Raw genomic sequence first — 56,753 nt, 5'->3', positions numbered from 1 at the left:
TCAGGTCGCGCGTCTCGCGCAGCGCCTGCCCGAGCCGCTCGCGCGGGATCGCGTACTCCGTCTCCAGGAAGCGCACCTCCCGCCGCGCGGTGAAGATCTTGTACGAGGTGTCGACGGCTTCGGAGTCGCTCAGGGCTGCGGCGCTGACGGCGTTGATCCGGGGGATCAGGCCGGGGAGGCGGGCGCCGACGGCGCAGGCGGCGCCGAACAGGGTGTTCTCCAGGAACACGGCGTCCAGCCAGTGCCGGAACGCGTTCGGCGGGGCGGGCGGGCCGGGATGCCGGTTGTTGGTCTTGACCAGGCACGCGTCGGTGTGCGGCAGCCAGAAGAAGTCCAGGTGCTCGTTCTCGGCGGTGAGGGCGTCGAGCGAGTCGAGGATGCGGCTGAGCGGCAGCCGCCTGCGCCGGTGGTGCAGCAGGAACGCGGGCTCCACCCGGAACGTCACCGCCGTCAGCACGCCGAGCGCGCCCAGCCCGACCCTGGCGGCGTCGAACAGGTCCTCGCCGGGCGCGGCAGTGACGAGCGAGCCGTCGGCCAGCACCAGTTCCAGGCCGGTCACCTGGTCGGCCAGGCCGCCGCTGTCGCGTCCGGTGCCGTGCGTGCCCGTCTGGATGGCGCCCGCGACCGTCTGCTCGGTGATGTCGCCCATGTTGGCCAGCGCCAGGCCGCGCCCGTCGAGCAGCGTGTTCAGCGTCTTGAGCGGGGTGCCGGCCAGGACCGTGACCTGGCCGTCCGCCCAGGAGCGGACGCCGGTCAGCTCTTCGGGGCGCAGCAGGATGCCGTCGGTGAGGGCCACCCCGGTGAAGGAGTGGCCCGTCCCGGCCATGCGCACCCGCCGTCCGCCCGCCGCGGCGTCCCGCACGGCCCGCGCCACGTCGTCGGCGGAGGCCGGCGTGCGCACCTCGGCGGGGGAGCAGGCCTGGTTGCCTGCCCAGTTGGTGAACGCCATGCGCGCGGGTTCTCCTGGCTGGGGCTTCGTTCCGGTCAAACGTGAACGATACTCACTGTTCCCAGCCTTCGGGAAGCGGGAAGACGTCGCCCGGCTTGAGTTCCTCGTGCTTGATGACGTCGTCGACCGTGACCAGGTGGTAGCCGTTGCGCTGGAGGGTCTTGATGATCGACGGCATCGCGTCGACCGTCTGCTTCACCCAGTCGTGCATGAGGACGATGCTGTTGCCCTTGGCGACCGACAGGGTCTGCTTCTTGATCTTCTCTTCGTTCTTCGACTCCCAGTCACGGGAGCCGCCGGTCCACAGGATGATCGGCATGCCGAACTCGACCGCGATGTCCTGGACCTGCAGGTCCGACATCCCGTACGGGGGACGCAGCAGCTTGGGCTCGACCCCGGCCGCCTTCTTGATCGCGTCGTTGGTCTTCTTGATCTCGCTGCGGATCGTGGCCGGGGTGGACTTGGTGAAGTCGGGGTGCGCGTAGCTGTGGTTGCCGATCGCGTGCCCCTCCTTCACCATCCGCTTGACGTAGGCCGGGCGGCTCTTCACGTACTGGCCTTCGAGGAAGAACGTGGCCTTGGCGTCGTGCTCTTTCAGGATGTCCAGCAGCTTGCCCGCGTACTTGCCGGGCCCGTCGTCGAAGGTCAGCGCCACGCACTTCATCCGCGTGCAGTCGACCTCCTTCGCCTTGGGGTCGGCGACCGCCGGCGCGGGCGCCGCCATCACGGCAACCGCCGCGATAGCCAGGAGTGAAGTCAAATGTCGGGACATAACTGTAGTTTCCAATGTGAAGGGTGATGCGAGGGATGTCCCGACGGTAGCGGATCAGCTCTCCGCCGGTGAAGGCGCTCCGGGAAGTCTCAGCAAACCCGAACCTCCGATTCCCACCACCACGGCCAGCGCCGCGCACGCCACCGAGAACCCGTACGCGCCGGACGCCCCGACCATCTCGGTGAGCCGGCCGCCCGCCCACGCGCCGATCGCCACGCCGAACCCGATCGAGGTCGAGATCCACGCCATGCCCTCGGTGAGCAGCGACGGCGGCACCAGCCGCTCGGTCAGCGAGAAGCCGGTGATGAGCGTCGGCGAGATGGCCAGCCCGGCCACGAAGAGCGTGACCGCCATGACCCGCACGTCACCGACGAACATGATCGGCAGCAGCCCGACCACGAACACGCCGAGCGCCCGGACGAACCGGCCGCGCAGCGAGATCCGCCAGCGCCGCGAGCCGAACCAGAGCCCCGACACCATCGACCCGCCCGCGAACGCGGCCAGCAGGAACCCGGAGGCGCCCTTGACCCCGTGCTCGTCGGCGTACGCCACCGTGATCAGGTCGACCGAGCCGAAGACCGCGCCGAGCCCCAGATAGACGCAGGACAGCAGGGCGACGCCGGGGATGAGGATGGGGGTGCCGCCCGCCGAGCGGACCGGCCGCACCGGCGGCTGGGTGCGCCGCTGCAGGGCCAGCGCGACCGACCCGGTGAGCATCGCCACCAGCGCCACGGTCAGGCCCGCGTACGGGTTCACGGCCGTGGCCAGGACGGTCACCAGCGCCGGCCCGGTCACGAAGATCACCTCGTCGGCGACGGACTCGAAGGCGAAGGCGGTGTGCAGCTTCGCCGACCCGGGGTGCAGGTGGGACCAGCGCGCCCGGACCATCGACCCGAGCGACAGCGACGTGGCGCCGGTCACCAGCGCGGCGGCGTACAGCGTCCAGTCGGGCAGCCCGAGCCCGGCGCTGAGCATGAGCGCGACCAGCGCGAGCGCGTTGACCACGGCGAACGGCAGGATGACCCGGCCCTGCCCGAACCGGTCGGCGAGCCGCCCGGACAGGGGAGCGGCGACGGCGAAGGCGATGCTCAGCACCGCGGACACCGCCCCGGCCATCGCGAACGACCCGGTGAGGCCCTGGACCAGCAGCACCACGCCGATGCCGAGCATGGACATCGGCATCCGGCCGAAGAAGCCGGCCAGCACGAATCCCTTGACGCCGGGCCCTGTGAACAACCCCCGGTAAGGCCCGACCATCTCACTGTCTCCTTACTGTGCAGGCATAACTTCGCGCATCGTCTGTCCGGATGGCAACAGATTTCTTGGCGAGTGGGTTAACGTGTCCCGGGTGTCCGGTCTTCCCTCCTTGCGCGCGGTGCTGCTCATGGTCACCGCCGTGCTCGCGGTCACGATCGCGGCAGGCGGCGTGGTGCTGGTCATGGGGGAGGATCCGTCCGCCGGCCCGGCGGCGCGGGAGACGGAGAAACGGCCCGAGAGGCAGACCGCGGGCCTGGACAAGCTCGTCCCCACCACGCCCCCGACCGCCGCTCCGGTGAAGGAGTTCGGCGAGGGCGGCGCCGGCGTCACCCCCACCCCGCCGCGCGTGCTCGCCATCGCGCCGGGCGAGGTGCCCAAGGAGACCCGCTTCGCGCTGTCGGCGCTCAAGCACGTGCAGAAGGCCATCGTGGTGGACGCGGGCTCGGTCAAGGTGGCCGGCACCGGGCTCAACCTGCTCGCGGTGGACCAGGCCGAGTTCCGCTCCTGGACACCCGAGGCGGTCGCCGGGCACCCCGGCGTGTGGAGCGCGCTGGCCAGGGGAGAGTTCGTGGCCGACGCGGCGGCCGTGCGCAAGTACGACCTCAAACTCGGCGCGTACTACCAGGTGGACGGCGGGCCCCGGCTGCGGCTGGCCGCCTCCGCGCCGCTCGGCCTGACCGGGGTCGACGCGCTGGTCGGCACCGAGCTCGGCCGCGCGCTCGGGCTGGCCCCCGGCGTGGCGGTGCTGCTGCACGGCAAGGAAGGCAAGATCAGCGAGGCGGGCGTGCGCAAGGCGCTCGGCCAGGGCGCCCAGGTCGTCATGCTCGACAAGGCTCACCGGGAACGCGAGCAGCCGCAGCGGGCCGCCGTCACCACCGGCAGGCCGGGCAGCTACCTGGAGTTGTACCAGCAGGCGGCCACCCGCTGCCCCGGCCTGTCATGGACCGTGCTGGCCGCCATCGGCCAGGTGGAGAGCGGCCACGGCCGCAACAACGGCCCCTCCAGCGCGGGCGCGCTCGGGCCGATGCAGTTCATGCCCGCCACCTGGAAGGCCTACGGCGTGGACGGCGACGGCGACGGCAAGAAGGACATCTGGAGCCCGTACGACGCGGTCCCGGGAGCGGCGAACTACCTGTGCGCCGTCGGCGCCGGCCAGGGCGGTGAGAAGCTGCGCAAGGCCGTCTGGCACTACAACCACTCATGGGACTACGTGAACAAGGTGCTCGGCATCGCCGACGCCTACGCCCGCTCCTACACCTGATCCGGCACCTGAGCGGGCCTGCGCTTCGGCGCCGGGCAGCAGGTGAGCGCGCAGGGCACCGGCTCCGGCTCGTCCATCAGCTCGCGCACCATCCGCACGAACGCGGGGTGGGTGCCGGCCGTCGACGCCCGCTCCATCGGCAGCCCGCGCTCCTCGGCCACCTGCCTGGCCTCGGTGTCGAGGTCGTAGACGACCTCCATGTGGTCGGAGACGAACCCGATCGGCACCAGCACCGCGGCCTCGGCGTCGAGCCCACGCAGGTGGTCGCAGACGTCCGGCTCCAGCCACGGCACCTGCGGCGGGCCGCTGCGCGACTGCCACACCAGGTCCCACGGCGCGGTGCGGCCCAGCGCCCGGTTGACCAGCTCGGCCGTGCGGCGCAGCTGCGCCTCGTACAGGCCGCCCGACGGCCCCGCGGTCTCGGCCATGGAGACGGGGATGCTGTGGGCGGTGAAGACCAGCCGGGCGTGGTCGTGGCCGGCCCTGTCCTTGAGCCGGTCGAGCGCCTGCCGGGTGTGGTCGGCCATCGCCGCGACGAACCCGGGGTGGTCGCCGTAGTGGCGCAGCTTCACCAGCTCGGGGCCGCCGTCGAAGGAGATCCTGGCGATGTCCTCGTAGTACTGACGGCAGCTGGAGTAACCCGCGTAGGCGGAGGTGGCGAACACCGCGGCCCTGCGCACCCCGTCGTCGGCCATCCGGCGCACGGTCTCCTCGCCGAACGGGTGCCAGTTGCGGTTGCCCCAGTAGACCGGCACGCCCGCCACCGGGCGCAGCGCCTCGACCAGGTCGCGGTTCTGGCCGTTGATCGGGCTCACGCCGCCGAAGCTCTGATAGTGCTCAGCGACCTCCAGCAGCCGCTCGCGCGGGACCCCCCGGCCGCGCACCACGTTCTCCAGGAAGGGCATGACGTCGTCGGGACCCTCGGGACCGCCGAACGACAGCACCAGCAACGCGTCGTAATGTGCCACGTGAACAAGCCTATGGCGACGTGCCGGTGGTCCCGCCAGGAGGTAGGTTCGGACAAGTGAGCCCCTTTGACGATATCCGTGACTATGTGGCCATCCCACGTGTCCACTCGCTGAAGCTCTCCCCCGACGACTCCCGGCTCGTCTCCGTGGTCCAGACGCTCAACCCGGACGGCAAGTCGTACGGCACCGCGCTCTGGGCGATCCCCCTCGGCGGCGAGCCGTACCGCCTGACCCGGTCGGCCAAGGGCGAGACGGCGGCCGAGTTCACCGGCACGGGCGACCTGCTGTTCACCAGCTCCCGCCCCGACCCCACCGTGAAGGACGCGGACGAGGAGGTGGCGGCGCTCTGGCTGCTGCCCGCGGGCGGCGGCGAGGCCCGCCGGATCGCCGCCCGCCCCGGCGGCGTCGGCGCCTTCAGGACCGCGGGCGACACGGTCGTGTTCGCCTCCGACGTGCTGGACGGCGAGGAGGCGGACGAGGCCGAGCGGCGCAAGGCTCGCAAGGACGCCGGGATCAGCGCGATCCTGCACGAGGGCTACCCGGTCCGCTACTGGGACCACGACCTCGGCCCCGGCCGCACCCGCCTGTTCGCCGGCAGGCTCGGCCCCGACGGCCTGGAGGACGTCCGCGACCTGACCCCCGACCCGGGCGAGGCGCTGCGCGACGCCGCCTTCACGCTCACCCCCGACGGCCGCACGGTGATCTCCACCTGGCGGATCCCGCTGTCCCACGCCGAGCAGCGCGTCGAGCTGGTCGCGATCGACGTGGAGTCCGGGGAGCGGCGCACGCTCGCCAGTGAGGAGGGCCACGACTTCGGCGGCCCGCTCGCCGTCTCGCCGGACGGCACCAAGATCGCCTGCGTCCGCGAGCGGCACGCCGCCCTGGACCGGTCCGTCCGCATCGAGCTGTGGATCGGCGACCTGGCCACCGGCGAGGGGCGGACGTACGCGCCGGACCTGTTCCCCTCGGACGTCGTGTGGGCGCCGGACTCCGCCGCCGTGCACATCGCCGCCGACCACCAGGGCCGCCGCCCGGTCTTCCGCGTCACGCTGGAGGACGGCGAGGTGACCAGGCTCACCGCGGACGACGCCTCGTACCTCGCGCTCAACGTCTCGGCCGACGGCGAGTCCCTGTACGCGCTGCGCAGCGGGGTCGCGCTGGCCCCAGGCCCCGCCAGGATCGGCCTCGACGGCGCCATCGCCGACCTGCCCTCGCCCGCGCCGCGCCCCGAGACCCCCGGCACCCTCACCGAGGTCACCGCCACCGCCGACGACGGCGTCACCATCCGCGGCTGGCTCGTGCTGCCGGAAGGCGCCTCCGCCGCCGACCCGGCGCCGCTGCTGCTGTGGATCCACGGCGGCCCGGTGGCCTCCTGGAACGACTGGCAGTGGCGCTGGCAGGCGTGGATCATGGCCAGGCACGGCTACGCCGTGTTGATGCCGGACCCCGCGCTGTCCACCGGCTACGGTCAGGGCATGATCGACCGCGGCTGGGGCGACTGGGGCCCGCGCACCATGGCCGACCTTGAGGCCATCGTGGACGCCGCGCTGACCAGGGACGACCTCGACGCCGAGCGCACGGCCGCGATGGGCGGCTCGTTCGGCGGCTACATGGCCAACTGGGTCGCCGGCCACACCGACCGCTACCGGGCGATCGTCACCCACGCCTCGCTCTGGCACCTCGACCAGTTCGCCGGCACCACCGACGCGGCCATGTACTGGCAGCGCGAGTTCGGCCCGGCGGGTTCGGAACGTTACAGCGAGCTCTCGCCGCACCTCGCCCTGGACAAGATCACCACCCCGATGCTCGTCATCCACGGCGACAAGGACTACCGCGTGCCCATCGGCGAGGGCCTGCGCCTGTGGTGGGACCTGCGGCGCAGCGGCGTGGAGTCGAAGTTCCTGTACTTCCCCGACGAGAACCACTGGATACTCAAGCCGGGCAACGTCGTCGCCTGGTACGAGTCCGTCCTGGCCTTCCTCGCCCACCACGTGCTCGGCGAGGAGTGGAAGCGCCCGGAGTCGGTGGCCTGATGCCCGGCACCACCACACCCGCCGGTTTCCTGCGGCTGGCCGAGGACATCGCCCGCGAGGCCGGCGACATGCTGCTGGCCAAGCGGCCCTCGATGTCCACCCGTTCGGCCGACATCGAGACCAAGTCCAGCCCCACCGACGTCGTCACCGTCCTGGACCGGGCCTCCGAGCAGCTCATCCGCGAGCGCATCCTGGCGGTCAGGCCGGGCGACCGGATCCTCGGCGAGGAGGAGGGCGACCGGCCCGGCGAGACCGACGTGCGCTGGGTCGTCGACCCGATCGACGGCACGGTCAACTTCCTCTACGGGCTGCCCGACTGGGCCGTGTCCATCGCGGTCGAGGTGCGCGGCCGGGTGGTGGCGGGCGTGGTGAACGTGGCGCCGCGCGGCGAGGTGTTCACCGCCGCCCTGGACGAGGGCGCCTGGCTCGGCGGCGAGCGGCTGCGGTGCGACCCGGCGCCGCCGCTCGGGCAGGCGCTGGTCGCCACCGGGTTCGCCTACGGCGCGGCGCGGCGGGCCGTCCAGGCCGAGGTGCTGACCGGGGTGCTGCCGCGCGTGCGCGACATCAGGCGCGGCGGATCGTGCGCCGTCGACCTGTGCTCGGTGGCGCTCGGCCGGGTCGACGCGTACTACGAGCGGGGCGTCAACTACTGGGACTACGCGGCGGGCGGGCTGGTCGCCGCCGAGGCCGGGGCCAGGGTCGGCGGCCTGCACGGCGGGCCGTGCGGCGCCGAGATGGCGCTCTGCGCGCCGCCGGGGCTGTTCGAGGAGCTCCATGACCTGCTGGCGGCGCTCGACCCGGCACGCGACTCCTGAGGTGAGGACGCCGACGGCCGGAGCCACTCCCTCGGGGCTCCGGCCGTCGGCGTGAAACCACGTCAGCGCAACGGGATACCGTGATCGTCCGCTAGGCGGCGCAGATCCTCGATCTCGGCGGTGAGGGTGTCGGCGAGGTAGTCGTCACCGGCGCTCCTGGCTTCCCGAAGACCCTTGTAAGCCTGGTCGAGGCGGCTTTCGATCGTGGTCGTGAACTCGCCCATCTCACCTACTCTCTCAGGGGTTCGATTCGTGCGGGGCGAAGGCCCACCCGCCCGTGCGGAGCCCGAAGGGGGACACGGGCGCATGGGTGTCTCGCAGGCATACCCAGACCGCTCGGCGTCCGAAACATGGAATTCCCTGTGGGCTGCGTCACCTGTCCCTGGACATGCCTTACCGTGCGCTTATCGAAGCGAGGGGCACAATGAGTCATCAGAACCAGAGGAAGGTGTGGCAGCGTGCGCGTACTGGTGGTCGAGGATGAGAAGGTTCTCGCCGACGCTATCGCGACCGGGCTGCGGCGCGAGGCCATGGCCGTGGACGTCGCCTACGACGGCGGCGGGGCGCTCGAACGCACCTCCTACATCGACTACGACGTGATCGTGCTCGACCGTGACCTGCCGGTCGTGCACGGCGACGAGGTCTGCCGCCGCCTGGTCGGGCAGCGCACCGCGTCGCGGATCCTGATGCTGACCGCCTCGGGCGACGTGGACGACAAGGTGGAGGGGCTCGGTCTGGGCGCCGACGACTACCTCGCCAAGCCGTTCGTGTTCGTCGAGCTGGTGGCCCGGGTGCGGGCGCTCGGCCGCCGGTCGGCGCCGGCCCTGCCGCCCGTGCTGGAGCGCTCCGGCATCCGGCTCGACCCGGGCAAGCGGCTCGTGGAGCGCGACGGCCGGGAGATCGTGCTGACCAAGAAGGAGTTCGCCGTCCTGGAGGAGCTGCTGCGCGCCGAGGGCGCGGTGGTCAGCCAGGAGGACCTGCTCGACAAGGCATGGGACGAGAACATCGACCCGTTCACGAACGTGGTGCGGGTGACCATGATGACGCTGCGGAAGAAGCTGGGCGAGCCTCAGGTGATCGAGACCGTCCCCGGCGTGGGGTACAAGTTGTGACAGAACCGTCGGATCGGGAGCCGGGCCGTGAGTCGGTGCCGACGCATCCGATGATCAGCCCGCACTCGGCGCGGGCCGCCAGGCAGGGGCCGCCGCCCCCGCCGAGCGGGCCGCCCGCCTGGGACGGCCCGCCGCCGCCCGAGTACGGCCCGGTGAAGCACGACCCGGCGGCGGGCATCAAGGGTCTGACCGGGAAGGTCAGCATCCGCTGGCGGCTCACGCTCACCTACAGCGCGATGTTCTTCACGGCCGGCGCGATGCTGCTCGTGGTCATGTACTTCATCATCCGCTCGACGCTCTACACCGGGTTCGAGTTCCAGCTCCAGGTGCCCGGCTACATCTCCCCAGAGTTCGCGGCCGACCTGCAGCAGCAGGTGCAGCTGCTGCGGGTGAACCAGATCAGTGAGGTGCTGGACACCCTGGTCAGGCAGTCGATCCTGGTGCTGCTCGGCGTCGGCATCCTGGCGGTCATCCTCGGCTACTTCGTGGCCGACCGGGCCCTGCGGCCCGTCACCCAGATGACCGCGACCGCGCGCAAGCTCTCCGAGAGCACGCTGGCCCACCAGCGCATCGGCCTGGAAGGCCCGGACGACGAGCTGAAGGAGCTCGCCGACACCTTCGACGACATGCTCACCCGGCTCAACGTGGCCTTCGACACCCAGCGCCGGTTCGTCGCCAACGCCTCACACGAGCTGCGCACGCCGCTGACCATCAACAGGACGGTGCTGGAGATCGCGCTGTCCGACCCGGAGGCGTCCGAGGATCTCAAGGCGCTCGGCCGTACCCTCCTGGAGGTCAACGCGCGCAACGAGAAGCTCATCGAGGGCCTGCTGCTGCTGGCCAGGAGCGAGCGCGAGCTCGCGGTGCGCAAGCCGGTGGACGTCAAGGAGGTCGCGCAGACGGCCGTGGACCAGGTGACGCCGTTCGCCGCGGAGCACGGCGTCACGCTCACCACCGAACTGGTAAGCACCCCTACCATCGGCGATCCGGTGCTCCTCGAACGGTCGGTCAGCAATCTGCTGGAGAACGCCGTCAAGTACAACCTTCCCGAAAACGGAAAAGTCTGGATCCGTACGGGAATGGTGGACGGGGCCTTGGTTGTTCAGGTGGCCAACACGGGGCAGCATGTCCCGGCGTACGAGGTGAACAGCCTGTTCGAACCGTTCAGGAGGCTCAACGCCGACCGGGTGGATTCGGCCAAGGGAGCGGGTCTCGGGCTGTCCATCGTCCGTGCTGTGGTGCAGGCTCACGGCGGCAACGTCAACGCGGTGCCGCGGGAGGGTGGCGGACTAGTGGTGACGATCCGGCTGCCGCGACGTTGATCCGGCGTGTTGCCCCACGGGGGGCGTCTCGTTCGCGTCGCACATGTGGTTGGATGTGCCGTCGAACACGGTGGCGCATGACGCCAAGGCTGTGGGTTTCGCCATATTTGGCTAACCACTGCCGTCGGCAGCAGGCCCTGACGTGTTGGGAGGTTCGTCGTCCGTTTCCTCGGGGTACCGAGAGGAAATCTCCCCGGCGGAACGGGCACAAGATGAGCTTCCCGGACGTTAGAACACGCGCGATGAGCGCGAACACATATTGATGAGGGGGATGGAGTAAGCACGATGGCTACCGACTACGACAGCCCGCGCAAGACCGACGACGACCTGGGCGAAGACAGCCTCCAGGAACTCCAGGCGCGGCGCACTGACAAGTCGTCTGGCAGCATCGACATCGACGAGACCGACCTGGCCGAGTCGCTGGAGCTGCCCGGTGCGGATCTGTCGAACGAAGAGCTCAGCCTGCGCGTGATCCCGCGTCAGGCTGACGAGTTCACCTGCGCGCGCTGCTTCCTGGTGCACCACCGCAGCCAGCTGGCCTCGGAGAAGAACGGCCAGCAGATCTGCCGGGAGTGCGCCGCCTGATAAGGAGGCATACGCGTGGCATCACCTGATCGACACTCAGAAGACGAGGCCGCCGACCCCGGTCAAGAGGTCGGCGAACTCGTGGGCAGGCTCACCCAGCCGGGTGAGCTCGAACCGGCCGAGCGGCGCAAACTGCTCGGCCGACTCACACGCGCGCTTTCCGTGGGCGCGGCGAGAGCCAGGAAGTCCGGCGCCGGCCGCGGCCGATGGCTGGCCGACGTCTTCCTCAACATCGCGCCCCGCATCCCGATCAGGGACCTGCACACGCTCTCCCAGCACCACCAGGGCCTGACCGGCGAGGAGCTCGCCGACGACCTGGTACGCACCGCCATGAAGGGCACGATGACGGTCGGCGCCATCGGCGGCGCGGTCGCGGCGGCCGAGTTCGCCGCTCCTCCTCTCCTCCTCTCCGCCCCCGCCCAGCTCGTCGCCGAGACCATCGTGGTGGCCGCCATCGAGGTCAAGCTCCTCGCCGAGCTGCACGAGGTGTACGGGGTGCACGTCGACGGCACCGGCGCCCAGCGCGCGATCGCCTTCACCGCCGCCTGGGCCAAGCAGCGCGGGATCGACCCGCTGGCCCCCTCCTCGGTGACGCTGGCGCTCGGCGCCGCGACCAAGACCGCGCTGCGCAACCGCCTGCTGAGGGTCCTCGGGCGCCACCTGACCACGTTCGGCCCGTTCCTCACCGGCGCCGTGGCCGGCGGCACGCTCAACCGCATGGCCACCAAGAAGCTCGCCGCCGCCATCCGCGACGACCTGCGGGTCAAGACGCTGCCGCCCGGCCAGGAGCGCGGGCGCTTAGGCCCGTAGCCCGCCGAACCTCCGCACGTCCCCCTGTAGCCCGCCCCCGCTCATCTCAGCTCCCTGCTCCGCCCCCTGAACTCCGCCACCACCTTGCCGTCCGCCCTGCGCACCGTGACGTCGTAGACGCCGCTGCGCCCGTAGCGGGTGCGCTCGGCGGCCTCGGCCACCAGCACGTCGCCCTCACGGACGGGCGAGACGAAGGTGATGTCGGCTCCGCCCGCGACCGTGACGGCGCCGTAGGTGTTGCACGCGCACGCGAACGCCGTGTCGGCCAGCAGGAACACGTAGCCGCCGTGACAGAGCGCGTGCCCGTTGATCATCTGACCGGTGACCTTCATCCGGCACACGGCCCGGCCGGGATCCAGCTCGACCAGCTCGATGCCGAGCGCGGCGGAGGCGGTGTCGTCGTCCATCATGCGACGCGCGGTCTCCAATGGACCCTCCCGATTACCGACCGACTGTTCGGTAATCACTTCACGCCTGACGGCCCCTGTCAAGCACGCGGGCCGTCACCCGTCGACTTCGAAGAGGATCGGCGGGAAGAAGCGGATGATGGCCGGGTATGTCCTAGCTGCCGTCGCCTGACCGGGAGGGACCATGGCCAAGCCGTTCGCCTCGTCGGCGGACCTCGCCGACAAGACGCGCTCCTTCGAGGAACTGGCCGAAGGCGTGTACGCGCTGACCGCCGAGGGCGACCCCAACGTCGGAGCCGTCGAGGGCGAGGACTTCCTCGTCTGCTTCGAGGCCATGGCCACCCCCGTGGCCGCCCGCGAATGGCTGGCGCTGCTGCGCGAGCACACCGGCAAACCGGTCCGCTACCTGGTCCTGTCCCACTACCACGCGGTGCGGGTGCTGGGCGCGTCGGCGTTCGGCGCGGACGTGATCGTCGCGCACGAGAAGACCCGCGAACTGATCGCCGAGCGCGGAGCGGAGGACTGGGCCAGCGAGTACGCCCGCATGCCCCGGCTGTTCAAGGAGCCCGCTTCGATCCCCGGCCTGACCTGGCCGACGCTCACCTTCGGAGACCGGCTCACCATCGACCTCGGCGGCGGGCGCGGCCGGCTGGAGCTGCACCACTGCGGGCGCGGCCACACCGAGGGCGACCTGGTGGCCTGGCTGCCGGAGCAGCGCGTGATGTTCGCCGGCGACCTGGTCGAGTCGCGGGCCGCCCTCTACACCGGCGACGCCTTCCACCGCGCATGGGCGTCGGCGACGCTGGACCGGGTGGCCTCGTTCGGCGCGCGGACGCTGGTCGGCGGCAGGGGAGAGGTGGCGCGCGGCCGGTCGGAGGTCGACGCGGCCATCGCCCAGACCCGCGAGTTCCTGCGGGTCATGCTGCGTGAGGTCGGCGCGGCCCACGAGCGCGGCGGCACGCTCAAGGAGGCGTTCCAGGCCGCGCACCGGGCGCTCGAACCCCGCTACGGCGCCTGGCCGATCTTCGAGCACTGCATGCCGTTCAACGTCTCCCGGCTGTGGGACGAGCTGGACGGGGTCGAGCGGCCGCGCGTCTGGACGGCGGAGCGCGACCGCGAGGTGTGGGCGCGGCTCCAGAGCTGAGGAGGGCCGATGCAGGACGCGCAGGTCATCGTGGTCGGCGCCGGGCCGGTGGGGCAGACCGCGGCGCTGCTGCTGGCCCGCTGGGGGGTGCGGGTGCTGGTCCTCGACGGGCGGCCGGGGCGCGAGCCTGCCGGGTCGAAGTCGATCTGCCAGCAGCGCGACGTGCTCGACATCTGGGCGGCCTGCGGCGCCGGCCGGATCGCGGAGGAGGGCCTGGCCTGGACCACGGCCCGCACGTACTACCGGGGCGAGGAGCTGTTCTCCTGGACCTTCGACGGCGGGCCGGGGCTGCCCGCGTGCGTGAACATCTCGCAGACCCGCACCGAGCAGATCCTCGACGCGGCGCTCGCCGCCCAGCCGCTGGCCGAGGTGCGGTGGGACCACCGGGTCACCGGTCTCGAACAGGACGACGGCGGCGTCACCGTGCGCTGCGGCGACCGCGTGCTGCGCGCCCCGTACGCGGTGGTCTGCGCGGGCGCCCGCGGCCAGGCGCTGCGGCAGGCGCTCGGGGTGACGTTCGACGGCGAGACGTTCGACGACCAGTTCCTCATCTGCGACGTCCGCGCCGACCTGCCCGGCTGGGAGCACGAGCGGCGCTTCCACTTCGACCCGGTGTGGAACCCCGGCCGCCAGGTGCTCGTCCACCCCTGCCCCGGCTCCACCTACCGCGTCGACTGGCAGATCCCGCCGCACGCCGTGCCCACCGGTGAGGAGGTGGCGCGGAAGATCCGGGCGATCGTCGGCGACCGCGACTACGAGCTGCTGTGGCAGACGACCTACCGCTTCCACTCGCGCATCGCCTCGCGGATGCGGGCCGGGCGGGTGCTGCTGGCGGGCGACTGCGCCCACCTGGTCGCGCCGTTCGGGGCGCGCGGCCTGAACTCCGGGGTGCCCGACGCCGAGAACGCCGCGTGGAAACTCGCGTTCGTGCTCAACGGGTGGGCGCCGGAGGAGCTGCTGGAGACGTACCACGACGAGCGGCACGCCGCCGCCCGCGAGAACCTGGAGGTCACGGCGGCCACCATGCGCTTCCTCGCGCCCCGTACGGACGAGGAGCGGGCGCGCAGGCGTGCGGCGCTGGAGACCGCGCTGGCCACCGGGCGGGCCGACGGCGTCGACTCCGGGCGGTTCGCCGAGCCCTTCTGGTACGTGGACTCGCCGCTCACGACCCCCGACCCCGGCCGGCCGTTCGCGGGCAGGCCGCCCAAGGGCGCGCTGTGCGATCCCTGCCCCGGCGTGATCGTGCCCGACGTGCCGGTGCCCGGGGGGCGGCTGCGCGAGTTCTGCCGCGACGGTTTCCTGGTACTCCTGGGCGAAATGTGTGATTCGGGTTTGTTTGCGCAGGTCCTGGGCAAGGTCTGTACGGCGCCGCTCGTCGTCCGCGAGCTCGCGGAGGTGGATGGGTCGGGCGTGCTCGCTGAGAGGCTCGGCGCCAGACCCGATGAGGCGTGGCTGATCAGGCCCGATGCCCATATCGCCGCGATCGTCCCCCATGCGGGGCCGGACTCGGTGGTGGCCGCTGTGAGGCGCGCTTCGCGCCTTCCGTGACAGTGAGTCAAGGAGGAATTGGGTGGTTGGCCGTAGTTCGTTTCTGATCGTCGCGAACCGGTTGCCCGTCGACCGGGTCGTCGAGCAAGACGGAACGGCCTCGTGGCGCCGGAGCCCTGGTGGTCTCGTCACCGCCATCGCGCCGGTCATGCAGCGTCGCCACGGCGCCTGGCTGGGCTGGCCCGGGGCGCCGGACGAGGAGCTGGAGCCGTTCGAGCAGGACGGGATGAACCTCATCTCGATCCCGCTGACGGCCGAGGAGATCGAGCTCTACTACGAGGGTTTCTCCAACGCGACGCTCTGGCCGCTCTACCACGACGTGGTGGCGCCGCCGGTGTTCGAGCGGTCGATGTGGGAGGCGTACCGGGCGGTCAACGAGCGCTTCGCCCGCGCGGCGGCCGCGCACGCCGAGCAAGGCGCGGTCGTGTGGGTGCAGGACTACCAGCTGCAGCTCGTGCCCGCCATGCTGCGCGAGCTCAGACCCGACCTGCGCATCGGCTTCTTCCTGCACATCCCGTTCCCGCCCGTCGAGCTGTTCTGGCAGCTGCCGTGGCGGCGCGAGCTGGTCCAGGGTCTGCTCGGCGCCGACCTGGTCGGCTTCCAGCTGCCCGGCGGGGCCGCGAACTTCCGCCGGTTGTGCCGCAGGCTGCTCGGCGTCCCGTACAAGGGCAGTGAGATCTTCCTGGAGGACCGGATCGTCCGCACGCAGGCGTTCCCGATCAGCGTGGACTTCGGCGAGCTGGACGAGATGGTGCGCCGGCCGGAGGTGGTCTCGCGCGCCAAGGAGATCAGGATGGAGCTGGGCGACCCCGAGCACGTGCTGCTCGGCGTGGACCGGCTCGACTACACCAAGGGCATCGGGCAGCGCCTGGAGGCGTTCGGCGAGCTGCTCAAGGACGGCCGGATCACCCCCGGCGAGGCGGTGTTCGTGCAGATCGCCACGCCCAGCCGGGAGCGGGTGGAGGAATACAGGCGCCTGCGCGACGACATCGAGCTGCAGGTGGGGCGGATCAACGGCGAGACCTCGGAGTTCGGCAGCCAGCCGATCCAGTACTTCCACCAGTCGTACCCGAAGGACGAGCTGGCCGCGCTCTACCTGGCGGCCGACGTCATGGTGGTCACGCCGCTGCGCGACGGGATGAACCTGGTCGCCAAGGAGTACGTCGCCTGCCACCACGACCTGAACGGCGCGCTGGTGCTCAGCGAGTTCGCCGGGGCGGCCGACGAGCTGCGCCAGGCGTTCCTGGTCAACCCGTACGACGTGGAGGACCTCAAGCGCCAGATGCTCGCCGCCATGCGGGCCACGCCGCACGAGCTGGCCCGGCGGATGCGTACGATGCGCCGCCGGGTCGCCACCTACGACGTGGACCGCTGGGCCAGCGAGTTTCTCAGCTCTCTGGAGTCACCGTCCGCTTCAGAGCCCGCCATGAGTCGTAGCGCTTCTTGGCCGTCCGGTTGACCACGATCTGCGCGACGGACATGCCGACGCCCATCACGACGGCGTAGCCGATCGCCTCACCCATGCTGACCTCGGGGGAGTCTGGGTCGATAGGCGGCTCCTTGCCGGTCGCCTTCACCCAGGCGAACCCGAGCAGCTTCCTGGCGGCCCAGGCTGTCACCAGCCCCACCAGGCCCCCGACGACTCGCCAGGCGATGTCGGGCTTGTCATCCGCCATGCGATCTCTCCTTCCCCTTTGTAACGAACCCTAGTCTGTGCCGCTTCGAGGCCCCGGCAAGCCGTACCATAAGGAGGCATGACTCAGCAGCGACTACGCCATGCGTCCATGCCCGAGAAACCCTCTCTCGACGGCCTGGAGCAGGTATGGGTAGCCCGCTGGGAAGAGCAGGGCACCTACCGGTTCGACCGGTCGAGGCCGCGCGAGCAGGTCTACTCGATCGACACGCCGCCGCCCACCGTCTCCGGCTCCCTGCACGTCGGTCACGTCTTCTCCTTCACCCACACCGACATCATGGCCCGCTACCAGCGCATGATCGGCAAGTCGGTGTTCTACCCGATCGGCTGGGACGACAACGGCCTGCCCACCGAGCGCCGCGTCCAGAACGTCTACGGCGTGCGCTGCGATCCGTCGTTGCCGTACGACCCCGACTTCGTGCCACCGGAGAAGCCCGGCAAACGTGAGGTCTCCATTTCCCGGCGCAACTTCGTGGAGCTCTGCCACAAGCTGACGGAGATCGACGAGCGGGCGTTCGAGGAGGTGTGGCGGCGGGTCGGCCTGTCGGTCGACTGGTCGCTGCTCTACACCACGATCAGCGACGAGTCGCGCCGGGTGTCGCAGCGGGCGTTCCTGCGCAACCTGCGGCGCGGCGAGGCCTACCTCGCCGAGGCGCCGACGCTGTGGGACGTCACCTTCCGCACCGCCGTCGCCCAGGCCGAGCTGGAGGACCGCGAGTGGCCCGGCGCCTTCCACAAGATCTCGTTCTACGGCGAGAAGGGGCCGGTCTGGATCGAGACGACCCGGCCTGAGCTGATCCCGGCCTGCGTGGCGCTGGTCGCCCACCCCGACGACGAGCGCTACCGGTCGCTGGTCGGCACGTCCGTGCTCACCCCGCTGTTCGGCGCCGAGGTGCCGGTGCTGGCCCACCACCTGGCCGAGCCCGACAAGGGCACCGGCATCGCGATGATCTGCACGTTCGGCGACGTCACCGACGTGACCTGGTGGCGCGAGCTCGACCTGCCGACCCGCCCGGTCATCGGCTGGGACGGCCGGCTGCTGCCCGAGCCGCCCGAGGGCGTCGAGACCGACCCCTACAAGGAGCTGGCCGGCAAGACCGTCCACAGCGCCCGCGAGCGGATCGTGGAGCTGCTGCGCGAGTCCGGCGATCTGGAGGGCGACCCGCGGCCGGTGCGGCGGCCGGTCAAGTTCTACGAGCGCGGCGACAAGCCGCTCGAGATCGTCACCACCCGCCAGTGGTACATCCGCAACGGCGGGCGCGACGAGGCGCTGCGCGAGCGGCTGCTGGAGCGGGGTCGCGAGCTGGCCTGGCACCCTCCGCACATGCGGGCCCGCTACGACAACTGGGTGGGCGGCCTGGCCGGTGACTGGCTGATCTCCCGTCAGCGGTTCTTCGGCGTGCCGTTCCCCGTCTGGTATCCACTCGACCAGGACGGGCAGCCGGTCTACGACGAGCCGATCCTGCCGCCGGAGGAGGCGCTGCCGGTCGACCCGTCGTCCGACGCCCCGCCCGGCTACGCCGAGGAGCTGCGGGGCATGCCCGGCGGCTTCATGGCCGACCCCGACGTCATGGACACCTGGGCGACCTCGTCGCTCACGCCGCAGATCGCCGGGCGCTGGGAGACCGACGACGACCTGTTCCGCCGGGTGTTCCCGGCCGACCTGCGCCCGCAGTCCCACGAGATCATCCGCACCTGGCTGTTCGCCACCGTCGTCAGGTCCCACCTGGAGTTCGGCGGCCTGCCCTGGAGCGACGTGGCCATCTCCGGGTGGATCCTCGACCCCGACCGCAAGAAGATGTCCAAGTCCAAGGGCAACGTGGTCACCCCGATGGACCTGCTGGAGCAGCACGGCTCCGACGCGGTCCGCTACTGGGCGGCCAACGGGCGCTACGGCGTCGACACGGCCTTCGACGCCGGACAGCTCAAGATCGGGCGCCGGCTGGCCATCAAGATCCTCAACGCGTCGAAGTTCGTGCTCGGGCTCGGCGAGGGCGGCGGCGAGGTCACCGAGCCGGTCGACCTGTCGATGCTCGCGGCGCTGTCCGGCGCGGTGCGCGAGGCCACCGAGGCCTTCGGCGGCTACGACCACACGCGGGCGCTGGAGGTCGCCGAGCGGTTCTTCTGGACCTTCTGCGACGACTACCTGGAGCTGGTCAAGGCCAGGGCGTACGGGAGCGACGCGGCGGCGGCGTCGGCCCACGAGGCGCTGCGCCGCGCGCTCGACGTGCAGCTGCGGCTGTTCGCGCCGTTCCTGCCGTTCGTCACCGAAGAGGTGTGGTCCTGGTGGCGCGAGGGCTCGGTGCACGGCGCCGCCTGGCCGGAGCCCGGGGCCGTCGCGGGCGACCCTGCGGTGCTGGAGGCCGCCTCCGAGGTGCTCCGCCAGGTGCGCAAGGCCAAGTCCGAGGCCAAGCAGTCGATGCGGGCGGAGGTGTCCAGGCTCACGGTGACCTCGCCCAGGGCCGGGCTGGTCCGGCTCGCCCAGGACGACCTGTGCGGCGCCGGGCACGTCGAGGAGTTCGTGCTGGAGCACGGCGAGGAGACCTCGATCGAGGTGGAGCTGGGCTGACGCGGGAGTTTCCCCGCGGGCGGGGTCGCCGCGGGAGGAATACGGGGCGGTCGATAGGCGCGCGTCCCGCGCTTGGACGTGCCAGTCTTGGAGTGTGCTGAGCGACCGCCCCACCAAACTCGTGCCGCCCGTGCTGGCCAAGATGGCGGCCTGGAGCCTGTGCCTGATCCTCACCGGCGTGGTCGTCTTCTACTTCGTCCAGATCATCGCCCGGCTCAGCTTCGTGGTGCTGCCCGTGGCGATCGCCCTGCTGCTGACCGCGCTGCTCTTCCCGATGACCAGGAGCCTGCGCCAGGCGGGCATGCGGCCCATCTACGCCACCTGGCTCACCATGATCGCGGCCCTGGCGGTCCTGGCCGGCACCGGCTGGCTCGTCGGGGCCCGCGCCACCGACGAGTTCCCCAACCTGGTCAAGCAGGTCCAGGCCACGGTGGGCGAAGTGCAGGAATGGCTCGTGACCGGGCCGCTCCACCTGCAGCAGACGCAGATCACCCAGTACTTCAACGAGGTGGTCGCCCTCATCGAGGCCCAGCGCACGGCCATCACCGGCACGGTGCTGACCGCCGGGGCCGTGGCCGTCGAGGTGCTCGCCTCCATCGTGCTGCTGCTGTTCGTCACGTTCTTCCTGCTCAAGGACGGCGACCGGATCTGGGGCTGGTTCCTCAAGGGCTTCGGGCGGATGTCGCCGCGGGTCGACAGGGCGGGCCGGGCCGCGTGGAGCACGCTCTCCCACTACGTGCAGGGCAGCGTGCTCGTCGCCGCCGTGCACGGCGTGGTCATGGGCATCGTGCTGGCCGGCATGGGGGTGCCGCTCTGGGCGCCGCTGGCCGTGCTGATCTTCCTGGCCAGCTTCATCCCGATCGTCGGCATCTTCTTCGCCGGCACCGTCGCCACCCTGGTCACGCTCGGAGCCAAGGGCATCGTGTACGCGCTCATCTTCGTCGGCATCCTGGTGGTCGAGCAGCAGCTGGAGAACCACGTGCTGCAGCCCCTCATCGTGGGGCGGGCGCTGAAGTTCCACCCGCTGGCGATCATCCTGGCGCTGTCGGTGGGCGGCATCCTGGCGGGCATCGCCGGGGCCGTGGTGGCCGTGCCGGTGGCCGCGGTCATCTACCGGGCGCTCCCCGAGCTGATGACCGACCTGCCGGCGCTTCCACCACCCTCCATGGTGGCGGTCGCCCCGCCGGTCGCCGCCGGCTCGGAGCTGCCCGGCGCCCCGGCCGGCTCCCAAGGACCCGCCGACGACGGGAAACCCGGTGCGGCGGGACGATCCGGTGCTGACAGCGAGTAATCTCATCACCCGTGACCCGCTCCACCCTGACCACCCCGCCACCCGGCGCCGAGCCCCCGAAGACGCACCCTGACGGGCCGTCCGCGGGCGGCTCGCTCGGCTCCCACTTCAGCCGCTGCTTCGGCTGCGGCGACGACCACCCCACCGGTCTCCACATCGCCGCCGTCACCCCCGACGGCGCGAGCGTCGAGGCCGCGTTCACCGTGGGGGAGTCGCACCAGGGCGCGCCCGGGCTGGCGCACGGCGGCGTGCTCGCCAGCGCCATGGACGAGGTCATCGGAATGTCCATCTGGCTGCTCCGTAAGCCCTATGTCACGGCACGGCTGGAGACCGACTACCTTCTCCCCGTTCCCGTCGGCACGACACTCCACCTGCGCGCCTGGTGCACCGGGATAGCGGGCAGGAAGGCGTACCTTGAGGCTGAGGGGCGCGTGGGCGCCCCGGGCGGCCCGGTCGCCGTCCGGGCGGCGGCGCTGTTCATCGAGGTGGACATGACGCACTTCGCCGAACACGGCGACCTCGCGGCCCTGCAGGCCGAACACCAGGACTACGAGGTGAACCCGTGAGCGAGCCGGAGGTTCTCATCCAGCGGCTCGACCCCGGCCTGCCGCTGCCCTCCTACGCCCATCCCGGCGACGCCGGCGCCGACCTCTACGCCGCCGAGGACGCCGAGCTGCTGCCGGGCGAGCGGGCCGTCATCCGGACCGGCGTGGCGATCGCGCTGCCCGACGGCTACGCCGCGTTCGTGCATCCCCGCTCGGGGCTGGCCGCGCGCCACGGCGTCACGCTGGTGAACGCCCCCGGCACGGTCGACGCCGGCTACCGCGGCGAGATCAAGGTCACCTTGATCAACACCGACGCGAAGGAGCCCTTCAGGCTGCGCCGCGGCGACCGGATGGCCCAGCTCGTCTTCCAGCGGGTGGAGACGGCGGCCTTCCGTGAGGTCGGCGAGCTGCCCGGGTCGGCGCGGGGCAGGGGCGGCCACGGTTCCACAGGACGTTGATACAGGGAGAGTGAGACACAGTGTTCCGTCGTCGCCGTCGTGAGCAGCAGGAGCAGGTGGCCGAGGCGACCGCTCAGGCGCCCACCCGCGAGTCCGGCCCGTGGGACGCCGACGAGCCCCACCCCGACACCGAGCGGATCGACCTGGGCGGCCTGCGGCTGCCCCACAACCCGGCCTTCGACGTCCGCCTGGCTTCGGTGGGCGACCAGCACGTCGGCGTCGTCGTGCTGTGGGAGGAGAGCTCGCTGCAGCTCCAGGCGCTGGCCGCGCCCAAGTCGTCCGGGCTGTGGGAGGAGGTCAGAGCCAAGATCAAGAACGCCGCCAAGACGCTGGAGGAGCGCGAGGGGCCGTTCGGGGCCGAGCTGGTGGGCAAGGTGACCGTGGAGGGCTCCGACAGGGCCGCCCGCTATATGGGCGTCGACGGGTCGCGCTGGTTCCTGCTGGCCGTGGTCAACGGCCGGGCGGCGGTCGACGACGAACTGGCCGCCGCGTTCGTCGACTTCATCAAGGACATCGTGGTGGTGCGCGGCGACGAGCCGATGGCCCGCGAGGAGTCGATCCCGCTGCGCCGTCCGAACGACCAGGCCGCCGCCGAGCAGCCCGAGGTGCGTGAGAACCCCTTCAGACGAGGGCCGGAGATCAGCGAGATTCGCTGATCAGCCCTCATCACATAGGCTGATTCATCATGAGTACGGCAGAGCCTCCCAAACGTGGGGGATTGCGCGGTCTCCTGAGCCGGCTGACCTCCAGCCAGTCCGAGATCGAGGCCCAGGAGCTGCGCGAAGACGCCGACGAGGCCGGCGCCACCCCCATCGCCGCGTGTGGCGGCCGCCGCCGCTTCTGCGTCGCCGGTACGCTACGTACTGTCACCCTGCGCCCGAGAGGCGGGGCGCCCGCGCTCGAAGCCGAGCTCTACGACGGCTCCGACGTGATCGACCTGGTCTGGCTCGGCCGCCGCAAGATCGCCGGCATCGAGCCGGGCCGCCCGGTCAAGGCCGAGGGCCTGGTGAGCATCCAGGACGGACGCAAGGTGATGTTCAATCCGCGATACGAGCTGCGCCCAGGGAGTTGATCAGGTGAGTGCCGAGGCCGGAGAGGCCGCCCACCAGACCGTCGAGGCGGCGGTCCGAGCCCAGCTCGCCAAGGCGTTCGGCGGCGTCCGGGGCATCGCCGAGGCGGCCGTCCCGACGATCGCCTTCACCCTGACCTGGATCATCACCGAAGAGCTCCGCCTGTCGCTCATGATCAGCATCGCGCTGGCGGTGCTGCTCCTGGTCGTCAGGCTGGTGCAGCGGTCGACGCCGCAGTTCGTCATCAACAGCCTGATCGGCATCGCCATCGGCGCGTTCTTCGCCAGCCGTACGGGTGAGGCCAAGGACTACTTCCTGCCCGGCATCCTGTGGAACGGCGCCTACGCGGTCGCGATGCTGGTCTCGATCGTCGCCCGGTGGCCGGTCGTCGGATTCCTCATCGGGTCGGTGACCAACGACCCGGTCGGATGGCGCAAGGACCCGGGCATCGTCAAGCTCTGCACCCGGCTCACCTGGCTGCTCATGCTCCCGTGTGTGGTGCGGGTGGCGGTGCAGCTGCCGGTCTACCTGTTCGGCGGCGGCGACCAGGCGGTGGCGGCGCTGGGCTTCGCGAAGATCGTCATGGGGTGGCCGCTCCAGGTGGCGGCCCTGACGGCGATGGTCTGGGTGCTCGGCCGCGGCCGCACCCCGATCACCCCACCGGCCACCTGAGCCCGCCCTGCCGGGACCCCGCGCTCCATGGCGGGGTCCCGCGCCGGGAGACGGGTCAGTGCTGGGAGAGCAGGCGGGCGAGCTCCTGCTCCACCTCCTGGTTGGCCACGAAGAGCAGCTCATCGCCCGCCTCCAGCGGATCGTCGGCGGTGGGCACCAGCACCCTGCCCTCGCGCAGGATCGCCACCAGCGCCGAGTCAATCGGCCACGGCACCGAGCCCGCCCGCTGGCCCACCACCGGCGCGTCCTCGGCCAGCGTGAGCTCGACCAGGTTGGCCTGACCCTGGCGGAACGTCATCAGCCGCACCAGGTCGCCGACGCTCACCGCCTCCTCGACCAGCGCGCTCAGCAGACGCGGCGTCGAAACGGCCACGTCGACCCCCCACGACTCGTTGAACAACCACTCGTTGTTGGGGTGGTTGATCCGCGCCACCACGCGCGGCACGCCGTACTCGGTCTTGGCCAGCAGCGACACGACGAGGTTGACCTTGTCGTCGCCGGAGGAGGCGACGACCACATGGCAGTTGTTGAGCCCGGCCTCGTCGAGCGAGGCGATCTCGCACGCGTCGGCGAGCAGCCACTCGGCCCGCGGCACACTGTCGATCTTGATCGCTCTGGGGTTGTTGTCGATGAGCAGCACCTCGTGGCCGTTCTCCAGGAGCTCGGCGGCGATGGAGCGGCCGACGGCCCCCGCTCCGGCGATGGCGACCCGCATCAGTCTTCCTCCTCCGGCGCCGCGGCCAGCAGCTTGTTGACCCGGTCCATGTCGCGCTCCGCGGCGATCATGTGGAGGACGTCGCCCTCCTGCACCACCGTCGATCCGGTGATCACCACGGCCTCGCCCATCCGGTTGATGAACGCCGCCCGGGCCCGCGCCCGGTCCTCCAGGTCGACCACGCGGGTGCCGATCCACGCCGGGTTGACGTTCACCTCGGCCAGCACGACCGTGCCGGTCGGGTCGCGCCAGAGCGGCTCGGTGCCCTCCGGCAGGAGGCGGCGCAGGATCTGGTCGGCGGTCCACCGCACGGTGGCCACGGTGGGGATGCCGAGCCGCTGGTAGACCTCGGCCCGGCGCGGGTCGTAGATGCGGGCCACCACGTTGTCGACGCCGAACGTCTCCCGGGCCACCCGGGCGGAGATGATGTTGGAGTTGTCGCCGCTGGAGACGGCCACGTAGGCGGAGGCGGACTCGATGCCGGCCTCGGTGAGCACGTCGCGGTCGAAGCCGATGCCGGTCACCCGGCGGCCGCGGAACCCGGCCCGCAGGCGGCGGAACGCCTGTGGATCGCGGTCGATGATCGCGATCGAGTGGCCGTTGTCCTCGAGGATGTGGGCGAGGGTCGAGCCGACCCGGCCACATCCCATGATCACAATATGCATACTCCCCCGCACTTCGCGGTCATCTGGACGCTCGACACCAGTATGGACCGCGCCGGGCGCTCGCCGTCTGCCTGGATCCGGGAGCGGGCTAACATTCCGTAACGTGGCGAAAGCATCGGATCTCGTCAAACGCCTGCTCGTGGGACGAGCCCTGCGCAGCGGCCAGCTCCACGAGCAGCTCCTGCCGAAGCGCCTCGCGCTGCCGGTCTTCGCCAGCGACGCCCTCTCCTCCGTGGCGTACGCGCCCCAGGAGATCCTCGTCATCCTGTCCCTGGCGGGTGTGGCGTTCTACTCCTACAGCCCGTGGATCGCCATCGCCGTCATCGTCGTCATGATGACGGTGGTGGCGTCGTACCGGCAGAACGTGCACGCCTACCCCAGCGGCGGCGGCGACTACGAGGTGGCCTCCACCAACCTGGGGCAGAACGCCGGGCTCACGGTGGCCAGCGCGCTCATGGTCGACTACGTGCTCACCGTCGCGGTGTCGGTGGCCAACGGCGTCGACTACGTGGGCGCCACGATCCCGTTCGTCGCCCAGCACAAGCCACAGGTCGCGATCGGCATCGTGATCCTGCTCACACTGGTCAACCTGCGCGGGCTGCGCGAGTCGGGGCTGGCGTTCGCGGTGCCGGTGTACGCGTTCATGTTCGCCGTGCTCGGCATGATCGCGATCGGCTCGTACGAGCTGGTCTTCCTCGGCATCGAACTGCGCGCCCCCACCGCCGACTTCGGCATCGTGGCCGAGCAGAGCGACCTGACCGCCTTCGCCGCGGCGTTCCTGATCCTGCGCGCCTTCTCCACCGGCTGCGCGGCGCTCACCGGCGTCGAGGCCATCAGCAACGGCGTGCCCGCCTTCCGCAAGCCCCGGAGCCGCAACGCCGCGAAGACGCTGCTCATGATGGGCCTGATCGCGGTCGCCATGTTCGGCGGCATCACCGCGCTCGGCCTGGCGTCCGGCGTCAAGGTGGCGGATCCGTCGGTCGCCGCGACCGACCTGCTGCGGCCCGACGGCACTCCCGTCGGCCCCGGCTACCACCAGCAGCCGATCATCTCCCAGGTGGCCGACGCGGTCTTCGGCGGCGGCTCGGCCCCGTTCTACGTCATCTCGGGCGTGACCGCGCTGGTGTTGTTCCTGGCCGCCAACACCGCCTTCAACGGCTTCCCCGTGCTCGCCTCGATCCTGGCCCAGGACCGCTTCCTGCCGCGCCAGCTCCACACCCGCGGCGACCGGCTGGCCTTCTCCAACGGCATCATCATCCTGGCCCTGGCGGCGTGCCTGCTGCTGTGGGGCTTCCAGGCCGACGTCAGCCGCCTGCTCAACCTCTACATCGTCGGCGTCTTCGTCTCCTTCACGCTCAGCCAGACCGGCATGGTCATCCACTGGACGCGCCGGCTGCGTACCGAGGACGACCTGAAGGCCCGCCACCAGATGCACCGGTCGCGGACCATCAACTTCTTCGGCGCCGTGATGACCGGGCTGGTGCTCGTGGTCGTGCTGGTCACCAAGTTCGCGGTGGGCGCGTGGATCGTGTGCATCGCGATGCCGCTGCTGTTCCTCATGATGAAGGGCATCAGGCGCCACTACGACAACGTCGCGGCCGAGCTGGAGCTCACCGAGGACGTCGACATGACCACGCTGCCCGCCCGCAACCACGCGATCGTGCTGGTGTCCAAGGTGCACAAGCCGACCATGCGGGCGCTCGCCTACGCCCGCGCCACCCGGCCCTCCACGCTGGAGGCGATCACGGTCGGCGTCGAGGGCGAGGACGCGCGCCGCCTGCGGGAGGACTGGGAGCGCCGCGGCATCCAGGTGCCGCTGAAGATGCTCGACTCGCCCTACCGCGAGATCACCCAGCCGATCCTCGACTACGTCAAGTCCGTACGCCGCCGCTCCCCGCGCGACGTGGTGACCGTCTTCATCCCCGAGTACGTGGTCGGCCACTGGTGGGAACACCTGCTGCACAACCAGAGCGCGTTCCGGCTGAAGGCGCGGCTGCTGTTCAAGCCGGGCGTGATGGTGACCAGCGTGCCGTGGCAGCTCCACTCGTCCACCCGGTTGTCCGGCCGTCCCGAGCCGCTCGCCCCCGGCGGGGTGCGCCGCCCGCTGCAGCGCTCGTCCGGCGAGAAGGACGTCAACCGCCGCTGATGCGGACGCCCAGGCGCGCGGAGTCGGCGGCGGTCCAGCCGGGGGGCGGGGCGACGGCCGCCCACCCGTACACGATGAGCGACCCGTAGCGGTGGCCGTAGCCGGGCGGGGTGCCCAGCCCGGCCGTCATGTCGCCCAGCACCTGCCAGAAGGTCACCAGGGGGAACCAGTTCATCTGCGGGTTGATCGCCGGCGCGCGCGGCTCCTCCAGCCAGGCCGGCCGGTCGAAGATGAGCCGGGGTGTCCACCACACCACCGGGTCGGAGGCGTTCTGCAGGTAGACCACCCGCGGGCGCGGCTCGCCCGCCAGGTCGGCGGGTCGCTGCGCGAACCGGACGATCTCGCCCGACCCGTAGACGGGCCGCCAGACCGGGCTGCCGGGGTCGCGCTCCGTCGTGAGCTCGTACCAGATGGGGTTGGCGTACGGTGAGCCGACGAACAGCGCACCGTCCGTGCGGGCGACCATGTCGTCCAGCCCGCTGAACGCGCTCTCCATCGAGTAGGAGCCGAGGCTCTCGCCGCCCACCAGGAGCAGCGGCCGGTCGTCCGCGGGCAGCCGCTCCCAGCGCTCCCGGACCGCGTCGAACAGCGTCCGGCCGGCCACCGCCGCCCGGTCCCTGTCGACGAGGAACGACACCCAGCTCGGCAGGTACGAGTACTGCACGGCGACCGTGGCCGTGTCGCCGTTGTACATGTACTCCAGCGCCTCGCAGAGGCCGGGATCGACCCAGCCCGTGCCGGTGGTGCCCAGCACGGCCAGCACCGGCCGCTCGAACGCGCCGGTGCGCTCCAGCTCCCGCACCGCCAGGTCGGCCCGCGCGCGCGGCGTGGGCGCGGACTCCAGGCCCACGTACACCCTGATCGGCTGCTCGGCGGGCTTGCCGGAGAACGTCTCCAGCTCGCGCGGGGTCAGCGCGGCGCCGGTGAACGTGCGCCCCTCCTTGCCGAGTTCCTGCCAGCCCACCAGCGACCGCGGACCGCCCGACAGCTCCGGCGAGGCCGGGCGGCGCACGCCCGCCTGCGTGCTCTCGTTGGCCACCGACGAGACGTTGTTCATCGCGGCGACGAACCCGGAGAACAGCACGTCGTTGAAGAACACCGCGATCAGGAAGGCCACCAGGATCCCCCCGATCGCGTGTCCCACGACGTGCGGGACGTAGCGGTCGAGCCACCCGATCAGCTTGCGCCCGCCCAGCCGCACCAGCCGGGCCAGCGTCAGGAACACGCAGAACAGCACGGTGGCCAGCCCGATGATGACCGGCGGATACCAGGGGATCACGGTGTCCATGCCCATGAGCGCCCGCAGGTCGCGCTGCCAGCCGTAGCTGTAGGACAGCGCCGCCACCGTCAGCGCCGCGCACACCCCGAGCATGACCTCCCAGGCCCGCCGCACCCACCGCGCGGGCGGCCGGTAGCGGATCACCGCGCGGCACCCGGCCCCGATCGACGCGCCCACGCCGTAGCCGAGTATGGCCGTGACGGCCCCCATCACCCCCTGGTACTCCCACGTACGCGGCAGCAGCGAGGGCGTCAGCGAGGCGCAGAAGAACAGCGTGGCGAGGAGCGTCCCGGCGAAGCCGAGCCTCCTGCGCACCACCCGCCCCGACTCCGTCACGATCGTCAACCGTAGTCGAGCGGGCCGGGCGGGACCCCGCCGGGCATAGGCTGTCGGGTGTGGAACAGGCATCGCTCGAGCTGACGGTAGGTCCGGTCGCCCACGGCGGCTGGTGCGTGGCACGCCATGAGGGCCGTGTGGTCTTCGTCCGCCACGCGCTGCCAGGGGAGCGGGTCGTGGCCGAGGCCACCGAGGAGACGAGCCGCTTCCTGCGGGCCGACGCGGTGCGCGTCATCGAGGCGTCGCCCGACCGGGTCGTGCCGCCCTGCCCGTACGCCGGCCCCGGCCTGTGCGGCGGCTGCGACTGGCAGCACGCCACCCTGGAGGCGCAGCGCCGGCTCAAGGCCGACGTGGTGGCCGAGCAGCTGCGCCGCCTCGCCGGCATCGAGCGCGAGGTCGTCGTCGAGGAGGTGCCCGGCGCCAAGGACGGGCTCGGCTGGCGCACCCGCGTCCAGTTCGCCGCCCTTTCCGACGGCCGGCTCGGCCTGCGCAGGCACCGCTCCCACGAGATCCAGCCGATCGACGCCTGCCTGATCGCCCACCCCGAGGTGGAGGCCGTCGGCGCCGAGTCGCACGACTGGCCGGGCGCCCGCGCGGTCGAGGTGATCGCCTCGTCCGGCGGCGAGCGGGCCGTCGTCGTCACCCCGCACCACCGCCGCCCCGTCGCCGTGCCCGACCTCGACGCGCCCGCCGCCGTCCTGCTCGACGAGGGCAAGGGCCGCACCGCCGCGCGGCGCGGTTCCGGCGTGCTGCACGAGCGGGTGGGCGAGCGCGAGTTCCGGGTCGCGGGCAGCGGCTTCTGGCAGGTCCACCCGGGCGCCGCCGAGACCCTCCTCGACGCCGTCCTCGCCTACGCCGCCCCCGAGCCGGGGGAGTGGGCGCTCGACCTCTACTGCGGCGCCGGTCTGTTCGCGGCCGGCCTGGCCGAGGCGGTCGGCCCCGAGGGCGCCGTGTTCGGCCTGGAGTCGGAGGCCGCCGCCGTGCGCGACGCCCGCGCCAACCTGCGCGACCTGCCCCAGGCCAGGATCGAGCGCGGCCGCGTCGAGGACGCCCTCGACCGCTACCAGATCGAGCGCGCGGACCTCGTGGTCGTCGACCCGCCCCGCGCGGGCCTGGGCCGCGACGTGGTCTCCCGCGTCGCCGCCCTGGAGCCGTCACGCGTCGTGTACGTGTCCTGCGACCCCGCGACGCTGGCCCGAGACCTCGCCTGGCTGGCCGAGCGCGGCTATCCGCTGGCCGACCTGCGGGCCTTCGACGCCTTCCCGATGACCCACCACGTGGAGTGCGTCGCCCTCCTGGTCAGAGCCGGACAGCCTTAGAGCCAGCCCATGCGCTGCGCCGTCCTGATCGCCTCCAGCCGGTTCTGCGCGTTCAGCTTGGTCATGGCGCTCGACAGGTAGTTGCGCACCGTGCCCTCTGTCAGGTGCAGCTCGCCCGCGATCCGCGCGATCGGGTGGCCGTCGGCGGCCAGCCGCAGCGCGTCGCGTTCCCGGTCGGTGAGCGGGCTGTCGCCGGCCGCCATCGCGGCGGCGGCCAGCTCGGCGTCGAGATAGCGCCCGCCCGACTGGACCTTGCGGATCGCCATGGCCAGCTCCTCGGCGGAGGCGTCCTTGCCGAGGAACCCGCTCACCCCGGCGGCCATGGCCCTGCGCAGGTAGCCGGGGCGGCCCAAGCTGGTCAGGATCACGATCTTGCACGTGGAACTGATCCGCTCGGCGGCGCTCAGCCCGTCCATGCCGGGCATCTCGATGTCCAGCACCGCCACGTCCGGCCGGTGCTCCGCGACCGCGTCCACCACCTCGTCGCCCCTGCCCACCTGGGCCACGACCTCGATGCCGTCCTCCAGGTCGAGCAGCGCCGCCAGCGCGCCCCGGATGAGGTGCTCGTCGTCGGCCAGCAGCACGCGCGTGGTCATGCCGGCACCACCACCCTGAGCACGTACGAGCCGCCGGGCGTGGGCGCGGCCGAGAGCGTGCCCCCGGCGCCGCGCACGCGCTGGGCGAGCCCGCCGAGGCCGTTCGGCGCGTGCTCGCCCGGCGGGCCGATGACGCCGTCGTTGGTCATCTCCAGGATCCCCTCCTTGATGGTGATCGTGCAGTGCTCGGCCTTGCTGTGCTTGAGCACGTTGGTGGCGCCCTCGCGGACCACGGTGGCCAGCAGGGTGCGGGTCTCGGGCGACAGCGTGCCGGCGTCGCACTCCACGGTGCAGCGCACGTCGGCGGCCTCCAGCACCGCGCGGACGCTGGCCAGCACCTCGTCGAAGTCGAGCGCCCGGTAGTTCTGCACGGCCGCGCGCACCTCGCGCAGCGACTGCCGGGCGACGTCGCGTACCTCGAACATCTCGCGGGAGGCCGCCTCGGGGTCGGCGCGCAGCAGGCCCTCGGCCCCCGCCGTTCTGGCGGCGATGCCGGTGAGGCTCTGGCCGAGCAGGTCGTTGAGGTCGCGGGCGAAGCGCAGCCGCTCCTCCGACACGGCCAGCAGGGCCCTGGCCTCCTGGCCCTCGTGCGCCTCCCTGGTGATGCTCCACAGCCACAGGTTCACCGGGATGCCGCCGGCGAGCAGGCCGGTGAACAGGACCTGCATGAGCAGCAGCGCCGGCTCGAACGCGCCGAGCACGAGGAAGAGGATGGTCACCGGCACCATGGACGCGGCCGACAGCAGGAGGGTGGTGCGCCCGCGGACCCACGGCGACACCATCGCCGGCCACAGCGCGATCGTCGGCACGGCCGCGAACGGCGTCAGCAGCAGCGCCATCACCCCGCCGGCGGCCAGCAGCCTGGTCGGCCGGGCCGCGCCCCTGACCGCCAGCCGGAAGACCCGCATCCCGAGCACCACGACCGAGACGACGAGCACGGCCCCGGCGGCGGCCAGCGGACCCGGCATGCCGCCCTCCCACGCCGCGTACACCATCATGAGCCCGATCAGGCCCAGCGCGAGGACGAAGTCCGTCGAGTAGACGATGAGCCAGCGGACCTTGTCCAGCTTGGTGGCGCGCCTCATGCCGGCACCCGCGCCCGCAGCACGAACTCCCCGTCGCGCACCGGCCCGGCGGAGAAGGCGCCGCCCGCGGCGGTCATCCGCTCGGCCAGGCCGCGCAGTCCGCTCCCGGCGCCGTTCGGCGTGCCGTTCACGGCGCTGATGTTCGTGCCGTGCACGCCGTCGTTGCGCATCTCCAGCACGCCGTCGGCGAAGGTGATCGAGCAGCGGGAGGCGGAGCTGTGCTTGAGCACGTTCGTGGCGCCCTCGCGCACCACCCAGGCGAGCAGCGCGCGGGCGGCGGGCGGCAGCTCGCCGGTGCCCGCCTCGACGACGCACCGGGTGCCGGCGGCCTCCAGCACGGCGCGCGCCCTGGCCAGCTCCTCGTCCAGGTCCAGCGACCGGTAGCCGTCCACGGCGAGCTGGACCTCCGTCAGTGACTCGCCGGTCAGCCGCCGCACGTCGGCCATCTCGGCCGCGGCCTTGGCGGCGTCCTTGGTCGCGAGCTTGGCGGCCAGCTCGCTCTTGAGCGTGATGACGGACAGGCTGTGACCGAGCAGGTCGTGCAGGTCGCGGGCGAAGCGCAGCCGCTCCTCGGCGACGGCGAGCCTGGACTTGGCCGCCTGGCTGTCGTGCGCGTCCCTGATCGTCCACCAGAGCCAGCGCCACGACCACATGGCCAGCGGCATCAGCACGGCGCCGCACAGCTGGATCAGCAGCACGGCCTGCCACGGACCGCCGTGCCCCGTCTGCATGACGGTGATGGCCGTGACCAGCGCCGTACCCATCAGGGCGGTCGCCCAGAACGGCAGGTGGAGCAGGACGACGCTGAGCCAGAGGTACGCCACGACCTCCCAGGTCATGAACGAGCCGTCCCGCGGCATCGGCAGCAGGAGGACCGCCACCACCGCGACCCCGGACACGAGCAGCTTGACCGTGGGCCGGGGCCGGTTGTCGAAGGCGTCCCTGAGGATGAGGGAGAACATGACGAGGACCACGGTCAGGCACGTGATGGAGGCCGCCGCGCCCACCCAGCCGATCATGCCCATCTGGGCCGCGACGGCGATCGTGGCGACGAAGGCGATGCCCATCAGGAGGACCATGCCGTCCATCCAGTAGATGAGGATCTTCTTCGCCGTTTCCGGCCTGGTGGCCACCCTGACTCCCCTAACCGCTCATAGGCCGCGTCCCGCAGCGAAAGCCTATAGTTCCGGCAAGGGTGGCTGTAATGGTCAGCTCCGCAAGGCCCTGGCCACCTCCGGGTCGGGGGCGGCGCCCCTCAGCGACAGCCACGCCAGCCCGTGCCGGGCGGCGAACGCGGCCAGCTTCCGCGCGTCCGTCACACTCAGATCTCCCGGATCGGCCAGCACGCACGTCAACGCCAGCCGAGGCGGCCCACCACCGATCCCGCCCGAGCCCGCCGCCCGGGCCAGCGCGCCGGCGGCGGCCCTGTCCGCGCCCGTCAGCCCGGACGGCTCGCCGGTGGCGGCTGCTGCCGTGCCGGTCAGCCTGGACGGCTCGCCGGTGGCGGCTTGGGCCGTGGCCGCCGACCGGGGCCGTTCGCCGATGGCGGCTGCGGCCGTGCCCGTCGGCCGGGACGGTTGGCGGGTGGTGGTCTTGTTCGCGACTGTCGGTCCGTACGGGCTCGTGAGCTGGGTCTGGGCGGCTCGTACGGCCTTGGCGAGTCGTAGCAGGCGGCCCTCGGGGGCGTTCTGCGGCTCGATCTCGGCCAGCACGTTCACGGTGGCGAGGCGGGCGCCCGCCTCGCGGGTGAGGCGCAGCATCAGCGCGTCGCGCGCCGACAGCCCGTCGGGGTGGAGCGGCAGCGTGAAGCCGACGCTCAGCCGACGCTCCCGCTGCACGGCCCTGATCGCGCGGGCGCGGCGCAGCACCGTCGCCTGGTCGCCGGGGCGCGGCAGGTCGAAGTCGACGTAGCGGGCGTCGAAGGCGCCGACGGCCCGCCGGTAGGCGGCGGCCAGCGCGCCCGGCCTGGTGCAGGTGGCGGCGGCCTCGCCGGCCGGGCCGCCGAAGACCAGCCCGGCGTCGCCGCCGAGGGCGCGCAGCCCGGCGATCCGGTTGGCCACCGGGTCGTGGCCGAACGCCAGCCGCCCGGCCCACCGCTGCGCGCAGCCGTCAGGCGCGGCCGTCAGGTGGCCGAGCGCGTACCAGCGAGTGCCGGTGCGCCGCGCGTCGGTGGGGAGGTCGAAGCCCGGGTCGGCCGCGGTGTCGACGAACGTCACGAATCCGGACGGCCTCGGCGGGACCGGCGGCGGCGCGGGGGTGGCGCGGGCAGGCGGGGGAGAGGGCCGGGGCGCCGTCTGGTGGAGCGTGGCCCGGGCGGGCAGCAGCGAGAGCGCCGCCCCGGTGGCCACCGCCAGGACGCCCGCGGCCAGGAAAGCGAGCGGACGCGGGAGCGTACCTGCGGGTCTTCTGCGCCGTGAGGCCGACATGAGCCACTCCGAGTGATCACATGACTACGGAACGCGGTTGAGGGTGGACGTTAGCAAGCGTTCGGGGTGGCGCGCGGTCAATCTCCGGATGACGTCCGCTTTGGATCGATAATGGCGTCATGAAGTTGAGGATCTTCACCGAGCCCCAGCAGGGCGCCACCTATGACGAACTGCTCACCGTGGCCAGGACCGCCGAGCGGCTTGGCTTCGACGCGTTCTTCCGGTCTGACCACTATCAGCGCATCGGGGACGGCGACCCGGGCCCCGGCTCGACCGACGCCTGGATCACGCTGGCGGGGCTGGCCCGCGAGACCTCCACGATCAGGCTGGGCACCCTGGTGACGCCGACCACGTTCCGGCTCCCCGGGCCGCTGGCGATCAGCGTGGCCCAGGTCGACCAGATGAGCGGCGGCCGGGTCGAGCTGGGGCTGGGCACCGGCTGGTATGACGGCGAGCACGCCGCGTACGGCATCCCGTTCCCGCCCACGGCCGAGCGGTTCGGCCGTTTCGAGGAGCAGTTGGAGATCATCAAGGGGCTGTGGGCGGCGGAGAAGTCGTACTCCCACGACGGCACCTACTACCGGGTCGTCGACTCGCCCGCGCTGCCCAAGCCGGCGCAGCGGCCGGGTCCGCCGATCATCGTCGGCGGCTTCGGCGCCAAGCGCACCCCGCGCCTGGCCGCGACGTACGCCGACGAGTACAACGTGCCCTTCCACACCGTGGAGGAGACCGCTACCGCGTTCGAGCGGGTGCGGCGGGCGGCCCAGGAGACGGGCCGGGACGTCCTGATGTCGGCGGCGCAGACCGTGTGCGTGGGCCGTGACCAGGCAGAGCTGGAACGCCGGGCCGCTGCCGTCGGCACGCCGCTGGACGAGCTGCGCGAAGGAGGGCTGGCCGGGACCCCGGCCGAGGTGCTGGAGAAGATCGGCGCGTTCGGCTCGCTCGGCGCCGAGCGGATCTACCTGCAGGTCATGGATCTGGGGGATCTGGAGCACCTGGAGCTCATCGCCGCCGAGGTGCTGCCGCACGTGTAACTCGATGGCGGCGTTTCGCCGGGCTGGTGCACACTTGTCCGCGTGCTCTTGACGATCTCCACGACGGCGCGGCCCGCCACCGACCTCGGCTTCCTGCTGCACAAGCATCCCGACCGGGTGCAGCGGTTCGGCCAGTCGTTCGGCGAGGCGACCGTGTTCTATCCAGAGGCGGGGGAGGAGCGGTGCACCGCCGCGCTGCTGCTCGACGTCGACTCGGTCACGCTGGCCAGGTCGCGGGGCAAGAACGCGCCGGACTTCAGCCTGGCCCAGTACGTCAACGACCGGCCCTACGCCGCGTCCTCGCTGCTGGCGGTGGCGCTGGCCGACGTGTTCCGCACCGCGCGGGCCGGGCGCTGCCATGCCCGGCCCGAGCTGGCGGCGGCGCCGCTGCCGCTGGAGATCCGGCTGCCGGCGCTGCCCTGCAGGGGCGGCCCCGAACTGGCCGAGCGGCTCTTCGCGCCGCTCGGCTGGCGGGTGAGCGCCCGGCCGGTGCCGCTCGACGAGGGCTTCCCCGAGTGGGGGGACTCGCGGTACGTGCGGCTGGAGCTGTCCGGCACGGTGCGGCTGGCCGACGCGCTCAACCACCTGTACGTGCTGCTTCCGGTGCTCGACGACGGCAAGCACTACTGGATCGCGTCCGACGAGATCGACAAGCTGGTCCGGGCCGGAGAGGGCTGGCTGTACGGGCATCCGGAGCGGGCCCTGATCACCCGCCGCTACCTGGGACGGCGCTGGGCGCTGGCCCGCACCGCGCTGGCCCGGCTCGCCGAGCTGGGCGACGAGCCCGAGGAGCGGCTGGCGCCCGCGCTCGCCGAGGAGGCGCCGGAGGGCGAGACGGCCGCCGACGAGGCCGCCGCCGCCGAGGCCGAGGCGCGCGGCGCGACCGGAGGCGACGCCCCTGACGCTGGTGCGGAGGTGCGCGGTGGGGCCGGAGGCGACGACCCCGGCGCTGGTGCGGAGGTGCGTGGCGCGGCGGGAGAGGACGCCCCTGACGCTGGTGCGGAGGTGCGTGGCGCGGCCGGAGAGGACGCCCCTGATGCGGCGGGCGCCGGTGCTGAAGTGCCTGAGGGGAAGCGGGTGCCGTTGCACACGCGGCGGCGGGCCGCCGTGCTGGAGGTGCTGGAGGAGCTCGGGGCGACCAGTGTCATCGACCTCGGGTGCGGCCAGGGCGAGCTGGTCGGCGCGCTGCTGGCCAGGCCGCGCTTCGCCCGCGTGGCGGGGATGGACGTCTCGGCGACGGCGCTGACCATCGCCGCGCGCAAGCTCAGGCTGGAGCGCATGCCCGACAGCAAGCGCGCCAGGCTCACCCTCTTCCAGGGCGCGCTCACGTACACCGACGGGCGCCTGGCCGGTTACGACGCCGCCGTGCTCATGGAAGTGGTCGAGCACGTCGACCCGCCCCGCCTGGCCGCGCTCGAACAGGTCGTGTTCGGCCACGCCAAGCCCGGCCACGTCGTCGTCACCACGCCCAACGTCGAGTACAACCCCCGCTACCCCTTCCTCACCGGCCTGCGCCACCCCGACCACCGCTTCGAGTGGACCCGCGCCGAGTTCGCCGCCTGGACCGCGAGAGTGGGCGAGCGCTACGGCTACCGTGCCGAGCTGCGGCCGGTCGGCGAGGAGGACCCGGAGCTCGGCCCGCCCACCCAGATGGGAGTGTTCACCCGTGATCAGCGTTCCTGAGCTCTCCCTGGTGGTGCTCGTCGGCGTCTCCGGCAGCGGCAAGTCCACCTTCGCCGCCCGCCACTTCAGGCCGACGCAGGTCATCTCGTCCGACTTCTGCCGCGGCCTCGTCTCCGACGACGAGAACGACCAGAGCGCCACCCCGGACGCGTTCGACCTGCTGCACCACATCGTCGGCGTGCGCCTGTCGCGCGGGCTGCTCACCGTCGTGGACGCCACCAACGTGCAGTACGCCGCCCGCAAGAGCCTCGTCGACCTGGCCAGGCGGCACGACGTGCTGTGCGACGCGATCGTGCTGGACGTGCCGGAGGAGGTGGCGGTCGCGCGCAACGCGGCCAGGCCCGACCGCGACTTCGGCGCGCGGGTCGTCATCCGCCAGCGCAAGGAGCTGCGCCGCTCGCTGGGCAGGATCTCCCGCGACGGGTTCAGGAAGGTGCACGTCCTGCGGGGCGTGGAGCAGATCGAGAGCGCCGCGGTCTCGTACGAGAAGGCCTGGACCGACCGGCGCGAGCTGACCGGCCCGTTCGACGTGATCGGCGACGTGCACGGCTGCCGGGCGGAGCTGGAGGCGCTGCTGGAGAAGCTCGGCTGGCGGCACGGCCCCCAGGGCGTGAGCCATCCCGAGGGCCGCACCGCCGTGTTCGTCGGCGACCTGGTCGACCGCGGGCCCGACACGCCGGGCGTGCTCCGCCTGGTCATGGACATGGTCGAGGCCGGCACCGCGATCTGCGTGGCCGGCAACCACGAGGCCAAGCTGGCCCGCGCGCTGGGCGGCCGCAAGGTCACGCTCGCGCACGGCCTGCGCGAGTCGCTCGACCAGCTCGCCGCCGAGCCGCCGGAGTTCGCCGACCGGGCGCGGGCCTTCATGGACGGGCTGATCAGCCACTACGTGCTCGACGGCGGGCGGCTGGTGGTGGCGCACGCCGGGCTCAAGGAGGCGTACCACGGGCGGGCCTCCGGCCGTGTGCGGGCCTTCGCGCTGTACGGCGACACCACCGGCGAGACCGACGAGTACGGCCTGCCGGTCCGCTACCCGTGGGCGCGGGAGTACCGGGGCACGGCCATGGTCGTCTACGGCCACACGCCGACCGTGCGGCCCGAGTGGGTCAACAACACGATCTGCCTCGACACCGGCTGCGTCTTCGGCGGCAGCCTGACCGCGCTGCGCTACCCGGAGCGGGAGCTGGTCCAGGTGCCCGCCCAGCAGGTCTGGTACGAGCCGGTCAAGCCGCTCGCCGCCCCCGAGCGGGACCCGGACCTGCTCGCCGTCGACGACGTCCGCGGCACCCGTCACGTCGAGACCAGGTTCGGCGGCCGGGTCAAGGTGAACGAGGAGAACGCCGCCGCGGCGCTGGAGGTGATGAGCCGGTTCGCGGTGGACCCGCGCTGGCTGGTCTACCTGCCGCCGACCATGGCGCCGCCCGAGACGTCCGCCCTCGACGGCTACCTGGAGCACCCCAACGAGGCGTTCGAGGAGTTCGCCGCCGCCGGGGTGGAGGAGGTCGTGTGCGAGGAGAAGCACATGGGCTCGCGCGCCGTGGCCGTGCTCGCCAGGACCCCCGAGGCGGCCGCCGAGCGGTTCGGCGTCACCGACGGCAGCTCCGGCGCCGTCTACACCCGCACCGGCCGGCCGTTCTTCGCCGACACCGGGCCGCTGGTGGAGCGGCTGCGCGCGGCCTGCGAACCGCTGTGGGACGCGCTCGGCTCCGATTGGGTCGCGCTCGACTGCGAGCTGCTGCCCTGGTCCGCCAAGGCAGGCGAGCTGATCAGGCGCCAGTACGCCTCGGTCGGCGCCGCCGCCCGCGCCGCGCTGCCCGACGCCGTCGCCGCGCTGGAGGCGGCGGCCGGGCGCGGGCTGGACGTGGCCGGGCTGCTCGACCGCACCCGCCGCCGCGCGGGCAACGCCGCGCTGTTCCGCGACGCGTACGCGCGCTACTGCTGGCCGGTCGACGGCCTGGAGGGGGTACGGGTCGCGCCCTTCCAGATCCTGGCGTGCCAGGGGAGGGCCACGGCGCTGGAGCCGCACGCCTGGCACCTGGAGACGCTGGCCACGCTCACCGCGCCGATCATCGCCCCGACCCGGCACGTGTTCGTCACGCTCGGCTCGGCCGGGTCCAGGGCCGCCGCCGTCGCGTGGTGGGAGTCGCTGACCGCCGCCGGCGGCGAGGGCATGGTGGTCAAGCCGGCCGCGCACGTGGCGGGGCGGGTGCAGCCGGGCGTCAAGGTCAGGGGCCGCGAATACCTGCGGATCATCTACGGCCCCGACTACACCGAGTCGCTGGACGTGCTGCGCAGGCGTTTCCTCGGTAAGAAGCGCTCGCTCGCGCTGCGCGAGCACGCGCTCGGCCTGGAGGCGCTGGCGCGGCTGGCGGACGGCGAGCCGGGCTGGCGGGTACACGAGCCGGTGTTCGCCGTGCTCGCCCTGGAGTCGGAGCCCGTGGACCCGAGGCTGTGACCTCGGCGGGGCCCCAGCGCCGGGACAGATCGGGTTTTCCGAAGACAAGGCGCTAGAAAAGGCGATCGCGGGTAGTTGCCTCCCCATCCAGGGGAGGGCTCGCATGGTAAGCCGGCACACCGGTCAGGAGAAACTCGGGCGCGTCATCTTCATCGCCGCTTCGGCGGCCGTCGGGGGCTTCCTGTTCGGGTACGACAGCTCGGTCATCAACGGCGCCGTCGTGGGCATCCAGACCCACTTCGAGGTGGGCAGCGTCGAGATCGGCTTCGTGGTCGCCGTCGCGCTGCTCGGCTCCGTCGTCGGCGCCTGGTTCGGCGGCGGGTTCGCCGACCGGTGGGGGCGCACCAGGACCATGCAGATCGCGGCGATCGTCTTCGCCGTGAGCTCCATCGGCCAGATGCTGCCGTTCGCCGTCTGGGACCTGACGATGTGGCGCGCCCTGGCGGGGGTCGGGATCGGGATGGCGTCGGTGCTCGGCCCCGCCTACATCGCCGAGGTGGCCCCGCCCGCCTACCGCGGCAGGCTGGGATCGTTCCAGCAGCTCGCCATCGTGCTCGGCATCGCCACGTCGCAGCTGGTGAACTACGTGATCGCCCGGCTCGCGGGCGGCGACGTGAACAACCATCTGTGGGGCCTGCAGGCGTGGCAGTGGATGCTCGGCGCCTGTGTCGTGCCCGCGCTGGCCTACCTGTGGCTCGCCTCCGTCATCCCCGAGTCGCCGCGCTACCTCGTCATGGCGGGGGAGCCCCGGCGGGCCAAGGAGGTGCTGGCCCAGGTCGAGGGCGACGAAGGCGACCTGGACGAGCGCGTACGGGAGATCCAGCACGTGCTCAGGACCGAGCACCGGCCGACGCTCAAGGACCTGCGCGGCCGGGCGCTGGGACTGCTGCCGATCGTCTGGATCGGCATCATCCTGTCGGTCTTCCAGCAGTTCGTCGGCATCAACGTGATCTTCTACTACTCGTCGGTGCTGTGGCAGTCGGTGGGCATCAACCAGGCCGACTCACTGCTGATCAGCTTCTCCAGCTCGATCATCAACATCGTCGGCACGTTCATCGCCATCGCCCTGGTGGACAGGATCGGCCGCAAGCCGCTGCTGCTCCTGGGCTCGGCCGGCATGGCCGTCTCGCTGGCCACCGCCGCCTGGGCGTTCAGCTTCGCCCGGCCGATCGAGGGCACGATGGCGCTGCCCGGCCCGCAGGGCGCGATCGCGCTGATCGCGGCGAACCTGTTCGTGCTGTTCTTCGCCCTGTCCTGGGGTGTCGTGGTCTGGGTGCTGCTGGGTGAGATGTTCCCCAACCGCATCCGCGCCGCCGCGCTGGGCGTGGCCGCCGCCGCCCAGTGGCTCGCCAACTGGGTGATCACCGTCACGTTCCCGGCGATGTCGGAGTGGAACCTGTCGCTCACGTACGCGATGTACGCGGCCTTCGCCGTGCTGTCGTTCCTCTTCGTCACCAGGTGGATCAAGGAGACGAAGGGCCGGAGGCTGGAGGAGATGGGCTAGCCGCCGGCCCTGGGCGCTCTCACCGCCGGGAGCCGAAGCGGCGGCGGACGAACATGAAGACCATGGCGCCGATCCAGATGAAGAAGAGGAACTTCAGCACGCCGAAGCCGCCCGCGAAGAGCCCCACCATCAGGAACACGAACAGGATCGGCACGATCGGCCCCGGCCCCCGGTGGCCGTGGTGCCGGGGGTGCATCGGCCCGCGATGGTGGTGTCCCATCTGGTGCCGGAACGCCTTCATCTGCTTGCGGTGCGCCCGCATCGCCTCCTGCCAGGAGGCGGCGTCCGGCCAGGGCCCCAGGTCGGCGACGGGGGGAAGCCCGGGGGGCCGGGCGGGCCCGTGGCCGGGCAGGTCGGCCGTGATGCGGGCCAGGTCGCGGCGGGTGCGGGCGGCCAGCGCCTGGTCGAGGCGCTCGTCGAGCTCCTCGTGGGTCAGACGGCCCTGGGCGAAGTGCTCGCGCAGGGCGGTCATGGTCTGCTCGCGCTCCGCGTCGCCGATGCGGAGGTCGTCATGGTCCATCACGGATGCCTCGCTCTCGCCGGGCCGGCTCATCGCCTCACTCCTCGCCCGGGTCGCCGTCGGCCAGGATCTGGTAGAGCTTGCGCCGGGTCTCAACCAGAGTCTTACGCGCTTCGCGGATCTGTGCGTCGCTCCCGGACTGGAGAATCTGCATCATCGCGAAAGCGGACTGCCGGGCGGTGTCCCACAGATCGGCCGTGTTGTCGTCGATGTCGGGCCGCATCTCGTCCCACGGGGCGCGGATCTCGTCGGCGTGCGCCTCGATGTAGGCGCGGCCCTCGTCGGTGAGGCGGAAGGTCTTGCGGCCCTCGTTCTCCTCCGCGATGATCAGCCCTTCGTCCGTGAGCTGCTGCAACGCCGGGTAGACGGCGCCGGGGCTGGGCTTCCAGCCGCCCTCGCTGCGCTCGGCGATCTCCTGGATGATCTGGTAGCCGTTGCGCGGCTCCTCGGCCAGCAGCGCGAGGATCGCGGCTCGTACGTCACCGCGCTTGGCCTTGCGGGGCCTGCCGCCCCAGCCGCGGTGGCCGCCGAACGGGCCGCCGGGACCCCACGGGCCGCGCCCGAGGTCGAACGGGAACGGGCCAGGGCCTCTGCGCCCGCGGTGGCGGTGTTCGTGCCGGTGTTCGTGGTGGTGATGGTGACCCTGCTCGAACGCCTCGGCCACGGCCTTGACCGTGTCGCGCAGAGCCTTCTTCACCTCGTGCGCCTCGGGCCACTGGCCTCCCATGGCGTGGGCGGATGTCATGTCGTACTCCTCTCGACCGTTCTACGATGCTTCAAAGATATATCGACAGTGTGTCGATAGCAACCAATTCCGACAAGTGACTCAGATCACCAAAAACCTCGAGAGGGCCGGGAACAGGATCCAGGGGTACTACGTTGTTCCCATCAGACGAGGTCGTTCCGCGTCGGCAGGGCTGGGGGGTGCTGTCGCCGCTGGAGACGGCCTCGTCTGCATTTTCGGAACGTTCTAGGGACTTCCGGGCGACAGGCGGAAGCGGGCGCGGGGCGCTAGCATCCCGATCATGATGGGGCACACGCACGCGCTGACGGGGGCCATCGCCTGGCTGGGGCTCGCGCCCCCGCTCGCCGCACTGCCGCTGCTGAACGAGTCGTCCCGGTTCATCGAGACCGGCATCATGGCCACCGCGCTGAGCCCGGCCGAGCTGATCGCCGGCGCGATCATCTGCTCGGGCGCCGCCATGCTCCCTGACCTCGACCACCCGAGCGCCACCATCGCCCAGACCTTCGGTCCCGTCACCTGGCTGCTCAGCAAGGCGGTCTCGTGGCTGAGCGGCGGACACCGGGGCGCCACCCACTCGCTGGCGTTCGCGATCGCGATCGGGCTGGGCGCCCACTGGCTGGCCGCCGCCTACCCGATCGGGCGCGACATCATGGTGGTGCTGCTCATCGGGCTGGCCCTGCGCGCGATCGGCATCGGCATCCCGGGCAAGAAGCTCGCCTCGGCCATGGTCAACATCGGCATGACGGCCGGGCTCTACGCCGTATTCCTGTCCATGGACGTCGGGTACGCCTGGCTGGGGCTGGCCGTGGGCATCGGCTCCTTCATCCACGTGGTGGGCGACTGCATGACCGAGCGGGGCTGCCCGGTGCTCTGGCCGCTGTCGGTCAAGTTCCTGCTGCCGTGGAAGATCGGCATCAAGACGGGCAGGAAGTTCGAGCAGAAGATCCTGGCTCCCGTGCTCTCCGTCGCCATCGTCGGCCTGCTCTTCTGGCGGCTCGGGCCGCTTTAACTTGATGTCGAGATACTTTAGAGATATCTTGATGTCGAGACAATCTGCGGCCGGCGTGACTTAGGTTCACCTAACGTGAAGAACGCTTCCCCGGTGCGGCAGGATTCTTAGTGAGCTAACCGTCAATGGAGGAGGCGAATCACCGTGTCCGCGAACAGCTTCGGCAGCCGTGACACGCTGCGCGTCGGCGACGCGTCTTATGAGATTTTCCGGGTGGACGCCGTCGAAGGTGCTGCACGCCTCCCGTACAGCCTGAAGATCTTGCTGGAGAACCTCCTCCGCACCGAGGACGGCGCCAACATCACCGCCGACCACATCCGCGCGCTCGGCGGCTGGGACCCGAACGCGAAGCCGAGCGTGGAGATCCAGTTCACCCCCGGCCGCGTCATCATGCAGGACTTCACCGGCGTGCCCTGCGTGGTCGACCTCGCCACCATGCGCGAGGCGGTGCGCGACCTCGGCGGCGACCCGGCCCGCATCAACCCGCTGGCCCCCGCCGAGATGGTCATCGACCACTCGGTCATCGTCGACTACTTCGGCCACCCCGACGCCTTCCGGCGCAACGTCGAGCGCGAGTACGAACGCAACGGCGAGCGCTACCAGTTCCTGCGCTGGGGCCAGACGGCCTTCGACGAGTTCAAGGTCGTCCCGCCCGGCACCGGCATCGTCCACCAGGTCAACATCGAGCACCTCGCCCGCGTGGTCATGACGCGCGACGGCAAGGCCTACCCCGACACCTGCGTCGGCACCGACTCCCACACCACCATGGAGAACGGCATCGGCGTGCTCGGCTGGGGCGTCGGCGGCATCGAGGCCGAGGCCGCGATGCTCGGCCAGCCGATCTCCATGCTCATCCCGCGCGTGGTCGGCTTCAAGCTCAACGGCGAGCTGCCCGCCGGCGCCACCGCCACCGACCTGGTGCTGACCATCACCGAGATGCTGCGCGCGCACGGCGTGGTCGGCAAGTTCGTGGAGTTCTACGGCGAGGGCGTGTCGTCCGTGCCGGTGGCCGACCGGTCCACGATCGGCAACATGAGCCCCGAGTTCGGCTCCACCTGCGCCATCTTCCCGATCGACGGCCAGACCGTCGACTACCTCCGGCTCACCGGCCGCTCCGAGGAGCAGATCGAGCTCGTCGAGGCCTACGCCAAGGCCCAGGGCCTCTGGCACGACCCGTCGGCGCCCGAGCCCCAGTTCTCCGAATACCTAGAGCTCGACCTCGCCACCGTCGTGCCGTCCATCGCCGGCCCCAAGCGCCCGCAGGACCGCATCGCGCTCTCGGACGCCAAGAAGGCCTGGCGGGCCGCCGTCAACGACTACGCCGCCAACACGCTGAGCCCGGGCGACGAGGCGTCCGCCGAGTCGTTCCCCGCCTCCGACTCCCCGGCGGTCAGCCACGACAGCAACGGCGACAAGCCGCACTCCGCCCACCTCGAACGCGAGCGGCCGCACAACAAGGTGCCGGTCACGCTGGCCGACGGCACCTCGTTCGAGATCGACCACGGCATCGTGGCCATCGCCGCCATCACCTCCTGCACCAACACCTCCAACCCGTACGTGATGCTCGGCGCGGCCCTGCTGGCCCGCAACGCCGTCGACAAGGGCCTGACCCGCAAGCCGTGGGTCAAGACCTCGCTGGCGCCCGGCTCGCAGGTCGTCACGGGCTACTTCGAGCGCTCGGGCCTCCAGCCCTACCTCGACAAGCTCGGCTTCAACCTGGTCGGCTACGGCTGCACGACCTGCATCGGCAACTCGGGCCCGCTGCCGGAGGAGATCTCCAGGGCGGTGCACGACAACGACCTCGCGGTCACCGCCGTGCTGTCCGGCAACCGCAACTTCGAGGGTCGCATCAACCCCGACGTCAAGATGAACTACCTGGCCTCGCCGCCGCTCGTGGTCGCCTACGCGCTGGCCGGGACCATGGACATCGACCTCGACAACGAGCCGCTCGGCACGGGCAACGACGGCGAGCCCGTCTACCTGCGCGACATCTGGCCGGCGCCCGACGAGATCACCGACGTGGTCAACTCCTCCATCGGCCGCGAGATGTTCGAGCGCGACTACGCCGACGTGTTCGAGGGCGACGACCACTGGAAGTCGCTGTCGATCCCGACCGGCGACACCTTCGAGTGGGACCCCGATTCCACCTACGTCCGCAAGGCCCCCTACTTCGAGGGCATGCCGCGCGAGCCGGAGCCCGTCGCCGACATCGCCGGCGCCCGCGTGCTGGTCAAGGTCGGCGACTCGACCACCACCGACCACATCTCCCCGGCCGGCTCCATCAAGGTGGGCACGCCCGCCGCCGAGTACCTGCGCGAGCACGGGGTCAAGGTCAGGGACTTCAACTCGTACGGGTCGCGGCGCGGCAACCACGAGGTGATGATCCGCGGCACGTTCGCCAACATCCGGCTGCGCAACCAGATCGCGCCCGGCACCGAGGGCGGCTACACCCGCGACTTCACCCGGCCGGAGGCGCCGGTGTCGTTCATCTACGACGCCTCGGTCAACTACGCCGCCCAGGGCACCCCGCTCGTCGTGCTCGCGGGCAAGGAGTACGGCTCCGGCTCCTCGCGCGACTGGGCCGCCAAGGGCACCGCGCTGCTGGGCGTCCGCGCCGTCATCGCCGAGTCCTACGAGCGCATCCACCGCTCCAACCTGATCGGCATGGGCGTGCTGCCGCTGCAGTACCCCGACGGCCAGACGGCCGACTCGCTCGGCCTGACGGGCGAGGAGACGTTCGACATCACCGGCGTCGAGGCGCTCAACGACGGCTCCGTCCCCGGGACCGTCCATGTCAAGGCCGGTGACGTCGAGTTCGACGCGGTCGTGCGCATCGACACGCCGGGCGAGGCCGACTACTACCGGCACGGCGGCATCATGCAGTACGTTCTGCGCGGCCTGCTCGCCAAGTGAGCCTTCCGCGCCTCCGCCCGGCCACCAGCCGGCCGGAGGCGCGGGCCAGGGCGAGATCCTTTCACGCCCGAATCGGGGGATCACCCGTGCCCACGAGACGCCGCCCGGCGACACACCCGTCGCCGGGCGGCTCTCCACGTCAGGATACTGCCGAGGGCGGGGCGGACCAGGTGTCGCAGGCGGAGGGGGAGACGGCGTGATGGCCGCGCTTGAGCCAGCGCACCCGGGTGGCGCCCGCGCCGTGGCTGCGCCGGTGCTCGTCGTCGCCGCTGGCGCGGGTGGCGTCGAGCAGCGCCGCCCAGTCGTCGCCGGTACGCTCCAGCGACCTCCACACGGCCCCCAGGAACACCCCCGACAGGCAGTCGGCCTGCAGCTCGTAGCGGCGGCCCAGCTCGGCCTGGCGGCCGGGGCTCGCCTTGACCCCGGCCTCGTAGTGGCGCCGGGCGCCGGTCAGCGACTGCAGGTGGTGGCCGTACTCGTGGGCGGCGACCTTCAGCGGGTAGAGGTCCGTGCGGTTCTCGATCCAGTCGCCGGTGAGCGGGAACACCAGGACGCGGCGGTTGGTGCAGTAGAAGGCGGCGGCGCTCTCGGGCCACGGCACGCCGCACACGCGCCGCCCGGGCTCGTCGTAGAAGCGCACCGCGGGCTTGCGGAAGGGGCGCCGGTCGGCGGCGAAGTGCGCCTTCCATGACTTATCCAGACATTTCACGACTGTGGCTAGATACTCGCGCGTCCGCGGGATCCCCCCGTACGTGATCGCCGGCTCGGGGCACACCACCCGCGCCAGCTTCCCGCTCCCGTCGAACGGGTCCTTGTACGGGGCCGCGTGCGCGGGCAAGGCGGGCACGGCTGTCGCGGCGACCACGCACAGCCCCAGGAACGCAGATCGGACTCGCACGATCACGCAGCCTAGAGGATCCGCGGCCCCCGCCGGTCCGGGCCCTCATCGGCCTGTCGAGTCGCTCCTGGCCCGCCTGATGTCACCCTCGTGCCGTACCGCCCAGTCCGCCAGCGCCGAGAGGGGGACCAGCAGGGACCGGCCGAGCGGGGTCAGGCTGTACTCGACGCTCGGCGGCACCGTCGGAAGCACCTCCCGCCGTACCAGCCCGTCGATCTCCAGGCCGCGCAGCGTACGGGTGAGCATGCGCTGGCTGATGCCCTCGACGGCGCGGTGCAGCTCGTTGTACCGGTGCGGCCGCCCGCCGAGCAGGACCACCAGGAGCACGCTCCACTTGTCCCCGACGCGCCGGAACACCTCACCGGCAGGACAGGCCGCCAGTTCGTCCGCCGGCACGGGGCGCGGCAGCTCGTACGCGAGCGCGGAGGGAACATCGGTGTGCGTATCGGACATGAAACTGCCTTCTTTCGCCCTCTGCCCGGATCCGCCCAGGATGGGCGGGCCATGATCTGACCTTACGGGGGAGGCGTACGATGCCGAAGAATGTGATCATCAGCGGGGGCACGGACGGGATGGGCCGCGCGACCGCGCTGGCCCGGCTGGCGCGGGGCGACCAGGTCACCGTGATCGGCAGCAGCGCCGCCAAGGGCCGCGCCCTGCTGGCCGAGGCGGACAGCGATCGCCTGCGGTTCCTGCGGGCGGACCTGTCGTCGATCGCCGAAACGCGCCGGGCGATCGCGGAGATCGCCGGGCGCCACGGGACGGTGGACGCGCTGGCGCTGTTCGCCAACCGGGTGAACGCCCGCCGTCTGGAGACCGCCGACGGCCTGGAGTCCACGTTCGCCCTGTACTACCTGAGCCGTTACCTGCTGAGCCACGGCCTGCGCCCGCTGCTCGACGCCGCGCCCGATCCGGTCGTGGTGAACGTGGCCGGCGTCGGCGTCACGACGGGCCGGATCTTCTGGGACGACCCGCAGCTCACCCGCGGCTACGGTCAGGTACGCGCCCAGCTCCAGGCCGGCCGGGCCAACGACCTGCTCGGCGTCGCGTTCGCCCGGCACGCGGAAAGCCGCGCCAGATACGTGCTCTATCACCCCGGGTTCACCCGCAGCGGCCTGGACGGGCACCCGAACCCGCTGGTCCGCGCCGGGCTCAAGACGCTCGGCCGGCTCTTCGCCCGGCCGGTGGCCGACGCCGTGGCCCCCGTCGTGGCGTGGATCGACGCCCCGCCGCCGGCCCCGCTCACCGCCGTCGACCGCGGAAAACCGGTCCCGCTGTCGCTGCGTACGCTGGATCCGGACGACGCCGACCGGCTGGCCGCGTACACCGGGGACCTGCTGAAGGCCGTCGCCGGCTCTCCCGGATGACCCGGTCGCCGATCGCGTCGCCCGCGGAAGATCATCACTTCGTGCCAGGTGGGGCGACGGAGGGTGAGCATGATGGAGTAGTCCGCATGGATGATCTGACGTTAGTGCTGCTGGTCGGCAGTTTGGCGGTTTTCGTGGGGGCGGTGGTCCAGGGGAGCGTGGGCTTCGGGATGGGCCTGGTGGCGGCTCCCGTGCTGACGCTGCTGGACCCTTCGCTGATGCCGGGCGCGATCCAGGTGACGAACATGACGTTGCCGCTGTTCACGCTGGCGGTGGAGTGGCGGCGCGTGGACTGGCGGGGGCTGGGTTTCGCGGTACTCGGCCGGTTGCCGGGCAGCGTCATCGGCGCCGCCATCGTGGTCTACATCTCGATCCACCACTTGGGCATCTTCGTGGGCGCCATGGTGCTCGTCGCGGTGATCCTCACGGCGCGGGCGGTGAGCCTGCCGCGGAACGGGTTCACGATCACCTCCGCGGGCTTCGTCTCCGGCATCACGGGCACCGCCACCGGCATCGGCGGGCCACCCATCGCCCTCGTCTACCAGACCGCCAAGGGGCCGGAGATCCGGGCGACGCTGGCGATGTTCTTCTTCCTGAGCGCCGCCCAGTCTCTGGTCATCCTGGCCCTGGTCGGCCACCTGCCCGCCCGCGCGCTGGGCGCGGGCGCGGTGCTCGTCCTGCCGATGATCGCCGGCTTCCTCGTCTCGGGCCCGCTGCGCCGCTATCTCGACGGCGGCAAGGTCCGCATCGCCGTCCTCGTGGTGGCGGCGGTGTCGGCCGTCGTCCTGGTCGGCCAGAGCCTGGCGGGCGCGTGAGCCCGCCGGACGCGGGTCAGGAGGCCTTGCCGAGCCCTCGTACCAGGAGAGAGGCGGTCCTGGCGATGACGCCGTTGTCCACCTCGGCGTCGGCGGAGGGGCGCTGGATGTAGACGGCGATGATCACCGGGGCGCCCGACGGCGGCCAGGCGATCGCGATGTCACTGGCGGTCCCGTACACGCCGCCCGTGCCCGTCTTGTCGCCTGCCGTCCAGCCCTTGGGCAGACCGGCGAAGATGCGCTCCTTCCCCGTCTCGGTGGCCCGCATCCAGTCGGTCAGCCGCTTCCTGTCGGCCGCCACCAGGGCGTCCCCGACAGTGATCTTCTTCAGGTCGCGGGCCATCGACGCGGGCGTGATCGTGTCGCGCTTCTCGCCCGGCTTCCAGTCGTTCAGCTCGGTCTCCCATCGGTCGAGCCGTCCGGCCCGGTCGCCGAGCGAGCGGTAGTAGCGGGTCATGCCCGCCGGCCCGCCGATCTGCTTGAGCAGCACATTGGCGGCGGTGTTGTCGCTCTGGGTGATGGTGGCGTGGCACAGCCGATCCGGGGTCATCCCGTTTCTGATGTTCTCCGGAAGGCCGGATACGGGGGAGTGGTCGACGACGTCCTTCTTCGTCCAGCGGAGGACGCGCTTCATCAGGCCGGGGTCCTTGGTACGGGCCTTGTCCAGGATCGCGCCGCACAGGACGGCCTTGAACGTGGAGTTGCTCGGGAACCGCTCGCCGGCCCGGTGGCCGAAGGTCTTGCCGGTGCCCGTGTCGATGGCGAAGGCGCCGATGCGTCCCTGGTAGGAGGCTTCGAGCCGGCGCAGCTCCGCGCGGACGCCGTCCTCGCGGCCGGCCGGCGCGGCGACGGCGGCCTGCGGTCCCCAGGCGCCTCCGGCGAGCACTGCGGACAACGTCAGGAAGGAGAATGCGAGCTTGGCTCGGGTTCTCCGGAAGTAGCGCTGCATGTCAAAGCCCCTGATTCAGATCTCGATCTCGTACGGGAACGAGCAGACCAGAGGTTCCGGCAAGCTGTCCAATAGTGATATCGGTACCCCGTCGATATCGGGAACATCATGAGAGCAGGTAGGCGTGGCCTCATGACCGGCCTCATCCTGATCGACCGTCGTCGTCCCCAGATCGGTGGATCTCCTTCGCCATCGCCTGACCGGGAACCGCCGACCGGCTCGGTACGTATGACGACGTTGGGGAGAACAGGAGCATGGAGATCCGCATTCTCGGACCCGTCGAGGTCCGCAGGGACGGGGCGACGGTGCCGCTCGGCGGTGCGAAGCACCGTGCGCTGCTCGCGCTCCTGACGCTCAACGCCAACCGCGTCGTACCCCTCGACCGGCTGATCGCGGCGCTGTGGGGCGACGCCGTGCCCGCGACGGTCGCCAACCAGGTCCAGCAGGCGGTGTCCAAGCTGCGCCGGGTGCTGGGAGAGGACGCCACCGGAGCGTCCCCGCTCGTGCGTCGCTCGGCGGGTTACGTCCTGTGGCTGGACGAGGCGGCGAGCGATGTCGCGGCCTTCGAGCGCCTCGCCGAGCGTGGCCGCGCCGCGCTCGTCGAGGGCAGGCCGTCCGACGCCGCTCGTGACCTCGGCGCCGCGCTCGATCTGTGGCGAGGTCCGGCGTGCGGCGACACGACCGGCCCGCTGGTCATCCTCGAGCGGCCACGGCTTGAGGAGCGACGACTGGCCGTCCTGCACGACAGGATCGACGCCGATCTCGCGCTCGGCCGCCACGCCGAGCTGGCCGGCGAGCTGACGGCGCTGGTGGCCGGACATCCGCTGCGCGAGTCGTTACGCGAACGGCTCATGCTCGCGCTGTACAGGTCCGGCCGCCAGGCCGAGGCTCTGGAGGAGTACCAGCGGCTGTACCGCCTCCTCGACGAGGAGCTGGGGGTCCAGCCATGCCCGAGCGTGCGACGGCTGCACCGGCGGATGCTCGCCGGCGCACCCGATCTGGACGTCCCGCCGGCTTCGAGCCCACCGGCACCACCGGATCCGTCCGGCGGGCACGGGCTCAGGGAGACGCCGGTCGTCCCGCGCCAGCTTCCGGCGGGCACCGGTGACTTCGTCGGCCGGGACGAGCAGGTCAAGCTGCTCGACGGCCTGCTCCCCGACGACGAGAGCCCCGCCCCGCGGGCCGTGGTGATCTCGGCCGTGTCCGGTACGGCCGGCATCGGCAAGACCGCGCTGGCGGTGCACTGGGCGCACCGGGTCGCCGGCCGTTTTCCCGACGGTCAGCTGTACGTGAACCTGAGGGGCTTCGACCCGGCCGGTCACGCGCTGACGCCGGCCGAATCGCTGCGCCGATGTCTCGATGCCCTCGGGGTTTCACCGCGGCGGATCCCCGCCGACGTCGACGCCCAGGCAGGGCTCTACCGCAGCCTGCTGTCCGGCAAGCGCGTGCTCGTCCTGCTGGACAATGCCCGGGACGAGGAACAGGTACGGCCCCTGCTCCCGGCCTCACCGGGTTGCCTCGCCTTGATCACCAGCCGCGACCGTCTTGCCGGCCTCGTCGCGACCGAGGCCGCCCGGCCGGTCAGTCTCGGCCTGCTCACCGGTGCCGAGGCGCGTGAGCTGCTCGCGCGCCGGCTCGGCCACGATCGGGTCGCCGCCGAGCCGCAGGCCGTCGACACCATCGTCTCCCGCTGCGCGCGGCTCCCTCTCGCGCTGGCGGTGATGGCCGCCCGCGCCGCCGTCCAGCCCGGCTTCCCCTTGCGGGCGCTGGCCGGGCAGCTGTGCGACGCCGCGGCCGCCCTCGACGCCTTCGCGGGCACCGATCCCGCCACCGACCTCAGAGCGGTCTTCTCGCTCTCCTACACCAGGCTCCCGGCGGGCGCGGCCCGGCTCTTCCGGCTTCTGGCACTGCACCCGGGCCCGGACGTCTCCGTCGCCGCGGCCGCCGGGCTCGCCGGCGTGCCGGTCGCCGAGGTCCGGCCCCTGCTGAACACCCTCACCGCCGCCCAGCTGCTCGTCGAGCACCGTCCGGGCCGCTTCAGCTTCCACGACCTGCTCCGCGCCTACGCCGGCGAACTCGTCCGGGACCAGGAGACCGGCGCCGGATCGCGCGAGGCGCTGCGCCGGGTGCTCGACCACTACGCGCACACGGGCCATCGGGCGGCGCTGCTGATCAACCCGGCGCGCAGCGCGATCGAGTTCGGCGATCCCGCCCACGGGGTCACGGTTGACGAGCTCACCGACGACCGGCAGGCGCGGACCTGGTTCTCGGACGAGCGTCCCGCTCTGCTCGCGGCCGTCGGGCGGGCGGCGGCCGAGCGGTTCGACACCGCGGCGTGGCGGATCGCCTGGACTCTTGAGAACCACCTTGACTGGCAGGCTCAGTGGGACGACCTCGCCGGGACGCAGCGCGTCGCTCTCGCCGCGGCGGAGCGACTGGGCGATGTTCTCCAGCAGGTTCTGTCGCACCTGGCCCTGGGGTGCGCGCTCTGCAGCCTCGGCCGGTACGACGAGGCCCGGACCCATGCGGGGCGGGCCATGGAACTCGCGGCGGACCGCGCGGACGAGCGGGGGCAGGCGGAGGCGCACCACACGCTCGCCTGGATCCACGGGCAGCGCGGCGAGTTCGGCGAGGCCGTCCGTCACACGCGACTCGCCCTCGACCTGTACCGCGCCGCTGACGTACTGTTCGGGCAGGCCGAGGCGCTCGACGGGCTGGGCCGGCTGTACGCCGAGCTCGGCGAAGGCGACCGGGCCGTGCGATGCTGCCGGCAGGCGCTCGCCCTGTTCGAGCGGATCGGCGACCCCCGGGCGCAGGGCGGGGCCTGGGACAGTCTCGGGTACGCCCACCACCGTCTCGGCCGCCACGACGAGGCCGTCACCTGTTACCGCCGGGCCCTCGCTCTCCTGCGGACGGGGCTGGACCCCGTGACGGAGGCGGAGACGCTCGTTCACCTCGGTGACGCGTACGCGGCCCTGCGCGGCGACGAGCCGGCGCGACAGGCCTGGCGCGACGCGCTGGCCATCCTGGACGAGCTCGGCCACCCCGGCGCCGGACGAGTCCGCGCGAAGCTCCATACCGGCGACTGAGCCGCACTCCCCGGCACCCGCCGGGCACGAGCGTGCAAAGCCCGCGCATAAGCGTCGCGATAACCCCCGCGTCGCACACTGGTCCAGCCGGAGGCCTCCGGGCGGACCACTGGACGAAATCGGGAGGACGAAGCCAGATGACCTGGTCGCGACGGATCCGTTCAACCGCGGGAGCCGCGCTCGGCGCCCTCACTCTCGTGCTCTTCACGGCGACCCCGTCCAGTGCGGAGGAGCATCGCCACTTCAACCTGGTCGCGCACAACGGGGTCGACTACGCCGGGAACTTCGCCGGGCCGGAGCCTCACCTTTCCGCGTGGCTCATCTTCCACTCCCAGAGGGAGGTGTTCCTCAGAGGACATGTTCACGACACGCAGGTCGACGGCTGGTGCGCGATGGTGTCGGTAACCGTCAACGACGGGTTCCCCGGCGCCAGCACCTTCCGCAGGGAGACCTGCGGTTACCTGACGAAGAAGTTCGTCGACGAGACCATCAACAAGACCCGCCTCTACACCATCAAAGTCGCGGTGGGCCTGCGTTATCCGCCCACCGGTCAGATCAGGTGGGGCGAGAGCGTGAAGTACCAGAACCCGTACTGGTGAACGTTTCTCCAGCGCTGATCGCCGGGAGTGCCTCGACGGGCGCTCCCGGCGCTCTTCCGGCGCATGCGTAGGCCCGCCGGGCCCGGGCAGGCGCTCCCGCATGAAGTCACGAGTTCTGACGAGTTCCGACGGCGTGAGCGTGCACGCGATCATCATGGACAAGGGCGACGAGGCCATGGCCGAGCTGCAGCGCTGGGCGGAGGAGCACGAGGTCACTGCGGCCTCGCTCACCGCGATCGGCGCGTTCAGCGGAGCCACGCTCGGCTATTTCGACCCGGAGCGCGGCGGCTACCTCCGCATCCCCGTCAGGGAGCAGGTCGAGGTCCTGAGCCTGACCGGCGACATCGCGGTCGCCGACGGGCGCCCGCAGATCCACGCGCACGCGGTCGTCGGCCTGCGCGACGGCGCCACCCGGGGCGGCCACCTCCTGGAGGCCACGGTCTGGCCCACGCTGGAGGTCATCGTGCGGGAGTCGCCGGTCTGGCTGCGCAAGCGCCACGACCCCGAGACCGGCCTCTGCCTGATCGACCTGCCGTCGTCCGGCTGAGGCTCAGCCGGAACGCAGCTGCGAGATCTTGTCCTTGAACAGGGTGGAGGCGATGGACGCCCTGCGGGGCTGGCCGCGCAGGAACGCCTCCGCGAACTTCTTGGCCTGCTCGTAGGAGACCTTGCCCGGCATCGGCGGCTCGTCGGGATCCACGTCGACGTCCACCAGGGCCGGTCCGTCGTGCGCGAGCGCCGCGCGGACGGTCTCGTCCAGTTCGCCCGGATCGGTGACCTTCCTGCCGAACCCGCCGCAGGAGCGCGCCCAGGCCGAGAAGTCGGCGACCGGCTCGGCGAAGCGCACGCCGTGCTCGGGGTAGCCGAGCACCATCTGCTCCCACAGGATCTGGCCGAGCGCGTTGTTGTTGTTGATGACCACCTTGATCGGCAGCCGGTGCCGGACCGCCGTCAGGAACTCGGCCATCAGCATCGCGAAGCCGCCGTCGCCGACGAACGCGATCACCTGCCGGCCGGGGAACGCGTGCTGCATCGCGATCGCGTACGGCAGCCCGGGAGCCATCGTGGCCAGGTTGCCCGAGAGGTAGAAGCCGCGGTCGCCGCGGATGGTCCAGTGCCTGGCGGCCCAGGTGGCGATGGTGCCGGAGTCGCAGGTGAGGATCGCGTCGCCGGTCGCGGCCCGGTCGACGCAACTGATCAGGTACTGCGGCGCGATCGGCGAGCGCCGCGGCGACTCCAGCGCCCGCATGTCGGCGCGCCAGGCGTTCATCAGCTCGGTGTACCTGGCCAGGTGAGCGCGGTCGCCGGCGTGCTTGAGCAGCGGCAGCAGGGCGCGCAGGCCCTCCTTGGCGTCGCCGATCATCGGCACCTCGGTGGGCAGCCGCACGCCCGCCCTGACCGGGTCCGCCTCCAGCTGGACCACCCGCGCCGCCCCCGGCTCCGGCAGGTGCCTGGTGTAGGGGAAGTTAGTGCCGATCATGAACAGGGTGTCGCAGTCCTCGACGAGCTCCTCGCCGGGACGGGTGCCGAGCAGGCCGATCCCGCCCACCGCGTACGGCGAGTCGTCGGGGATGACGGCCTTGCCGGGCAGCGTCTTGATCACCGGTGCGCCGAGGGTCTCGGCCACGGCCAGCACCTCGGCGCGGGCGTGCAGGGCTCCGGCCCCGGCCAGGATCGCCGGGCGTTCGGCCCGGTTGAGCACGTCGGCGGCGGCCTGCAGGTCCTCGGCGCGGGGCACGCCCGGCGGGCTCAGGTAGACCGGGGCGGTGGCCGGCGGCCGCGCGGGCGCGACCTGCGGGTAGGGGTCGGCGCCCGCCTCGGCGATCTGCACGTCGTTCGGCAGGGTCAGGTGCGCGACCCCGCGCCGGGCGTAGGCGGTCCTGATCGCGATGTCCACGACGCCGGGCAGCTGGGCCGGGTTGTCGACGACGAGGTTGTACTCGGCGACGTCGGCGAACAGGTGCTGCAGGTGGACCTCCTGCTGGTAGCCGGTGCCCAGCACGCTCGTCTCCTGCATCCCGGTGATCGCCAGGACCGGCTGGTGGTCCAGCTTGGCGTCGTACAGGCCGTTGAGCAGGTGGATGCCGCCGGGGCCGCTGGTGGCCAGGCAGACGCCGATCCGGCCGGTGGCCTTGGCGTGCCCGGCCGCCATGAACGCGGCGGCCTCCTCGTGGTGGACGAGCACGAACCGGACCCGGTCGGAGTGGCGCCGCAGGCCCTCCATGATGCCGTTGATGCCGTCGCCCGGTATCCCGAAGACCGTGTCGACGCCCCATTCGGCCAGGCGTTCGATGAGCAGTTCGGATGCGATCGTAGCCATACCTGCCGCAGTGCCCCAGAGGGTCCACCCAAACATCGGGCAGGCGGGAAAGAAATCTCCGGATCGGCAGATATGGCGGCAGGACGGAGGTGGTCCTCGCCTCGGGCTGGACCGACGCCGAGCCCGTGCCCCCACGACCAGGTGGCGACCTGGGCCGAGGTGTCGATCCGGCGTCCCTGGCGTTTCTGGATTGTTACCGGAAACAACAAACTCCCCCTCCGAGAGGTCTTCCAAAGCAGGCCGTACCGGAATACGTTGCCGCAAACAACATTCATCCGGGCCCCTCCGGAAGAAAGGACCCTGCACCCATGCGCAAGGGGATCCTCAGTCTGACCGCCGCGGCGGCCGCACTAACTCTCGGTCTCACCGCCTGCGGGGGCGACGGCGGTCAGACCTCCACGACGACCTCGGCAGAGGCTTCGGCGGAGGCTTCACAGCCGGCCGCAGGCAAGATCGGCGTCATCCTGCCCGACAGCAAGTCGTCCGCACGCTGGGAGACGGCCGACCGGAAGTACCTGCAGGAGGCCTTCGAGGCCGCCGGCGTCGAGTACGACATCCAGAACGCGCAGAACGACAAGACCGCGTTCCAGACCATCGCCGACCAGATGATCACGAACGGCGCCACCGTCCTGATGATCGTCAACCTGGACAGCGGCACCGGCAAGACCGTGATCGACAAGGCCAGGTCGCAGGGCGTGGCCACCATCGACTACGACCGCCTGACGCTGGGCGGCAACGCCGCCTACTACGTCAGCTTCGACAACGAGAAGGTGGGCCAGCTCCAGGGCGAGGGCCTGTCGAAGTGCCTGGCCGACAAGGGCGCGGAGAAGCCCATCGTGGCCTACCTGAACGGCTCGCCGACCGACAACAACGCGACGCTGTTCAAGCAGGGCTACGACGGCGTGCTCAAGCCGAAGTTCGACTCCGGCGAGTACGTCAAGGGTCCCGAGCAGTCCGTGCCCGACTGGGACAACACGCAGGCCGGCACCCTCTTCGAGCAGATGC

The 56,753-nt window shown here is 71.7% G+C and carries 51 protein-coding genes (2 of these 51 only partly in view); 31 read left to right on the top strand and 20 right to left on the bottom strand.

All coding sequences use genetic code 11. The features are described 5' to 3' along the window. The 3 genes from AB0K05_RS17390 to AB0K05_RS17380 all read right to left on the bottom strand — a co-directional run. A protein-coding gene (locus AB0K05_RS17390; RefSeq protein ID WP_271275918.1) for a D-arabinono-1,4-lactone oxidase crosses the window boundary here: on the bottom strand, positions 1–949 show its 5' portion. The gene continues 344 nt to the left of window position 1, outside the view; the window shows 949 of its 1,293 coding nt (coding positions 1–949); the start codon lies at positions 947–949; the stop codon falls past the left edge of the window. A 52-nt stretch (positions 950–1,001) separates the two neighbouring features. Further along, positions 1,002–1,673: a polysaccharide deacetylase family protein gene (locus AB0K05_RS17385; protein WP_364230037.1), complete on the bottom strand. Its 672-nt coding sequence runs from the start codon at positions 1,671–1,673 to the stop codon at positions 1,002–1,004. A 102-nt stretch (positions 1,674–1,775) separates the two neighbouring features. Then, on the bottom strand, positions 1,776–2,978 hold the full coding sequence (locus tag AB0K05_RS17380) for an MFS transporter (protein ID WP_271275916.1): 1,203 nt from the start codon (positions 2,976–2,978) through the stop codon (positions 1,776–1,778). 91 nt (positions 2,979–3,069) lie between these two features. Between AB0K05_RS17380 and AB0K05_RS17375 the strand changes: the two genes are divergently transcribed. Next, a complete protein-coding gene (locus tag AB0K05_RS17375) occupies positions 3,070–4,239 on the top strand; it encodes a lytic transglycosylase domain-containing protein (RefSeq protein WP_364230034.1) in 1,170 nt (389 codons plus the stop codon). On the opposite strand, the gene AB0K05_RS17370 is transcribed toward AB0K05_RS17375, so the two are convergent. Continuing rightward, a complete protein-coding gene (locus AB0K05_RS17370; RefSeq protein WP_271275914.1) occupies positions 4,230–5,207 on the bottom strand; it encodes a ferrochelatase in 978 nt (325 codons plus the stop codon). The genes AB0K05_RS17375 and AB0K05_RS17370 overlap by 10 nt on opposite strands. Before the next feature lie 86 nt (positions 5,208–5,293). Between AB0K05_RS17370 and AB0K05_RS17365 the strand changes: the two genes are divergently transcribed. Both AB0K05_RS17365 and AB0K05_RS17360 read left to right on the top strand, forming a co-directional pair. Then, positions 5,294–7,240 (top strand): alpha/beta fold hydrolase, encoded by a 1,947-nt coding sequence (locus AB0K05_RS17365; protein ID WP_364230032.1) that lies wholly within the window; start codon positions 5,294–5,296, stop codon positions 7,238–7,240. Continuing rightward, on the top strand, positions 7,240–8,055 hold the full coding sequence (locus AB0K05_RS17360) for an inositol monophosphatase family protein (RefSeq protein WP_271275912.1): 816 nt from the start codon (positions 7,240–7,242) through the stop codon (positions 8,053–8,055). The genes AB0K05_RS17365 and AB0K05_RS17360 overlap by 1 nt, the downstream gene beginning before the upstream one ends. A 62-nt stretch (positions 8,056–8,117) precedes the next feature. Here AB0K05_RS17360 and AB0K05_RS17355 read toward each other — a convergent pair whose 3' ends face one another. Beyond that, positions 8,118–8,279 (bottom strand): hypothetical protein, encoded by a 162-nt coding sequence (locus tag AB0K05_RS17355; RefSeq protein WP_187281037.1) that lies wholly within the window; start codon positions 8,277–8,279, stop codon positions 8,118–8,120. Positions 8,280–8,513: 234 nt separating this feature from the next. Between AB0K05_RS17355 and AB0K05_RS17350 the strand changes: the two genes are divergently transcribed. The 4 genes from AB0K05_RS17350 (at position 8,514) to AB0K05_RS17335 (ending at position 11,884) form a co-directional block, all read left to right on the top strand. Continuing rightward, positions 8,514–9,167: a response regulator transcription factor gene (locus AB0K05_RS17350; RefSeq protein ID WP_219543126.1), complete on the top strand. Its 654-nt coding sequence runs from the start codon at positions 8,514–8,516 to the stop codon at positions 9,165–9,167. Further along, positions 9,164–10,489 (top strand): HAMP domain-containing sensor histidine kinase, encoded by a 1,326-nt coding sequence (locus tag AB0K05_RS17345; protein WP_333485695.1) that lies wholly within the window; start codon positions 9,164–9,166, stop codon positions 10,487–10,489. The genes AB0K05_RS17350 and AB0K05_RS17345 overlap by 4 nt, the downstream gene beginning before the upstream one ends. A 285-nt stretch (positions 10,490–10,774) precedes the next feature. Next, positions 10,775–11,074, top strand: a complete 300-nt coding sequence (locus AB0K05_RS17340) for a DUF4193 domain-containing protein (protein WP_148030302.1) — start codon at positions 10,775–10,777, stop codon at positions 11,072–11,074. A 15-nt stretch (positions 11,075–11,089) separates the two neighbouring features. Next, positions 11,090–11,884: a hypothetical protein gene (locus AB0K05_RS17335; protein ID WP_271275911.1), complete on the top strand. Its 795-nt coding sequence runs from the start codon at positions 11,090–11,092 to the stop codon at positions 11,882–11,884. A 41-nt stretch (positions 11,885–11,925) separates the two neighbouring features. On the opposite strand, the gene paaI is transcribed toward AB0K05_RS17335, so the two are convergent. Next, complete coding sequence (gene paaI / locus AB0K05_RS17330) at positions 11,926–12,294, bottom strand: hydroxyphenylacetyl-CoA thioesterase PaaI (protein ID WP_148034405.1); 369 nt, start codon at positions 12,292–12,294, stop codon at positions 11,926–11,928. 181 nt (positions 12,295–12,475) lie between these two features. Here paaI and AB0K05_RS17325 point away from each other — a divergent pair, with 181 nt between their 5' ends. The 3 genes from AB0K05_RS17325 to AB0K05_RS17315 are packed head-to-tail and all read left to right on the top strand — an operon-like array spanning position 12,476 to position 16,442. After that, positions 12,476–13,435, top strand: a complete 960-nt coding sequence (locus AB0K05_RS17325; protein WP_271275910.1) for an MBL fold metallo-hydrolase — start codon at positions 12,476–12,478, stop codon at positions 13,433–13,435. A gap of 9 nt (positions 13,436–13,444) precedes the next feature. Continuing rightward, complete coding sequence (locus AB0K05_RS17320) at positions 13,445–14,983, top strand: FAD-dependent monooxygenase (protein WP_271275909.1); 1,539 nt, start codon at positions 13,445–13,447, stop codon at positions 14,981–14,983. Positions 14,984–15,005: 22 nt separating this feature from the next. Then, a complete protein-coding gene (locus tag AB0K05_RS17315) occupies positions 15,006–16,442 on the top strand; it encodes a trehalose-6-phosphate synthase (RefSeq protein WP_148030305.1) in 1,437 nt (478 codons plus the stop codon). Here the strand turns inward: AB0K05_RS17315 and AB0K05_RS17310 are convergent. Further along, on the bottom strand, positions 16,372–16,659 hold the full coding sequence (locus AB0K05_RS17310) for a DUF4235 domain-containing protein (RefSeq protein ID WP_148030306.1): 288 nt from the start codon (positions 16,657–16,659) through the stop codon (positions 16,372–16,374). The two genes, AB0K05_RS17315 and AB0K05_RS17310, sit on opposite strands and share 71 nt — an antisense overlap. A gap of 108 nt (positions 16,660–16,767) precedes the next feature. Here AB0K05_RS17310 and valS point away from each other — a divergent pair, with 108 nt between their 5' ends. The 7 genes from valS to AB0K05_RS17275 all read left to right on the top strand — a co-directional run bounded on the left by valS (position 16,768) and on the right by AB0K05_RS17275 (position 23,281). Further along, positions 16,768–19,245, top strand: a complete 2,478-nt coding sequence (gene valS / locus AB0K05_RS17305; protein WP_271275908.1) for a valine--tRNA ligase — start codon at positions 16,768–16,770, stop codon at positions 19,243–19,245. Positions 19,246–19,339: 94 nt separating this feature from the next. Beyond that, positions 19,340–20,536 (top strand): AI-2E family transporter, encoded by a 1,197-nt coding sequence (locus AB0K05_RS17300; RefSeq protein ID WP_364230027.1) that lies wholly within the window; start codon positions 19,340–19,342, stop codon positions 20,534–20,536. 11 nt (positions 20,537–20,547) lie between these two features. Continuing rightward, positions 20,548–21,102 (top strand): PaaI family thioesterase, encoded by a 555-nt coding sequence (locus AB0K05_RS17295; protein ID WP_148030309.1) that lies wholly within the window; start codon positions 20,548–20,550, stop codon positions 21,100–21,102. Next, on the top strand, positions 21,099–21,539 hold the full coding sequence (gene dut, locus AB0K05_RS17290; protein WP_364230025.1) for a dUTP diphosphatase: 441 nt from the start codon (positions 21,099–21,101) through the stop codon (positions 21,537–21,539). Before AB0K05_RS17295 ends, dut begins: the two co-directional genes overlap by 4 nt. Positions 21,540–21,559: 20 nt before the next feature. Next, entirely contained in the window at positions 21,560–22,195 is a 636-nt protein-coding gene (locus tag AB0K05_RS17285; RefSeq protein ID WP_271275905.1) for a DUF3710 domain-containing protein, read from the top strand. Between the two features lie 29 nt (positions 22,196–22,224). Continuing rightward, positions 22,225–22,611, top strand: a complete 387-nt coding sequence (locus AB0K05_RS17280) for an OB-fold nucleic acid binding domain-containing protein (RefSeq protein ID WP_148030311.1) — start codon at positions 22,225–22,227, stop codon at positions 22,609–22,611. Between the two features lie 4 nt (positions 22,612–22,615). Further along, the gene (locus AB0K05_RS17275) at positions 22,616–23,281 is read left to right on the top strand and encodes a DUF3159 domain-containing protein (protein ID WP_364230022.1); all 666 of its coding nucleotides are present in this window, start codon (positions 22,616–22,618) and stop codon (positions 23,279–23,281) included. 55 nt (positions 23,282–23,336) lie between these two features. Here the strand turns inward: AB0K05_RS17275 and AB0K05_RS17270 are convergent, their stop codons facing one another. Together AB0K05_RS17270 and AB0K05_RS17265 are read right to left on the bottom strand one after the other, a co-directional pair. Continuing rightward, a complete protein-coding gene (locus tag AB0K05_RS17270; RefSeq protein ID WP_364230020.1) occupies positions 23,337–23,996 on the bottom strand; it encodes a TrkA family potassium uptake protein in 660 nt (219 codons plus the stop codon). Beyond that, positions 23,996–24,661: a TrkA family potassium uptake protein gene (locus AB0K05_RS17265; RefSeq protein ID WP_364230019.1), complete on the bottom strand. Its 666-nt coding sequence runs from the start codon at positions 24,659–24,661 to the stop codon at positions 23,996–23,998. Before AB0K05_RS17265 ends, AB0K05_RS17270 begins: the two co-directional genes overlap by 1 nt. 103 nt (positions 24,662–24,764) lie before the next feature. On the opposite strand from AB0K05_RS17265, the gene AB0K05_RS17260 reads away from it, so the two are divergent. Then, entirely contained in the window at positions 24,765–26,807 is a 2,043-nt protein-coding gene (locus tag AB0K05_RS17260; protein WP_219543135.1) for an APC family permease, read from the top strand. On the opposite strand, the gene AB0K05_RS17255 is transcribed toward AB0K05_RS17260, so the two are convergent. Continuing rightward, entirely contained in the window at positions 26,794–28,422 is a 1,629-nt protein-coding gene (locus tag AB0K05_RS17255; protein ID WP_364230018.1) for an alpha/beta-hydrolase family protein, read from the bottom strand. The genes AB0K05_RS17260 and AB0K05_RS17255 overlap by 14 nt on opposite strands. A 59-nt stretch (positions 28,423–28,481) precedes the next feature. On the opposite strand from AB0K05_RS17255, the gene AB0K05_RS17250 reads away from it, so the two are divergent. After that, on the top strand, positions 28,482–29,741 hold the full coding sequence (locus tag AB0K05_RS17250; protein WP_364230016.1) for a class I SAM-dependent RNA methyltransferase: 1,260 nt from the start codon (positions 28,482–28,484) through the stop codon (positions 29,739–29,741). Here AB0K05_RS17250 and AB0K05_RS17245 read toward each other — a convergent pair. From AB0K05_RS17245 to AB0K05_RS17230, 4 genes are all read right to left on the bottom strand, one after another. Then, complete coding sequence (locus AB0K05_RS17245; RefSeq protein WP_219543137.1) at positions 29,738–30,337, bottom strand: response regulator transcription factor; 600 nt, start codon at positions 30,335–30,337, stop codon at positions 29,738–29,740. The two genes, AB0K05_RS17250 and AB0K05_RS17245, sit on opposite strands and share 4 nt — an antisense overlap. Continuing rightward, positions 30,334–31,422 carry a histidine kinase gene (locus AB0K05_RS17240; protein ID WP_364230014.1) on the bottom strand — a complete coding sequence of 363 codons (1,089 nt, stop codon included), beginning with the start codon at positions 31,420–31,422 and terminating at the stop codon, positions 30,334–30,336. Before AB0K05_RS17240 ends, AB0K05_RS17245 begins: the two co-directional genes overlap by 4 nt. Next, a complete protein-coding gene (locus AB0K05_RS17235) occupies positions 31,419–32,555 on the bottom strand; it encodes a histidine kinase (RefSeq protein ID WP_364230012.1) in 1,137 nt (378 codons plus the stop codon). Before AB0K05_RS17235 ends, AB0K05_RS17240 begins: the two co-directional genes overlap by 4 nt. 75 nt (positions 32,556–32,630) lie before the next feature. Beyond that, on the bottom strand, positions 32,631–33,848 hold the full coding sequence (locus tag AB0K05_RS17230; protein WP_364230010.1) for a hypothetical protein: 1,218 nt from the start codon (positions 33,846–33,848) through the stop codon (positions 32,631–32,633). A gap of 119 nt (positions 33,849–33,967) precedes the next feature. Between AB0K05_RS17230 and AB0K05_RS17225 the strand changes: the two genes are divergently transcribed. The 4 genes from AB0K05_RS17225 (at position 33,968) to AB0K05_RS17210 (ending at position 40,524) form a co-directional block, all read left to right on the top strand. Continuing rightward, positions 33,968–34,882, top strand: coding sequence for an LLM class F420-dependent oxidoreductase (locus AB0K05_RS17225; RefSeq protein WP_364230008.1), 915 nt, complete (start codon positions 33,968–33,970; stop codon positions 34,880–34,882). 42 nt (positions 34,883–34,924) lie between these two features. Further along, positions 34,925–36,565 carry a 3' terminal RNA ribose 2'-O-methyltransferase Hen1 gene (locus AB0K05_RS17220; RefSeq protein WP_345482513.1) on the top strand — a complete coding sequence of 547 codons (1,641 nt, stop codon included), beginning with the start codon at positions 34,925–34,927 and terminating at the stop codon, positions 36,563–36,565. After that, on the top strand, positions 36,549–39,020 hold the full coding sequence (locus AB0K05_RS17215; RefSeq protein WP_364230006.1) for a polynucleotide kinase-phosphatase: 2,472 nt from the start codon (positions 36,549–36,551) through the stop codon (positions 39,018–39,020). Before AB0K05_RS17220 ends, AB0K05_RS17215 begins: the two co-directional genes overlap by 17 nt. Positions 39,021–39,123: 103 nt before the next feature. After that, a complete protein-coding gene (locus AB0K05_RS17210) occupies positions 39,124–40,524 on the top strand; it encodes a sugar porter family MFS transporter (RefSeq protein WP_364230004.1) in 1,401 nt (466 codons plus the stop codon). 19 nt (positions 40,525–40,543) lie between these two features. Here the strand turns inward: AB0K05_RS17210 and AB0K05_RS17205 are convergent, their stop codons facing one another. Then, positions 40,544–41,077 carry a DUF1707 domain-containing protein gene (locus AB0K05_RS17205; protein WP_364230002.1) on the bottom strand — a complete coding sequence of 178 codons (534 nt, stop codon included), beginning with the start codon at positions 41,075–41,077 and terminating at the stop codon, positions 40,544–40,546. 4 nt (positions 41,078–41,081) lie between these two features. After that, positions 41,082–41,789 carry a PadR family transcriptional regulator gene (locus AB0K05_RS17200; protein ID WP_148030327.1) on the bottom strand — a complete coding sequence of 236 codons (708 nt, stop codon included), beginning with the start codon at positions 41,787–41,789 and terminating at the stop codon, positions 41,082–41,084. A 280-nt stretch (positions 41,790–42,069) separates the two neighbouring features. Between AB0K05_RS17200 and AB0K05_RS17195 the strand changes: the two genes are divergently transcribed. Beyond that, positions 42,070–42,798, top strand: a complete 729-nt coding sequence (locus AB0K05_RS17195; protein ID WP_271277574.1) for a metal-dependent hydrolase — start codon at positions 42,070–42,072, stop codon at positions 42,796–42,798. 144 nt (positions 42,799–42,942) lie between these two features. Continuing rightward, entirely contained in the window at positions 42,943–45,711 is a 2,769-nt protein-coding gene (acnA, locus tag AB0K05_RS17190; RefSeq protein WP_271277575.1) for an aconitate hydratase AcnA, read from the top strand. A 139-nt stretch (positions 45,712–45,850) separates the two neighbouring features. Here the strand turns inward: acnA and AB0K05_RS17185 are convergent, their stop codons facing one another. Both AB0K05_RS17185 and AB0K05_RS17180 read right to left on the bottom strand, forming a co-directional pair. Continuing rightward, positions 45,851–46,609: a neutral zinc metallopeptidase gene (locus tag AB0K05_RS17185; RefSeq protein WP_364229999.1), complete on the bottom strand. Its 759-nt coding sequence runs from the start codon at positions 46,607–46,609 to the stop codon at positions 45,851–45,853. A 45-nt stretch (positions 46,610–46,654) separates the two neighbouring features. Next, positions 46,655–47,062, bottom strand: coding sequence for a helix-turn-helix domain-containing protein (locus tag AB0K05_RS17180; RefSeq protein WP_364229997.1), 408 nt, complete (start codon positions 47,060–47,062; stop codon positions 46,655–46,657). A gap of 80 nt (positions 47,063–47,142) precedes the next feature. On the opposite strand from AB0K05_RS17180, the gene AB0K05_RS17175 reads away from it, so the two are divergent. Continuing rightward, the gene (locus tag AB0K05_RS17175) at positions 47,143–47,976 is read left to right on the top strand and encodes an SDR family NAD(P)-dependent oxidoreductase (protein ID WP_364229995.1); all 834 of its coding nucleotides are present in this window, start codon (positions 47,143–47,145) and stop codon (positions 47,974–47,976) included. A gap of 86 nt (positions 47,977–48,062) precedes the next feature. Then, positions 48,063–48,791 carry a sulfite exporter TauE/SafE family protein gene (locus AB0K05_RS17170; RefSeq protein WP_148030333.1) on the top strand — a complete coding sequence of 243 codons (729 nt, stop codon included), beginning with the start codon at positions 48,063–48,065 and terminating at the stop codon, positions 48,789–48,791. 16 nt (positions 48,792–48,807) lie between these two features. Here the strand turns inward: AB0K05_RS17170 and bla are convergent, their stop codons facing one another. Then, the gene (gene bla, locus AB0K05_RS17165) at positions 48,808–49,677 is read right to left on the bottom strand and encodes a class A beta-lactamase (protein ID WP_271277595.1); all 870 of its coding nucleotides are present in this window, start codon (positions 49,675–49,677) and stop codon (positions 48,808–48,810) included. Between the two features lie 317 nt (positions 49,678–49,994). Here bla and AB0K05_RS17160 point away from each other — a divergent pair, with 317 nt between their 5' ends. The 3 genes from AB0K05_RS17160 to AB0K05_RS17150 all read left to right on the top strand — a co-directional run bounded on the left by AB0K05_RS17160 (position 49,995) and on the right by AB0K05_RS17150 (position 53,975). After that, the gene (locus tag AB0K05_RS17160; protein ID WP_364229993.1) at positions 49,995–52,829 is read left to right on the top strand and encodes a BTAD domain-containing putative transcriptional regulator; all 2,835 of its coding nucleotides are present in this window, start codon (positions 49,995–49,997) and stop codon (positions 52,827–52,829) included. Between the two features lie 137 nt (positions 52,830–52,966). Beyond that, a complete protein-coding gene (locus tag AB0K05_RS17155) occupies positions 52,967–53,428 on the top strand; it encodes a hypothetical protein (RefSeq protein WP_364229991.1) in 462 nt (153 codons plus the stop codon). Positions 53,429–53,528: 100 nt separating this feature from the next. Beyond that, the gene (locus tag AB0K05_RS17150; protein ID WP_148030337.1) at positions 53,529–53,975 is read left to right on the top strand and encodes a PPC domain-containing DNA-binding protein; all 447 of its coding nucleotides are present in this window, start codon (positions 53,529–53,531) and stop codon (positions 53,973–53,975) included. A gap of 3 nt (positions 53,976–53,978) precedes the next feature. On the opposite strand, the gene AB0K05_RS17145 is transcribed toward AB0K05_RS17150, so the two are convergent. Next, positions 53,979–55,748 carry a thiamine pyrophosphate-dependent enzyme gene (locus AB0K05_RS17145; RefSeq protein ID WP_364229989.1) on the bottom strand — a complete coding sequence of 590 codons (1,770 nt, stop codon included), beginning with the start codon at positions 55,746–55,748 and terminating at the stop codon, positions 53,979–53,981. Positions 55,749–56,056: 308 nt separating this feature from the next. Here AB0K05_RS17145 and AB0K05_RS17140 point away from each other — a divergent pair, with 308 nt between their 5' ends. Next, positions 56,057–56,753 carry the 5' portion of a substrate-binding domain-containing protein gene (locus AB0K05_RS17140; protein ID WP_219543159.1) on the top strand. It continues 425 nt past the right edge of the window, so 697 of the gene's 1,122 nt are visible here — the first part of the coding sequence; the start codon lies at positions 56,057–56,059; its stop codon lies off the right edge, out of view.

Source organism: Nonomuraea sp. NPDC049486, assembly GCF_040676925.1.
GTDB classification, from domain to species: Bacteria; Actinomycetota; Actinomycetes; order Streptosporangiales; family Streptosporangiaceae; genus Nonomuraea; species Nonomuraea ferruginea.
Note: the sequence above shows the minus strand (reverse complement) of the source record. Positions and strands in the feature narration are given on the sequence as shown.

What these genes read in the sequence shown, in the direction of transcription:
- AB0K05_RS17160 (WP_364229993.1), top strand. Translation starts at nt 49,995, where the DNA reads ATGGAGATCCGCATTCTCGGACCCGTCGAGGTCCGCAGGGACGGGGCG.
- AB0K05_RS17240 (WP_364230014.1), bottom strand. Translation starts at nt 31,422, where the DNA reads ATGAGGCGCGCCACCAAGCTGGACAAGGTCCGCTGGCTCATCGTCTAC.
- AB0K05_RS17155 (WP_364229991.1), top strand. Translation starts at nt 52,967, where the DNA reads ATGACCTGGTCGCGACGGATCCGTTCAACCGCGGGAGCCGCGCTCGGC.
- AB0K05_RS17360 (WP_271275912.1), top strand. Translation starts at nt 7,240, where the DNA reads ATGCCCGGCACCACCACACCCGCCGGTTTCCTGCGGCTGGCCGAGGAC.
- AB0K05_RS17205 (WP_364230002.1), bottom strand. Translation starts at nt 41,077, where the DNA reads ATGAGCCGGCCCGGCGAGAGCGAGGCATCCGTGATGGACCATGACGAC.
- AB0K05_RS17270 (WP_364230020.1), bottom strand. Translation starts at nt 23,996, where the DNA reads ATGCGGGTCGCCATCGCCGGAGCGGGGGCCGTCGGCCGCTCCATCGCC.
- AB0K05_RS17150 (WP_148030337.1), top strand. Translation starts at nt 53,529, where the DNA reads ATGAAGTCACGAGTTCTGACGAGTTCCGACGGCGTGAGCGTGCACGCG.
- AB0K05_RS17380 (WP_271275916.1), bottom strand. Translation starts at nt 2,978, where the DNA reads ATGGTCGGGCCTTACCGGGGGTTGTTCACAGGGCCCGGCGTCAAGGGA.
- AB0K05_RS17310 (WP_148030306.1), bottom strand. Translation starts at nt 16,659, where the DNA reads ATGGCGGATGACAAGCCCGACATCGCCTGGCGAGTCGTCGGGGGCCTG.
- AB0K05_RS17175 (WP_364229995.1), top strand. Translation starts at nt 47,143, where the DNA reads ATGCCGAAGAATGTGATCATCAGCGGGGGCACGGACGGGATGGGCCGC.
- AB0K05_RS17180 (WP_364229997.1), bottom strand. Translation starts at nt 47,062, where the DNA reads ATGTCCGATACGCACACCGATGTTCCCTCCGCGCTCGCGTACGAGCTG.
- AB0K05_RS17145 (WP_364229989.1), bottom strand. Translation starts at nt 55,748, where the DNA reads ATGGCTACGATCGCATCCGAACTGCTCATCGAACGCCTGGCCGAATGG.
- AB0K05_RS17355 (WP_187281037.1), bottom strand. Translation starts at nt 8,279, where the DNA reads ATGGGCGAGTTCACGACCACGATCGAAAGCCGCCTCGACCAGGCTTAC.
- AB0K05_RS17385 (WP_364230037.1), bottom strand. Translation starts at nt 1,673, where the DNA reads ATGGCGGCGCCCGCGCCGGCGGTCGCCGACCCCAAGGCGAAGGAGGTC.
- AB0K05_RS17245 (WP_219543137.1), bottom strand. Translation starts at nt 30,337, where the DNA reads ATGACCACGCGCGTGCTGCTGGCCGACGACGAGCACCTCATCCGGGGC.
- AB0K05_RS17195 (WP_271277574.1), top strand. Translation starts at nt 42,070, where the DNA reads ATGATGGGGCACACGCACGCGCTGACGGGGGCCATCGCCTGGCTGGGG.
- AB0K05_RS17325 (WP_271275910.1), top strand. Translation starts at nt 12,476, where the DNA reads ATGGCCAAGCCGTTCGCCTCGTCGGCGGACCTCGCCGACAAGACGCGC.
- AB0K05_RS17340 (WP_148030302.1), top strand. Translation starts at nt 10,775, where the DNA reads ATGGCTACCGACTACGACAGCCCGCGCAAGACCGACGACGACCTGGGC.
- AB0K05_RS17170 (WP_148030333.1), top strand. Translation starts at nt 48,063, where the DNA reads ATGGATGATCTGACGTTAGTGCTGCTGGTCGGCAGTTTGGCGGTTTTC.
- AB0K05_RS17210 (WP_364230004.1), top strand. Translation starts at nt 39,124, where the DNA reads ATGGTAAGCCGGCACACCGGTCAGGAGAAACTCGGGCGCGTCATCTTC.
- paaI (WP_148034405.1), bottom strand. Translation starts at nt 12,294, where the DNA reads ATGATGGACGACGACACCGCCTCCGCCGCGCTCGGCATCGAGCTGGTC.
- AB0K05_RS17230 (WP_364230010.1), bottom strand. Translation starts at nt 33,848, where the DNA reads ATGTCGGCCTCACGGCGCAGAAGACCCGCAGGTACGCTCCCGCGTCCG.
- AB0K05_RS17320 (WP_271275909.1), top strand. Translation starts at nt 13,445, where the DNA reads ATGCAGGACGCGCAGGTCATCGTGGTCGGCGCCGGGCCGGTGGGGCAG.
- AB0K05_RS17225 (WP_364230008.1), top strand. Translation starts at nt 33,968, where the DNA reads ATGAAGTTGAGGATCTTCACCGAGCCCCAGCAGGGCGCCACCTATGAC.
- AB0K05_RS17280 (WP_148030311.1), top strand. Translation starts at nt 22,225, where the DNA reads ATGAGTACGGCAGAGCCTCCCAAACGTGGGGGATTGCGCGGTCTCCTG.
- AB0K05_RS17265 (WP_364230019.1), bottom strand. Translation starts at nt 24,661, where the DNA reads ATGCATATTGTGATCATGGGATGTGGCCGGGTCGGCTCGACCCTCGCC.
- valS (WP_271275908.1), top strand. Translation starts at nt 16,768, where the DNA reads ATGCCCGAGAAACCCTCTCTCGACGGCCTGGAGCAGGTATGGGTAGCC.
- AB0K05_RS17200 (WP_148030327.1), bottom strand. Translation starts at nt 41,789, where the DNA reads ATGACATCCGCCCACGCCATGGGAGGCCAGTGGCCCGAGGCGCACGAG.